The following is a 57,264-nucleotide window of genomic DNA, read 5'->3' on the forward strand; positions in this document are numbered from 1 at the left end:
CCCCGGCGGGGGGAAGAACACCAACCACAGCCTCCACGGGGAAGACGCAAAGGACCCCCTCGGACAAGACAGAAACACAGGGGGGGAACGTTCCCCCCCCCCTCTTTTCCCCGCTGTCGTGAGACGTCCTGTCGGACCTCGGGCTAGGCCGCGGAGTCCCGGCGGCCGCCCTGGCGGCCGGCGCCTCGGCCGCCGGTGCCCCGGCCGCCGGTGCCTGCGGCGCCTGTAGTGCCTGTGGAGCCGCCCGCTGCCGTACGCCGACCGGAGCCGCGGCCGCTCTTGCCGGACGCGGCGCCCGCGCCGGCTGAGGTCCGGCGGCCCGTGCCCGTGCCCGTGCCGCGGCCCGTGGCCGCGCCCGCCGTCGTCGCGCCGGTCTTGGCCCGGCGCTCGGGGCTCCGGCCTCCGGCCGCGGTGGCGGTCGTGGTGCCGGTCGCGGTGGCGCCGCCCGTCGCGGCCTTGGCCCCGCCGCCGCGGCGCCGGCGGCCGGACCGCCTGCGGGCCTCGGAGCCGGACCCGCCGCGGGAGCCCGCCGGGGCCGGGGCCTGCGGGACCTCGATGGTGACGGCCACGCCGGAGGGCTCGCGGGCGCCGGTGATGTCGGCCAGCTCCGTGTCGCTCGACGTGAGGCGGGTGGTCCGCGGGCGGATGCCCGCGTCCGACATCAGCCGGGTGACCTCGCGCTTCTGCTCGGGCAGGACCAGGGTGACCACGCTGCCGGAGTCACCGGCGCGGGCCGTGCGGCCGCCGCGGTGCAGATAGTCCTTGTGGTCGGCGGGGGGATCGACGTTCACGACGAGGTCGAGGTCGTCGACGTGTATGCCCCGGGCCGCGACGTTCGTCGCCACCAGGGCGGTGACCTGGCCGTTCTTGAACTGCTCCAGGGTGCGGTTGCGCTGCGGCTGGGACCGGCCGCCGTGCAGGGCCGCCGCGCGGACGCCGACGGCGAGGAGCCGCTTGGCGAGCCGGTCGGCGGACCGCTTGGTGTCGAGGAAGAGGATCACCCGGCCGTCGCGGGCCGCGATGCGCGTGGTGACGGCCTTCTTGTCGGTCTCGTCCTGGACGTGGAGCACGTGGTGCTCCATGGTCGTCACCGCGCCCGCGGAGGGGTCCACGGAGTGCACGACGGGGTCGGTCAGGAACCGCTGCACCAGGCGGTCGATGTTGTGGTCCAGGGTGGCCGAGAAGAGCAGCCGCTGGCCGCCGGGCCTGACCCGCTCGACCAGCTTGGTGATCTGCGGCAGGAAGCCCATGTCGGTCATCTGGTCGGCTTCGTCGAGCACCGTGACGCGGACGTCGCCGAGCACGCAGTCCCCGCGCTCCACGAGGTCGTTGAGCCGGCCGGGGGTCGCCACGAGCACCTCGGTGCCGCGCCGGAGCGTTCCGGCCTGCTTGGTGAGGGAGAGCCCGCCGACCACGGTGGCGAGGCGGAGGTTCACCGCGGTCGCGTACGGCGTCAGCGCGTCCGTGACCTGCTGGGCGAGTTCCCGGGTGGGGACGAGGACCAGGGCGAGGGGCGCCTTGGGCTCGGCGCGCAGACCGGCCGTGCGGGCCAGCAGCGCGAGCCCGAACGCGAGCGTCTTGCCGGAGCCGGTGCGGCCCCGGCCGAGCAGGTCGCGCCCGGCGATCGAGTTCGGCAGCGTGGCGGCCTGGATGGGGAAGGGGGTGGTCACCCCCTGGGCGGCGAGGGTCTTCAGGAGCCCCGCGGGCATGTCCAGATCGGCGAAGTCCTCGACGGCGGGGAGTGCGGGGGTCGTGTTCTCCGGCAGCCGGAATTCCCTCACGGACGGCGCGGAGGACGCGGACGACCTGGGCGCCCTCGACGACCTGGGCGACGTGGACGCCTTCGACGACGAGACGCGCCGGTTCGGCTTCTGGGGCCTGCGGGACATGCGGGTACTTGCCTTCCTGGAAACAGCACAAACCGGGGTCCGCACCGTGACGGTACGGACCCCGGCGAGCGGATACGCGTCCGGCGATCAGGCGGGGACGATGTTCTCCGCCTGCGGGCCCTTCTGGCCCTGCGTCACGTCGAAGGAGACGCGCTGGCCCTCCTGGAGCTCACGGAAGCCCTGGGTGGCGATGTTCGAGTAGTGGGCGAAGACGTCGGGGCCGCCGCCGTCCTGCTCGATGAAGCCGAAGCCCTTTTCCGAGTTGAACCACTTCACGGTTCCCTGTGCCATGACATTCTCCTAGCTGTAGGCAGAGGCCCCATCCGGAGAAGCCGGTAAAACAACTAATGCGCCCGAAGGAAACATTCCCGTCAGGCGCACATAGGTTCATGGGTACCACAACTGCAACGCAAAAACCCTAACACACTCTGCCGGTGGTCGTGCGGCGGGCCGCGGCGGAGTGTGTTCTCACAGCTCGGCGGCCCCGGACCCCTTCAGGTCCGACAGGTCGAAGACCTCGCCCATCCGGCGGAAGCCCGCGTCGCTGGGGTGAAGGCTGTCGCCGGAGTCGTAGCGGCCGAGGAGCTTGCGGGGGTCGTACGGGTCGCGCAGGGCCTTGTCGAAGTCCACGAAGTCGTCGTACACCCCGCCGGAGCGGATCTCGGCGTTGACGGACTGCCGCACCGCCTCCAGGGCGGGGCTGTAGCCGCGGTGGCCGCCGAAGGGCATGAGCGTGGCGCCGACGACGCGCAGGCCGCGGGTGTGGGCCTGGCGGGTCAGCTCCCGCAGCCCGTCGAGGATGCGCCGGGCGTCGGCCTGCCGCGGGTTGCGCAGGATGTCGTTGATGCCGAGGGCGATGACGACGGCCTTGACGCCGGTGCGGTCGAGGACGTCGCGGTCGAAGCGGGACAGGCCGCTGGGGTTGCCCGCGGGGGCGTCCGCGGACCGGCCGGGCCGCCCGTCGGACAGGACGCGGTTGCCGCTGATGCCCTGGTTCACGACGCTGTAGCGCGGCGCGCCGGCCTCGTCGCGCAGCCGGTCCGCGAGCACGTCGGTCCAGCGGCGGTTGGCCCCCATGGTGGAGGTGATGCCGTCGGTGATGGAGTCCCCGATGACGACGACCGTGCCGGTCTTGTCGCTGCTGAGGACGTCCACGGCGGAGACGTACCGCCAGTACGGGCTCTGCTCGTGGTAGGCCGCCCCGGTCGCGTCCTCGGTCCGGTCGCCGTCGGCCACGTAGGAGATCTGGCGGGCGTGCGGGTGGTACGTCACCGGGCCCGACGGCGTCGGCGAGTACGTGGTGACCAGCAGGTCCGCGTCGTGCGGGACGCGCAGCCGCGCCGCGTCGCTGACGACCTGGCGGCCGGGCGGGACGACCACGGACGTCTCGCCCCGGAACGTGAGGCGGCGCAGCGTGTCGGCGGCCGCGACCGGGGTGTTCGGCCCGGCGGCCACCGCGAGGGAGGCGTGCGTGACGGTCAGCGGCTGCTCGCCGTACAGGTTGGAGAGGGTGACGCGGGCGCCCTCGCCGCCGACGCTGGTGTGCACCACGTTGCGCACGGAGCGGCCCGCCAGGCCGTTCGCCTCCGTGCCGGGCTCGGCGCCCGCGGGGGACGCGGACCAGGTCCCGACCCAGGTGCCGGCCGAGGCGGGGTCGGCGGAGTTGCGCGGGGCGCGGGGGCTCGCGCCGAGCCCGTCGTCGGTGTCGTCGGCGCCCGTGGCGCCGAGGTATATGGCGGCCGAGACGACCACGATGACCGCGAGCAAAGCGGCCAGCAGTGCATAACCGTGACGCTTGGTCATGCGGCCTTTTTCTCCTCGGGCAGGGGGAGCCCGAGGCTCCGGTGTGATGACCCCATGATGCGTCATGGGCCGCGAGGAGGCCGACAGTGCCCCCCTCCGCTCACTCAGACGCCGGGAACTCATGGTCCGTTCCGGGAGTCGGTCTGAAGGGGACCCGGGAGGGACCTGAAGGGACAATGCGTACGACGAACTACGCGAGACGGGGCGCTGCGGATGAAAAGCACCACGGGCAGGGACCGGGGCGAAGAGGTCATGGAGCGGCAGACCCCTGCCGGGGGCGGGGGCGCGAGCGCCGGGAGTGCGGGCGCCGGGGGAGCGGGCGCCGGGGGCGCGGGTGGTTTCACCTACAGCGCCGCCGATGAGGAGAAGCGGCGCGGCGTGCGCCGGATGAAGCTCACGGCGACGGGCCTCCTGCTGTTCGTGGCCGTCGTGTACGTCCTCGCGAAGTGGGCGCGGCACGAGGGCGCGGGCGCCTGGGCCGGGTACGTCGCGGCGGCGGCGGAGGCGGGCATGGTCGGCGCGCTCGCCGACTGGTTCGCGGTCACGGCCCTCTTCCGCCACCCGCTGGGCATCCCCATCCCGCACACCGCGATCATCCCCAAGAAGAAGGACCAGCTCGGCGCCTCGCTCGGTGACTTCGTGGGCGAGAACTTCCTCTCCCGGACGGTCGTACGCCAGCGGCTGCGGGCCGTGGGCATCGGGAGCCGCCTGGGCGCCTGGCTGGCCGAGCCGGAACACGCCGACCGCGTGACGGCCGAGCTGGCCACGGCGCTGCGCGGCGCCCTCACCGTGCTGCGCGACTCGGACGTCCAGGCCGTCGTCGGCGAGGCCATCACGCGCCGCGCGGACGCCCAGGAGATCGCGCCCGGCATGGGGAAGATGCTGGAGAAGGTCGTCGCGGACGGCGGGCACAGGCGGTTCGTGGACCTGGTGTGCGTCCGCGCCCACGACTGGCTGGTCGCGCACTCGGACCAGGTCATGGACGCGGTGCAGGGCGGCGCGCCCGGCTGGACCCCCCGTTTCGTGGACAAGAAGGTCGGCGAGCGCGTCTACCGCGAGCTGCTCCGCTTCGTCACCGAGATGCGCGACATGCCCGAGCACCCCGCGCGCGGGGCCCTGGACCGCTTCCTCACCGACTTCGCCGCCGACCTGCAATCCGATTCGGACACCCGGGCGCGGGTGGAGCACCTCAAGCGCGAGGTCCTCGCGCGCGGCGAGGTGCAGGACCTGATCGCCTCCGCCTGGTCGGCGGTCCGCCAGATGATCGTGGCCGCGGCCGAGGACGAGCGCAGCGAGCTGCGGCTCCGGGTACGGGCGGCCCTCCTCTCCCTCGGCACCCGCATGTCCGGCGACGCCCGCCTCCAGCAGAAGGTCGACGGCTGGGTCGAGGGCGCGGCGGTCTACGTCGTGACGACGTACCAGGACGAGATCACGTCACTGATCACCGACACCGTCGCGGGCTGGGACGCGGAGCACACCTCGAAGAAGATCGAGGCCCACATCGGCCGTGACCTCCAGTTCATCCGCATCAACGGCACGGTGGTGGGGTCGTTGGCGGGACTGGCCATCTACTCGGTCTCGCGGGTGTTCGGGGGATGAGGCCGCCTTGCCCCGGGCGGCTTCCCCAGGGCGAGGCCCACCTGCCCCGGGCGGCGTCCATGGGTTGACGCTGCCTGCCCCTGGGGGCCGCTGCGGCTCCGCGGTGGTGGGGCGTTCCGCCGGAGGCGGCCCCCGCCCCGCTCCGGAGGCGCTGGGGCTCCGCGGTGGCGTTCCACTGGGGCTCAGCGATGCCGGTCCGCCACAGCCCACGAGGCGAGGCCCATGGCCCCGGCGACCCCGAACACGGCGGGCCACGCCCCCACCTTCTTGGCGAGCGGATGAGCCCCGGCGAAGGCGGCGACGTACGCCGCGCTCAACACGGCCGCGGCCTTGCCTCCGGCACCGATGCACGCGCGGGCCACTTGCGCTGCGTACTGCCTTTCGAGGCCGCGTCTGCGGGGCTGCGACACCTGCGCCGGGTCGTTCCCGGCACGCTGGAGCACTGGGGCGCCGGTGCCGTGGGCGGCGACGCCCAGCCGGCGGTCACGGAACTCGAGGCCAACGTCATCAAGCACGTGGGAGAGGGGGTGCCGGCCTCCCTCGTGCTGGAGCCGAAAGGCCGGCGCGGGTGCAGCGCGCGGCCGTGGTCCTCGACACATACCGGCACTCGTCCGGGGCCGGCTCATTACCGACCCGAGCCGCGCTGAAGGCATCGGCCACGGATGTGATCGCGGACCTGCTCCACCAGCCTGTGGAGCAGGACGGCGACCCGGACACCGCGCTTGACCGAGCACAGACGCTCTACGAAACGGCAGTGGGAGCCCCATCCGGTCCGGACGGCGGTGTGTATCGCTTCTTCCCCCATGCTCAACAGCAGTGGCCGTGAAGACCGGACGCAGGCACCTCTCGACAGTGGTCTTGCGCCCTGGATGCGACCCGGCGAGGTGGCGCGCTGGTTGCTTCGACGCCGGGAACGGCGTTCAGGTGGACGAGTGGCGATCACGACCAGCGTCGCGCGATCCACGCCGCCGTCGTAGCGTTGCTGTCCACGTCAAACGTCGCGTCGTTCCAGCAGGTGCTCCGGTACATCCGCGACAATGTCGGGAACTCGTGGGCCATGGTGGACGAGGTACAGCACCTGGCGCGCACGCGTGCACAGTACATAGAAGCGGCGCCGTGCAATGGCGCCGGTCGGATCCTCCGCGTAGGCGTCCAGGTCGGGTACGAAAAGGGCGTCGAACTCCATGCCTTTCATGCTCGCGGCATGGATGACATGGACCCTGTGCGAGGAGAAGTCCACCGCCGAGCGGTGGATGTCGCCGGAGATGTATGAATCGACACAGCCGTCGTGACCGAATCCGGCCAACTGCCGGTGAATGTCACGCACCAGGCGAGTGCTCCTGCAGACGATCCCGATGCTGTAGTCGTGGTGTGCCGCGATGAACTGCGAGAGCTGATTCAGGAAGCCGTCCGCACGGGAGCAGTGCAGAAGCACGGGTCGCTCGCCCGTGCGCCGGGGTGGGCTCGGAGGAATCGCGGCCGGACCCACGCAGAATGTGTTCGCGAGTTCTGCGATCTCTCGAGTGTTCCGCAAGTTCGTGGAGAGAGCGTGCATGCCGTTCACGACCTTCAGGGTGCTGCTGATCGTCTCAAGGGCAGTCCCTGCTCCATCGATGCCCATGGACTCGTCCGCGAAGACGGTGATCCGGTCGGTGACGAGGCGGCTGAGGCGGTAGAAACCCTGTGGTAACAGCTGGCCCTCGTCGACAACAAGGGCATCCCTCCTAGGGGGAGGGCTGTTCAAGCATTCGCCTTGCATCGCGTCCCAGTCGTAGTCCCATTCGTCGTCACCGTCACACGGCGGGTCACAGGCGAAGTTGTCGTTCCAGAAGTCGCGGAGCCAGCGGTGGAAGGTGGTGACACGCACGCCGTCGGCGATGCGCTGTGCAATGTGAGCCGTTCGTCTGGTCAGTAGATTGGAACGAGTGACGAGCACGGTGTGCCGACCGGTAGCGGCCAGGGCCCAGGCGCGGTAGGCGGCGGTGACGGACTTTCCCGACCCCGCCGGGCCCGTGACCAGGTAGCGCCCGTCGAACGGCAGGATCACGACGGCTTCCTGCTCGGGTGTCAGCTCAAGGAGCGAGGGCAGGGTCATAGGGCTCCGACCGCAGCCGCGGACTCGTCGAAGGCCGCGCGGATCACGGGCAGGAAGAAGCCCTCCACTTCGCCGTCCCCGATCAGCAAGGTACGGTCCAGCAGCACATTGCCCACCTCGCACGAGGTTTCGGGCAGCAAGGTACAAGCATGACACGCGGCCCTGTTGAGGTTGGCCAGAGACCGTCCGGTGGAGTCGGAACAGAGGGGGTCCTGCGAGCACCACTGGGCCGATTCCAGCAGACGCACCACGGTCTCGGTCAGGTGGGGCGGCCGGCCCTGGCGGACGAGTCCGCCAAGGGTGCCTTCCGAGTCCCCTGCCGACGTGTAGATGAAGACACCCGCCTGTGCCGGATGACGACTACCCGACGGGTGGCTCCTCGCGTACACACGCTCCCGGAGTGACGCGGCGTTGTACCCGCTGTCGTAGGAGAGCTGCCGAATCAGCTGGTGTGCCAAAGTGTGCAGCATCACGTACCTGGGGAGGAGGCGCGGGCCCGTCCGTTCCCGGCAACGGTCCTCCTGGAAGGACGCCTCCATGTTCGTTTCCATGTGCGCGACCCGCTCGCGGACTCCTTCGGCGTCCTCCCAGGCGAGCAGGGATTCCTCGTCGAACGCGATGAAGACGCCCTCACCGTACGACTCGACGGCGGGCAGCCACTGGGCCCTCGTCGCGGGGTTGGCCTGCACCATTCGTTCGCGGTCGTCCGACTCGATGCGCGTGAAGCCTTCGAGGGCTCTGACCTCACGGATACGAGTGGCCGCGACGACCCGTTCGATTCGTTGGTGGAGCAGGGAGACGGAGAGAGGAACGTCCCGCTGCGAACCCAGGCCGACATTCCTGATCTCGAACTCGCGTGAGGAAACGGCCTTCGGGTCGGCGCTGGTGAAGGCCTCCCACTCGCCGATGCTCAGGTCGTCCTGGGCGCCGTGGCCGGACGGCACAGCCGAGCCGTCGTCGATGTCCTCGTGGAGGAGGTCGCGGACGAATCGCTCCTCCACCTCGCAGTCCTCTGCGATGAACTGGACGAGGGAGTCCGCCAGGGGTCCGTCGGGAGCGCTCACGATTCGGCGCCAATTGGAATGGGACGTCACTCGAAGGATGTCTGCCTCCCGGTCCTCCCCGGCCGTTGGCAAGGGGATCTCAATGGCGGAGTGCACGATCGGGAAATAGACGTTGGACGCACCGCGTTGGACGACCCGGGGCTTCTCCTCGCAGTCGTCGCGCTCGTCGTCCCCGGTGTGCCATGGGTGCGTCCCTGGGCACGGGAGCCCCAGGCGCTCCAGGGCATTCCTGTGGGTGATCCCTTCGAGGGACCGCCCTGCGCCGCAGACCGTGCACCGGACACGCAGCGCGTCGAGGCCCGACGACTCCGGTGATGTGAGGAAGGTCAGCCGGGTGACCTGGCACTGCCGACGGTCATGGCCCTCCGCCTGCCAGTGCGCCCAACGTCGCCAGTCGATATCGGCCATGTGCCCGTCGCGGCAGACCTGGATGAAACGCATCGGAGCGAGCTGTGGCGAGTCGGAACAGCGCGCGCACCTCGGGGCCTTGCCTCTCTCCTCGCGCTCGGAGAACCAGCGGTTCATCATCCGGCACCTGGGGCAGAACAGCCACAGAGGAAAGCGTACGTACCCAGGTCCGACGCGGGAGACGTACTGAGCCTTGCCTCCCGGTATCACCGGTGCCGCGCGGAAGCCGCTCACCCCGAGTTTGCGGGCGAGCCGGGGGGACTCCACCTCGACACCCCAACGGCCCCAACTGCGCACGTCAGCGGCGACGAACGACTCTCCACGAAGATCCACGATGCCGCCCACTCCGAACGGGCTGACGGTCTGGGTGCGGCGGATCCTGTGCCGGTTGTCCTTCATCGGGTCAACTCACCCCTCTGACGGCGATCAGGCAGTCCCGGTCCACGTTTCGCATGGACTGCGCCGTCTCCCACAGCCCTTCGTTCGGCTTGCCGAAGTCGGTCAACAGAGCATCGTCCCGATGCCCTTGGGGCCGGTAGTAAAGCCGTCCGCCGTTGCCCAGCGCGGACTCGGCCGCCTGGAGCCAGTCGTCGATCAGCCTGTCGAGGTCGTCCCTCGCTGCGGACTCCTCGCCGTGGTCGGCACAGCGTACGTGCCGCAGGATCGTCTTCCGGATCGTGCCGAGGCTCTCGACATGGTCCACGACGTCACCGGCCCGATCCTCGGCGGCGAGGCCGAGTCCGTGGCGGACAAGAATGGTGAGGACGGCGTGCAGGGCTCGTTGCCTGGACGGCGGCGACCAAGGGGTGACGCTGGTCGGTTCCACGTGCCGGTAGAGCGACGCGTGATAGGACCCGAAGGACTCGTAGTGGGAACGGTCCCGAGGTTTGGAGGATCGGAAGAGAGTCGTGATCAGGCCCGGTACGCGGCGCCGGCCGACGCGGCTGGTGGCCTGGATGTACTCGGAGGTCGTCTTGGGCTGACCGTTCATGATCATGAGGCCCAGTCGGGGCACGTCGACGCCGACCGAGAGCATGTTGGTGGTGGCCAGGAACGAGATGCTCTCCTGGTCGGTGTACGGGCGGCCGAGCCGATCGAGCAGCCTTGGCTGCGCCGCCCGCGGGATGTTGCTGGTCAGCTCGACGACGGCATTGTCCGGGAGGCCTCGCCGTAGGGCTTCGTCGCGGGTCAGATGGGACAAACGGGCAGGGATGTCGTCGCGCGCGATGGTGATCGTGCGGCCGAGTTCGCGGAGACTGTTGTGGTACGCGACCACCGTCCAGTAAGCATCGCGAAGATCGTCGCGTTCGGTCACGGACAGCGATGCCTGAAGCGCGGCGGCACCCGTGTGGACCGTCGATGTCGCCGGCGTGTGCCCTTGGGCCATGATTCCGACGTACAGGCGTCCCGCTCTCTTCTCGTCCGGGGAGGCGAAGTACGAGTACCGCGCATCGAGGCCGGCGGGTGGGAAGAGCTGCGTCCGGCGACCGTACAGATTGCGGACCTGTTCCTGCGAACGGCGAATGGTGGCCGTCGAGGCGATGACCTTGGGGGCGATACCGTCCCAGCCGCACAGTTCCAGTACAGCCGCTTCGTAGAGGCCGACCGTGGTACCCAACGGGCCTGCCAGGAGGTGCATCTCGTCCTGGATCACCAGGGACGGCCTGAGCCGGCCGCGGCCGCCGAAGATGCGCCCGGCCTTGGGCTCCCACGCGAGTCGGGCGAACTTGTCCACCGTTCCCAGCAGGAACGTGGGCGGCTGCTCGTAGATGTGCTGATCGACGACTGCGACCGGGAGCTGGTCGTGGAAGACGCACGTGTCGCGAGGGCAGTTGAAGGAGAAGGAGACGCTGTCGGCGTTGATGCCGTAGTCGCTGTCCCGGGTGTGGCGGCCCGGGACGATCTCGGTGCCGCACCAGGGGCATCGCTCCAGAAGGAAGCGGTCGTCCGGGTGGTTCAGCTGCTTCAGTTCCTTGAGTTCGTCAGCCGCCTTGGCGTAGGTGTTCGGTGTGGTGTCCTGGCCCACCCACAGGCCGATGGAGATCGGCTCGCCACCCAGCCGGCGTCCTTCCGGTCCGTCGTGTCCGCGCCGCATGTATTCCATGGCGCAGATCGCGGTCGCCGTCCGCTGGAACTGCTGGGTGGTGAGAAGGCTGAGCGTGTAACGGCTGAGGACGGCGGTGCCACCTCCCGCCGCGCCGTGGTGCAGCCGTCGCCAGGCGATCTCGAAGCAGGCGGTGAGCAGATACGCCTCCGTCTTGCCGCCGCCCGTGGGGAACCAGATCAGGTCGACGGTGTCGCGGTGCTCGTGGTCCGGGTCGATCAGTCCGTCAAGGACCAGGAGGAAGAAGGCCAGCTGGAAGGGGTGCCAGGCGGCGTTGCCATCGGGCTCGGTGATCTCGACGGCCTCGTCGTTCCGACGCCGACGAGTGCCGGCCAACTCCGGCCGCGCATGGAGCATCTGCAGGGCCATGGCCCGGTTGGCAAGCTTGAACGCCAGCCGCGCCTGCTCCCCGGCGGAGGTCTCCGCGGTGAGGACGCGTACCCCGGACTCCATACGCTCGACCGCGGCCAGGATACGGCCAAGGATCCGCTCGGCGGGGTCCCGCGCCCATTCGGGAAGCTTGGACGCCTCGACGACACGGTCCTCGTACCATGAGCGATAGCCGTCGACGAAGGAAGCGAGTTCCGCACGGAACTCGGCCACCGCGAGTTCGGGGTGAGAGAGTCGGGCGAGTTTCAGGATGGCCAGATCAGTGGGCCCGTCCGGGCGAATGTGGGGTACCGCCTTGCTGGGCAGCACCTCGGCTCGTAGCGAGGCGACCGGAGCACCGGAGTCGTCCCATTCCACCGCGCACCCGTGTCCGACTGCCCGTGTCACCACATGCCGGTACTGCACGCGCAGTTCCTGCTCCTCCGGGTCACGGCTGTTGAGTCGAGTGCTCGGGTACTCCAGAACCTCACCGTCGACTGTCCGCACCTCCAGCCTGGCCTGGAAGAGCATCAGTCCCCACCGGTCCCCCGGCCCGTCCTCCTCGTGGTGAGCGTTCGAGAGGACGCAGGTCAGCAGGTGCCCGTCCCCGTGACGGCGCCGGCGGACGAACAGACGTGCATGACCGTCCAATACGGGTGTGCCCCTGGGGGACCCCACAGCGACCGTGACCTTCTGCGTCAGACGGGGAAGACGGTTCCAGACCCGACGCCTGCCTTCACGCGTGGTCTCGTATCGCGCCGCGGAGCACTCGACCTCGATCGTCGTCGCGTCGGTGAAGAAGGAGAACCCCATGGAGGAGGGGAGCCAGGCATTCGCCTCGGCGACGGGGTCGTCGGCGAACGCGTCCTCCTCGCCCGGGCCACCAGTGGAGCCCGGGTCCTCGGGCTCTCCGGCCGCAGCCGTATGGGTGTGCAGTTCGCTGCCGCGGGGGTAGAGCGTTCCCATGAGATAGCGGCGGTCCGGAGGGTCGACGAGAGTCTCGTCGTCCCCGGCCGCCGGGCCGACGAGTTGCTTTCGCAGGTAGGCGACGAACTGGCGCCTGTACTCGCTGAGTTCTGGCTCGGTCGCCGTCACTTCGCTACCCCTTGTCTCCTCAACGAGGCGACCCCCAGGTCCTTGAGGCGTCGCTGTACTTCCGGTCGGGTGGCGATCCACAGTTGGGCACGGGCCCGGGTCCAGGCGACGTAGACGGCGTCCAGCCGTTCCTTCAACGCGTCGAGTTCCAGATCGACGATGCAGACGACGCGGTTCTCGAGGCCTTTGAAGTCCAGAACCGACGACCAGGTGATCCTCCGACGTGGCGCACCCGTGCCGATCGTGTCACCGAAGCGTTCGATCCTGCCGAAGCGGCGGGACAGTCGGACCGAGGACGTGTCCCAGTCCCCGGAGGACGACAGGACAGTGATGTCGGCGGGATGAACCCCTTCGTCGGCGAGCCGGTCCAAGTACGCGTCCAGGGCCCGGGCCTCGTGCTCCTTCGACTCCACCGGAGTGAACACGACGTGATCACCCTGTCCGGCCATGGCGGTGCCGAGGTCGGCACCCGTGTACGTCTGCACCTGGGTGACGATCTGCTCGGTATTGCGGCAGTTGCGGGTGAGCATGGCAGTCGTCGCGCCCAAGGTGCGGAGGTACGCCCAGGCGTCCGGTTCGTACTGTTCGGGAGAGAGTATCTGGTTGTTCCGATCGAGCATGAAGATCCAGTGCCCCTCCTCCAGCCCGCCTTTGACCAAGCCGTCCAGTGTCCCCAGGGCGGCGAAGTTCATGAGGTCCTGCGCCTCGTCGACGATCAGATGGTCGAAGGAGCGGCCACGCAGCCGGTCGAGCTGTTCGTAAGGGAGAACCGTGACGGACTCGTTCGCCAGGATGTGCGCCAGGTGGCGTGCCAAGGGCACGCTCGCGCAAGTGAACAGGACGCTCCCGAGTGCCGCCTTGCGCCGAGCGGCTTCCGCGGCCAGGAACGTCTTCCCCGAGCCCGCGCCGCCCTTCCAGATGAGCCGTGGATTTTCGGCCAGCTCATCGATTTTTTCGAACTGTTCCGTCGTCAGGCGCTCGAACTCGACTTCGAGGTCTGTGATTCGTGAGCGGAGGTTCGGGACGCGGTCGAAATTCGGCCTGATGGCCCGGACGATTTCCTTGCGCAGAGAGGCGGGGATGGGAGAGATGGCCGATCGGTTCCGGCCCTTGTCGCGCCAGTACCCGCCCGCCCGCCGTATCGCGGCCTCGAGGCCGCGCCCCTCGTCGTACGCGCTCTGTCCGAGGTACTGCTCCGACGTGTACGTGGTCATGGGCGCCAGGTCGACATCGGGTGTGACCACGAGGTAACCGCCGACAGCGTCCCGCGCCCGCAAGCCGGGCACGGACCGCCGGAGTTCCCGCTCCATCTCGTGCATCCCGGAACTGGCCTGTTCGAAGGGCCCTTCGGGGAGCACGACCATCGTGCCGTTGTCCCGCTCGTAACCCCAGCGGCCGTCCTTGTGCGAGATGCGGCCCCCCTTCACCTCGATGTACAGGATGAGCTGGGGTGTGATCACGACGAAGTCGATCTCGCCGACGCGCTTGTAGTCGTGCGTGGGAAGGTGCACCGAGTAGAGAGCCACGCTCTCGTCGTCCGGCATGGCCTTGAGCGCGGCGAAGACACTGCGCTCGGCTCTGCTGCCCTTCCCGTTCGGAACCTCGCTTGGAATGATTCTCATCAACTCTCCCCGCGGCCACGTCGACAAGGTCAAGATAGCGACAGGAACTGAGCGCGGAGTACGGGGGCGGGTGCGGAGGGGTGAGATGGAAACGACTGGTCGGCATACGGCCGGGAGCGCCGACCGCAGTGGCGACGAGGGGCGGATCGTGCGAGTACTGCGGCGATTCCGGGCGGAGGGTGTCGAACGGGACGTAGCGGTTGGACGCCTGGTGAAGGCCGCTCGACTCGACGGGAGCAGCGGGGTCGACCTCGCAGTCGTCCTGAGATCCGAGGGCTGGCCAGCGTGCCCGGAGACCTCGGTCGAGCAGGAGACGACCGAGGGCCCGATGTCCGGGGACACGCCGACTCCGGCCGAAAAGCACCCGTCGGCGAACGAGGTCGTCGACGTTCGCCGCTGTGAGGAACCGGCTCGTCTCGACGCGCGTCGCGTCACGGCGGACGACGTCCGAGCGTTGGAGGCGGCGCGTCGAGTACTCGACATGGATCGATGGAACACGAAGCCGGACAAGAGGATCTTGACGGCCGAGGAAGAAGTGGGGCTCTTCCTGCTGATACGTGAGGGAGGCGCTGAGGAGGGCGACCTACCGCCAGGATATTTGCGCGGCCTGCCACCGGGCAGCGCGGCCAGGAAGGCCTTCGAGGCGCTGGTGGCCCACAACATGAGGCTCGTGCACTCCCTCGTGAAAGGGAGGGCCGCCACTAGCGACGACCTCGACCACGAAGATGTGGTCCAGTACGGAGTTGTCGGTCTGATCCGCGCGGTGGAGAAGTTCGATGTCGGCAGAGGCAACAAGTTCTCCACATATGCGACGCATTGGATTCGACAGGCGGCCGAGCGAGGACTTGTCGACAACGGGTTCGTGATTCGAGTGCCGGTGTACGTGCACGACGCCATCAGAAAGGTCGACAGGGCGGACCGGGCCATACGGCGGGACGGCCGGACTCCGGATGTCGTCGACCTGGCGAAGGCCACGGACATGTCCACCGAGAAGGTCGCGCAATTCCTCAAGCTCGCACACCGTTCGCAATCCCTCGAGATGCTTGTCGAGGCCCACGTCCCCGAGTCGATGATGGCAAGGGACCGCCCTCCGATCGCTACACCGCACGAATCCCTGCGTCCGTACCTCGCGTTGGAGGAACTGCGGCCGCTGTTCCAGGTCCTGGACGACCGTACGTTGCGTGTGATCATGTATCGCCACGGGCTGATGGACGGGGAACGGTGGAAGCTCGAGGAGTTGGGTGACCTTTTCGAGGTGACGCGCGAGCGGGTGCGGCAGATCGAGTCCCGCGGGATGAAGGACATGCGCATAGCGCTCGGTCTGGAGCCGGACGAGGCATCGGCGGCCAGACGCCGGGAGCGGGCTGTGAAGGCTTGGACCACGGCGGGCAACGGCCACGCCCCACGGGCGGGGCGGGGAGGACGCCGCCCCGCTCGACGCCGTGTGGGTCCGGCACGCGAGCGTACAGTGACGACGGGGAGTGGGGGCGTGGAAGAGGTGGCGGACGCGATGACGGCTGAGGACTCGTCGTTCGGTCAGTGGCTGAGGACCCGTATGGCCGGCCTCGGCATCGACGAGGCGGGACTGGCCCGTCGGCTCGGCGTCACACGTTCCCTCGTCGCTGCATGGTCGGACGGGCGTGCCGCACCGGACGTGACCATGCGTGCCGAGTTGCAGTCCCTCCTCGGTGACGACCCGGTCGTGACACCTTCGGAAGGGAACACGGAGCCGGCGGTCACCTCGCCGGGGAACGGAACGTCCGAAGGAGACGTGGGCGGCGTCGCCTGGTATCACCGTCCCGCGCACCCCGACGGAGGACGGGAGTACGGCAACGCCGCGGCTTTCGCCTTCGACGCCGACGTCGAGGTGTTGGCCCGTGAAGCCACACAGAACAGCATCGACGAGCGACTGGACGACGCTCGACCGGTCAGAGTCGCCTATACGCTGCATGAACTGACAGGGGACGCCCTTGTCCGCTTCCGCGAGGCTGTCCAGTGGGACGGTCTTCTGCCCCACTACCGGGTGGCGGCTGCCCAGGACCAGAAGGTCGGCCGTATCGTCGCGGCGGGACTGCGGGAGATGTACGAGCGGGACCGTCTTGTGCTGCTGCGGGTTGACGACTACAACGCGTCGGGGCTGACTGGTGACGACTACGAAACCGGTCGATTCGCAGCCGTCGTACGGCGGCAGCTCGACAGTCACAAGTCCGGAAACGTCGCGGGTGGCTCGTACGGGCTGGGCAAGGCAACGCTGTGGGCGGCCAGCCGGCTTGGGCTCGTACTCATGAACTCCACTCTGTCGGAGCCGCACGAGGGACGTACGGAGCGGCGACTCATCGGGCGAATCGATCTGCCGTGGCGCGAGGTGGAGGGGCGTGCGTGTGCCGGGCCCGCATGGTTCGGTCGGCCGGACCCCGGGTTGCCCGATGCCGATGTGGCCCGCTCCTGGTGGGCGGACGAGGCAACTGTCGACCGGCTGCACCTCACCAGGGAGAGCGCCGAGCCAGGCACGTCCTTCCTGATCGTCGGTGCCCACGACGTGGCCAGTCTCGCCGCGACGGCAGGCACGGAGGACGAAGGATCCGAGGACGACGGCAGCGTGCTCCGTATGCACGAGCGCCTCGTCGAGGCTCTCGGCCGCAATTTCTGGGCCGCCATGACCGCGAGTGCAGGCGGCGGCCCGCTGTTGGAGGCCACCGTCCGCACTCTGCGAGACGGCGTGGAAGTCCTGCCGGAGGAGCGTGTCGATCCGCACGCGTTGCAACCGTCACGGGCCCGAGCCCTGCAGGCATACCTCGACGGCACGACGGTGGAACGACTCACCGGTCCCGGTCAGGTCGCCATGGCGTCCGTGCCGCTGAAAGTTCCCGGCCTCGCCGGAGAGCGAACCGTGGGTGAACACCGCGCGGTCCTCCTGGTGACCGACGCCGATGACATGGACGGCAGGCCGAACACCGTGGTGGCCATGCGGGGCAACCGCATGACGGTCAGGACGAGCAGGGTTCCGGACTTGGCGCTCGGGACGAACCCGTTCCAAGCGGTGCTGCTCGTCGGCCGTGCCGCGGGCGACGGTGCTGCCTTCGCGGAGGAGGCCGAGGCGTTCCTCCGCGCATCGGAGCCGCCCGAGCACAACAAGTGGGGGCAGACAGAGGAACTGCTCACCAAGTATTCACCGTCCGCGCACCGTCGGATCGCTTCCCTGACCCGCGAGACGAACCGCGCCGTACGCGAACTCGTTGCCCTTCCCAAGGAGAAACGACGTACGGGCACGCGCAGGTTGCGCGAACGACTCGCCGTGGGCGGGCGAAAGGTGCCCCGTGCCGCGACTCCGGTCGGGGTGCCAGTCCTCGACGACCTGGAAGCCAGGATCGGTGATGACGGCGCGTGGTGCGTCACGGCCGAAGTGAAGGTGCCCGCCGGAGCCGACTCCTCGCCGCTCACACCGGTCGCCAAGCTGGAGGTGCGATCAGGGCCTCGTCCAGTGGTGGCCTGGTCCCGGCTGACCGCTGTCCACGGATGCGAGCTCCTCGACGGAGTACTTCACGTCGTGCCCGGAGCGCGCAGGGCGACGTTCCAGGGTGTGACGGATGTGTCCACTCATCCGGTGCGTGCCTCTCTCACAGGCCTGATCGTCGAACTCGGTGCGGGCAAGGGAGCCGCGGAATGAGGGTCTATCCGTACAAGAGACTTTCCGGCGTCGTGTCGCTGCGTGTGACGGGTGTGAGTCTGAAGCAGCCGGACGGTGACCGTGAAGAACTCGACACCAAGGCGTTCTCTGTCGTCGAGCGTGTCATCGCCCTCGGGCAGGCGGACAGCGTCGACTGGGACCGAGCCCGCCTGAAGTTGTCCGCCACTGTCCCGGCCAAGGCCTTCGAGGACAACGGGCACTGGGTGGACGTCGCGGTCGTCGCAGTGCTGACGGAGAAGGCGACCAACGTACGGACGTCCGTCGCCCTGGATCCCGTCACGGAGGCCGGACGGGAGTGGAGCGGGTCACTGGAGCTGATCCGTGCCGACCACCTCGACCGGGCGTCTCTCGCGGTCCACGTGGTCGCCACGGCGGATGGGGTTCCCGGTCGTGTGATCGCTGCTTCGGACCCGGGGAAGGACTGGGTCGTCGACATGAAAGCGGACGCCCCCTTGCGGCAACGGGAACTGGATGTCCACAAGACGGGTTTCCGCGAGGGGCCGCCGTGGTTGAGGCCTTTCCGGGACACGCCGTGGATCGTGGACACCTCCGGAGAGATGCCGGCGGTGCACCTCAATACGGATTTCGACGGTGTGTCGGAACTCGTCGGAGGGGACGGTACCTCGGTCGAAGGGCTGGTGCGGGAGCTCCTGCTCGCGCAGATGTGTACGGACGTGTGGACCGCGGTCTTCCACACGGCCATCGGAGACCTGGAGGTCGAGGACGACGGCACACCGTTGTTCCCCCACGACTGGCGCGGAGAGGTGCTGCGGGAGATGCTTCCGGACGTCGTACCGGATCGCCCGGTCGAGGAGGCGCTGCGGGAGGTCCACCGGCGTCGTACAGGAGCCTCCGGATGGGTCGAGTTGCAACCGCGCATCCACTTCGCCGCCACGCGCCGGGCCGAGGTACCGAAGGCCCTGTCCACCGCCGTCCGTGGACTGGACCGTCTCCAGCGGGAGAACGACTCATGACCGACCGACCGGCCCACTTGCCCGAACACCTTGCATGGTTGTCCGACCTCAACGCCGCCCAGTACCTGACGGAGGGGCTGCTCACAGGGAAGGAGAACGTACCGGCCCTGGCGCTCGACAAGTGCGTCGAGCCCATGCCCGACAAAGGGCCCCGTACGGAGACGGGCCCCGTGCGCGACCTCGTCGACGAGGCGATGAGGAGATACCGGGACGACAAGCCGACGCAGGCCGACGCCTGGCTCGCTCCGCGACTGCACGCGACCTTGCGACTGAGCCGGCGGGAGGCCGCCGACCGCCGACTGTGGAACCACCTCGCCCTGGGAGTCGCCCCCGACTATGTGGTCTGGCGTCACATGTCGGAGCCCAAGGAGACGGGGAAGGTGCCCCGAGTCGCGAGGACGCGTTTCCGAGGACCCCACCACACCCAGGCGTTCGCCAGGTTGTGGTGGGCGGCCGAGTTGTACCGCAATGGTGCCGACTACGGCCCCGCTGTCACGGCCTGCGGTCATCAGGACATGCTCAACACCGTCCTGAGGATGGATGTCATCGACCACCGCCCCACGGCCCAGGCCGTAGTGCGCCTCATCGAGAGGGGCACGGTGCGAGTCGGCCGGGAGATCAACGCGCTTGCCACCGCGGTCAACGCTTCCGCCGCCACGCTGATGTACGACCTGATCGCGCCGGACGTCGAAAGGAGTCCGGAGCCTTTGCGACAGTGGATCGAGTCGGCGGACTCCGCGGCGCTCGTGAGCCGCACACACATCCCCGAGGGCCCGGAGGAGCCCGCGGTACCGGAAGAGGCGGTACTGCGACTCGTCGACTACTTCACGGACTTGTTCCGGGACGCCCCGGTGCGTGGCCGGGCGCCGTCCGAGGACCCGTCCGAGGCGTGATCGGCATGCTGTTCGCTGCTTCAGTCGGCGCGGGACGCCTTGCCGGGGCGCCAGGCCGCGAGCCTCTCCAGGGTTTCCGGCGAAGGGGTCCCCCAACCGAGCGCCGTGCTCAGCACGTGCAGCGCCAGCCGCGGGGGAACGGCGTTGCCGATCTGCTGTGCCATGTCCGTTCCCGACCACGGATAGGCGGCCGGGAACGACTGGAGCAGCCCCGCTTCGGCGAGCGAGAAACGGGGCAGTTCGGTGCCGTCCTCCGCCACCACACGGTTACGGGAGATCTTGCCGGTGACGGTGGCCGAGGGCTGGCTGGAATGTCGTCTTCCGCGTGCCTTGGGATCTCCACCGGTGCCGTAGTTCGAGATCACTTCGAAGGGCACGGATCGCTGGGGCAGCACCTTGGACATGGGCACCCACGGGAGAGAAGCCGGATTGCCGAGTGTGGGCGAGATTCCTTTGCGATAGGGCTGATGGGTCGGCATCGGCAACCGGGCACGGCCGTTCCTGCGCGCCACCAGCACGGCCCGCTTGCGTGTCTGGGGCACACCGAACTCCTCGGCGCGCAGTATCCCGTACGTGGCGTCGTACCCCTCGTCGCACAGAGCCTCGGCGTACGCGTCCCACACCGGCAGCACCGCGGGAACCTGCTCCAGGACGATCACCTCGTACGGATTCAGCTCAGGGGTGTCGATGACGTCCAAGGCCCAGCGAAGCGGTTCCAGGACGAGCCCGGTGCGCACGTCCTTCAGCTTCTCCAGGTCGGTGTCGATGTTGGCGGCCTTGTCGCGATCGACCACGCGGCGCACGAATTCAAGAACGGCGTCCAGCGCTCGGCGTCCGCTTCCGCTGCCGGCCACGGTGAAGGTCTGACAGGGCGGACCACCGGTCAGGACATTCGCTTCGGGGAAGTCCGCAGGCCTGGACTTGCGTACATCGCCTTCGACAGTGATCAATCCGGCCCCACGTCGCGTCGCACACGCGCCGGCGTCCCACTCGATGCCGGTGGTTCGCACACCCAGAACCTCCGCGGCGACATCCAGTCCTCCCGGTCCGGCGAACAGGTCCACGATGCTGTAGGCATCAGGAGGGGAGGATTGTGGATGTGTGCTGGCCATGAGGCGGGAGTTTATAGGGGGTGGGAATGAGGCTTCCGCGCGCCCCGACTCCTTCCGACGCATCCCGCTGTCAGGCACGCAGGGCTCTTGCGACGGCCGCGCCGACGGCCTCGCCGACCGGCGGCGGAGAGGCGTGCCCGACCTGCCGATATCGGGAGGTCTTCCGACCGGTGATCTGCCAGTCGTCCGGGAATCCCTGAAGGATGGCTGCCTGTGGCACCGCGAGTTTCACCATGCCGGCGGCACCGCGCTCCGGCTGCCAGTGGAAGTCGGGGCCGGGCACTTCGTCGGCGAGTGAAGCACTGTTGACTCCCATGCGTGCCCAGGCCCGCCGTGTGCCGGAGGGCCCGAGGTCTGCGCCGCCTCTGTTCGCCGACCCGCCCACGAGAGTGGGAGCCACGGACGTGGCCTGTGCGGCCCATGTGTCGGCATCGCGCCAGCCACGTGCTGCCATGGACTTCTGCAGAGCGGTTCCGACGGACACATGGTGTCGGACAGTGGGCTCCGGTGGTCGGAACGCCTCGAACTGCTCCTCCTGCAGGGCCACGAGCACCGCCTGCTTGCGGGTCTGGGGCACCCCGAAGTCGGCCGCGTTCAGGACGAACCAGTTGAAACGGTAGCCCAGGTGCTCCAGATGTTCGTGGACGAATGCACGGAGCTCCTCGAACTCGGACGCGTAGGCCAGCACCGGGACGTTCTCCACCACCAGTGCCCGCGGTCGCACCTCGCTCGCCAGCCATACCGCGGCCTTCAGCAGCTCCCGTTCGTACCGGTCCTCGGCGCGCTTGACGGTGGACGCCGACTTGACCCGGGGCAGCCCCGCGGCCAGTAGGTCGACGTCGTACGAGTAGGGGTGATCCCGGGCGACGAATTCCAGGAAGTCCATCTCGAGTACGTTCCACTCGGGGCGGTTGGCGCGCAGAGTGGCACAGGCATCGGCGTTCCGCTCGACGAGGCCCACCGGAACGAACCCCGCCCGTTCGAGTCCCAAGGCCTGCCCACCCGCGCCGGCGCAGATTTCGAGCAAGGAAAGCGGTGACTGCGACATGCGCCCCCCTCCATGTGAGTCCGCCTCCTGCGGAGCGGCTTATCCACTCGCCCTGTGCGGGGTCGGCGTCCCTGTCACTGTTGCGAACCGTTCTGCTGTCGATGATCGGGTTCGGTGACGGCTGCTTTGGTCAGGGCCACCGCTTCGGCGACGACCACTGGATTCTCATGCTCCCAGTACCGCAGGACAACCCATCCGGCGGCCTCCAACCGCCGAGTGGTCTCGCGGTCGCGCTGCTTGTTCCGTTCGAGTTTCGTGCGCCACCGCTCCGCGTTCGCCTTCGGCTGTGTCGCGTGGGTGGGGCAACCGTGCCAGAAACAGCCGTCCAGGAAAACCGCGATTTTCGCCTTCGTGAAAGCGATGTCGATGGTGCGTCGTGGCATCCCGGGCACTGGCGTGTGCAGACGGTAACGGAGCCCGGCGGCATGGAGGAGCTTGCGTACAGCGACCTCAGGGGTTGTGTCACGCGATCGCTGCCGGCTCATGCGCGCCGAGACATCGGAAGGTACGAGACCGAAATCGGGCATGGACGCATTGTGCCTTCGCGGTGCGATGTGCCCTTCACCTCCTCGACAAGGTCGGCTCGAAGAGGAGGCCGGATCGGACACGGATCGCAGTGAGCCATGGGTGAAAGCGTGCTCAAGCCGTGCCGTGGCAATCGCCATAGGCATTGCCCGACCCGCACCAACACCCCTCCTCCGGGCGTGGCGGCCACTCCGATGCTCGGCCTCGGGCCGCCAGTGTTGTGGCGTACTGGGGGAGGAGGGCCGGGTCCGAGGGAGGGGTGCTTTCGGAGGCGGCGAAGGCTTCGTAGGAGGGGACCGTGCCGGTGACGATGCCCAGGTTGGGGGTGCCGGAGGCGGAGAGTTCGCGGAGGGAGGACTCTATCGTCGCCAAGTGGGCCTCGTGCGAGGGGTATTCGGACGCGAGGGAGGGGTACGCCGTCAGGAGTTCGGTGAGTTCCGTGGCGGGCCAGTGCAGGACCGCGACCGGGAAGGGGCGGGACAGGGCCTCCCGGTAGGTGCCGAGTTCCGCCTGGAGGCGGGTGATCTCGGCGCGGATCTCCTCCGGGTTCTCCGAGCCCAGGCTCCAGATCCGCTTCGGGTCGTGCAGCTCGTCCAGGGGCACCGGCGTGCGGCCCGACGCCGCCGCGCGGGCGCGGTGGACGCGGTCCGCGCGCTCGTCCCAGTTGTCGTGCGGGGCGCCGAGGAGGCGCCGGACGCGGTGGCGGCCGTACAGCAACGGGTGCGTGGCGTAAGGCGGTTCGAGGTCGGGGGTGGGCAGGAGAAGGGCCAGCGCCTCCGAGAACGCGTCATGCGCCTGGTCCAGCTCGTCGTGGGACTCCAGAGACTCCGCCACGATCACCCACGGGGCCGCGTCCGCCGGGCGCTGGCCGCGTACGCCGTCGATGATCGCCCGGGCCTCCGCCTCGTGGCCGTACTCCCAGAGGTTCGCCGCCTTGAGCGCGCGGATCAGGGTGGGGTCCTCCGGCGGGTGCGGTGCCGACGGGGACAGCAGCTGGTCGTAGAGCGTCGTCGCGCGGTCTCGGGCGTCGGCCAGCTCCAGGTGGGCCGCGGCCTGTAGCAGCAGGTGTTCCGCGTCCTCGGGGTAGAGGCCCGCGGTGCGCTCCAGGCGCTCCGCTTCGGCGATGTGGTCGACGTGGTCGGCAGGCGTGTCGGGGCGCATGAGTGACACCGTACTGCCGTACCCCGGGCGGGGTGTATGGGCCTCGTCGTCGGTGTGGCCCGGTGATTTGCCGTGCCTCGCGCGGTCGGGCCCCCGGGCGCTCGTTCGTGCCTCGGGTGGTGGTGTTCGCGCGGCGCCTGCCCGTGCTTCGGGTGGCCGGGCCCCGCCGGGGCGCCGGCCCGCGCCTGGCACGGTCGGGTCCCCGCGGCGCCCGCGGCGCCCCCCTCGCCCCGGCCCTCCCCAGGAGCCCCCCTCGGTAAGCTCACCCCCCGTGATCATTCGCCGTAAGGCGCGCCTCCCGCGCCGGCCGCAGTTGCTCTGGCTGCTCGTGCCCTTCGTGCTGTATCTGGGGGCGCTGCCCGTCGTCAACCGGGTCGAGCCGGTGGTGCTCGGGCTGCCCTTTCTGTTCGTGTGGCTGCTCGCCGCGACGCTGCTGACGCCGGTCGCGGTGTGGCTCACGTACCGGAGTGACCGGAAGAGCAGGACGGGGCGGCGCTCGTGAACACCGTGGTCGCCACCTCCGTCTTCGGCGTCTTCATGGTCGGTACGGTCGCGCTCGGGCTCCTGGCGGTGCGGGGCCGCGGCGGTCAGGGCGGGCTCGCCGAGTGGTCGGTGGGCGGGCGTTCGCTGGGGCCCGTGTTCATCTGGGTCCTCATGGCGGGCGAGGGGTACACGAGCTTCAGCTATCTGGGGGCCGCGGGCTGGGGGTACAACTACGGGGCGCCCGTCCTCTACGTCGTCGCCTACATGTCCTGCGGGTACGCGGTCGGGTACGTCGTCGGACCGCTGCTGTGGGACTACGCGCGGCGGCACGGGCTGGTCAGCGTCAGCGACATGGTGGCGCACCGCTTCGGCAGGCCCTGGCTGGGCGCGGGGGTCGCCGTGCTCGCGACCGTGTTCCTGTTGCCGTACATCCAGTTGCAGATCACCGGGATGGGCGTCGTCGTCTCGACGATCTCGTACGGCGCGATCAGTCTGAACTGGGCCTATTTCATCGGGTTCGCCGTCACGACGGGGTTCGTGGTGGTGAGCGGGCTCCACGGCAGCGCGTGGGTGTCCGTGCTCAAGGACGTGCTCGTCATCGGCACGCTCGCGTTCCTCGCCGTGTACGTGCCGCTGCACTACTTCGACGGGTACGGGGACTTCGTCGACCGGGTGGTGACCGAGAAGCGCGACTGGCTGACGCTGCCGGGGCACGGCGCCTCGCCGTACGGGGAGGCGTGGTTCGCCACGACCTCGTTCCTCAACGCGCTCACCGTCGTGATCTTCCCGACCACCGTCGCCGGGTACCTCGGCGCCCGCAGCGCCGACGCGCTGCGCCGCAACGCCATCTGGCTGCCCGCGTACAACGTGCTGCTCTTCGTGCCGATGCTGCTCGGCCTCGCGGCGCTCTTCGTGGTGCCGGGGCTGACCGGCGCCGGGTCGAACCTGGCCCTGTTCGAGCTGGTGGTGGACTCGCTCCCGGCGTGGGCCGTCGGCGTCGTCGGGGTCGCTGCCGCGCTCTCGTCCATCGTGCCGATGGCGGTGTTCATGCTGGTCATCGGGACGATGTGGGGCAGCAGCGTGCTGTCCCTGCTGCCCCGGTGGCGCTCGCCCGCGCGGCGGAAGCTCGCCTCGCAGGGCGTGGTCGTGGCCGCGGGCGCGCTCGCCCTCGTCCTCACGTACGCGACGCCCCACACCCTCGTCCGGCTCTCGCTCATCTCGTACGAGGGGATGGCGCAGCTCGTGCCGATGCTGCTGCTCGGTCTGGTGTGGCGGCGTCTGACGCTCGCGGGGGCGGTGAGCGGGCTCGTCGTGGGCGTCGCGGTGGTGTGCGGGCTCGTCTTCAGCGACCGCGACCCGGTGTTCGGCGTGAACGCCGGGATCGTCGCGCTCGGCGTCAATCTCCTGGTCGCGCTCGTGGTGTCGTACGCCGGTCCCGCGGACCGGGACCCCCGGCCGGACGGCGAGGTGCTCGCGCGGGACCCGGTCGACGACGAAGGTGACGACGGCGGCGCAGGGGTCAGCGGCGCCGTTCCCGCAGCGTCAGGACGGTGAGCGCGGCCAGGACGCCGAGGCCCGCCGAGACCAGGAGGGCCACGTCCGTGCCGTGCGCGAGCGCGGCGGGCGACGAGCCCGAGGCCGTGGACACCGCGATCATCAGGGCGACGCCCGCCGCGGAGCCGATGTAGCGGGCGGTGTTCCCCGCGCCCGAGCCCATCGCGGCGCGCCCCGGCGGCACCGACTCGACGGCGAGCAGCGGAAGGGCGGCGTTCAGCAGGCCGCTGCCCACGCCGGAGATCAGCAGGCCGGGCAGCAGGCGCGGCCAGGAGCCGGCGGCGGCCGCGCCCAGCATGGTCACGGCGGCGACGGCGTGCAGCAGGAACCCGGTGGCGAGCTGCGCCCCCGGGGAGACCCGGCCCGCGAGCCGCCTTGCCTGGAGGGCGACCAGGAAGCCGGTCCCGGCCCAGAGCATGAACAGCCAGGCCGTGCCCATCGCGGACAGGCCCAGGGTCCGCTGGAGGACCGTCGGCAGATAGCTGAACAGGGCGATCACCGACAGTCCGGTGAACAGGCCGCCCGCGGACGAGGCGAGGAACAGCGGGCGGCGCAGCAGGCCGAGGTCCAGCATCGGCGTCGCCGTACGGCGTTCCACGTATGTGAACGCGGCGAGCAGGACGGCGGCGGTGAGGAGCAGGGCGCCGACCGGCAGCCGCAGCCAGCCGTCGCGGCCCAGGGTGAGCGCGGCGAGCAGGGCGACGAGGGCCAGGCCGAAGGTCAGCGCGCCGGCGAGGTCGGGGCGGCCCGCGCGCGGCGCCCGGGACTCGGTCAGGGCGCGCGGGCCGAGGGCGCCGATGACGAGGGTGGCCACGGCCATGACGGCGTACGGCAGGCGCCAGTCGGTGAGCGTGGCGAGGGCGCCGGAGACGACCGGCGAGAGGGCGATGCCGCCGCTGACGAAGGCGCCCCAGACGCCGGTCGCCCGGATCCGGCCGGGACCGGCCGGGTAGGCCTGCGCGATCAGGCCGAGGCTGGCCGCGAGGACGGCGGCGCCGGCCGCGCCCTGGACGACGCGGGCCAGGGTGAACATCCAGGTGGAGGTGGCGAGGCCGCCGAGCGCCGTGGTGACGCCGAGCGCGCAGGTCCCGTACAGGAAGATCCGGCGCCGGCCGTAGTCGTCCGCGAGGCTGCCCGCGACCAGGAGCAGGGCGGCGAGCCCGAGCGGGGTGCCGTTCAGGAGCCAGGCCTGCGCCGACAGGGAGGTGCCGAGCGCGGCGGCGGTGTCGGAGAGCGTGACCATCGGGGCCGTGTACGTCATCAGGACCATGAAGGTCGCGGCGCTGGTCAGGGCGAGGGTGCGGGCCGGGGACGCGGTGTGGACGGGGGTGGCGGAGGAGGCGGGGGGCGCCGCGGTGGCTGTTCGTGGCATGGGTGTGCCCTTCGGGATGCGCGTGCGAGGTGCGCGGGGTGCGGCGCACGCGTCGACAGGTCGGGCAAGTTCATTCATTGAACTTGCAGTGCGGGACGACCGTAGCAGCCGTAAGTTCAATGAATGAACCTTGAGGTGGTAAAAGGGCTACAGTGGGCCCATGGCTCTCGGCAAGGACTACGCGGCGCAGGAGTGCTCCATCGCCCGCGCCCTGGAGGTCGTCGGGGAGCGCTGGACCCTGCTCGTCGTGCGCGACGCGCTCTACGGCGTCCGCCGCTACAACGACTTCCTCGTCCACCTCGGCATTCCGCGCGCGGTCCTCGCCGCCCGGCTCCAGACGCTCACCGACGCGGGCGTCCTGGAGAAGCGGCCCTGCGCGGACGCGCCCCGGCGGCACGAGTACGTCGTGACCGAGCGCGGCCACGCCCTGTGGCCGGCGCTGCGCGCGCTCGGCGCCTGGGGCCGTGACGCCTTCGACGACACCGCGCCGCTGCGCTACTTCCGGCACGCCGCGTGCGGTACGGAGCTGGGGGTGGTGGGGGAGTGCCCCGCCTGCGGCCGCCCCGTACCGGTCGCGGACGTGGAGATGCTGCCCGGCCCCGGACTCGATCCGGAACCGACGGATCCGGTCAGCCGGGCGTTGCTTGCCCCCCGACGCCTGCTTCAGCCCGTCGTCACGGATCCTGTATAAACAGCAGCAGACATATGCGCACAGGGGTTCGGGAGGAGGCGGCCTTGATCAAGGAACTGGTCAAGCGCTGGGGCGCTGCCCTGCGGCCCGCCGTCCTGCTCTTCGTCCTGCTCGTCGAGACCGTCCTCGCCGACACCGGCAGCCTCGTGGGCGCCGTCGCGTTCGCCGCGACCGCCGCCGCGGGCTCCGCCCTCGCCCTGTGCTCCCTGCTCGCCGCGCGTTCCGCGCCCGCCGTGCCGCGCACCCGCGTGCGCACCGCCATCCGCGACCGCGAGCGGCGCACCGCCTTCCTGCCGCAGCGCGACCCCGACGCCCGGGGACGCACGCGCCCGCGAGCACCCGGCCGTCCCCTCCTGACGGCCGCGTAGGGAAGTCCCCGCTCCACCCCCGGACCCCGCGCGGGTCGTCATGCCGACGCACCTCACCCCCGGCACGACGAGACCCCCGGAGGGCTCACCCATGTCTTTCATCGCCGACCTGGTCGCGCGCCTCGCCGACCTGCTCGATCCGCTGTTCCACGGCTCCGCCATGGCCGCGGCCATCGTCCTGGTCACCGCCTGCGTACGTCTCCTGATCCACCCGCTGTCCCGGGCCGCCGCGCGCGGCCAGAAGGCGCGCGCCAAGCTCAACCCGCAGATCGCCGAGCTGCGGAAGAAGCACGGCAAGAACCCGGAGAAGCTCCAGAAGGCGGTCCTCGAACTGCACCGCAAGGAGAACGTGTCGCCGCTGGCCGGCTGCCTGCCGGGCCTCTTCCAGCTGCCCGTCTTCTTCCTGCTCTACCACCTGTTCTCCAGCTCGGACATCGGCGGCGAGGCCAACGCGCTCCTCGACCACAAGCTGCTCGCGGCGCCGCTCGGCGGGCACTGGGCCGACGCGCTCGGCGACGGCGGCGTGCTCGGCGGGGCGGGCCTCGTCTACCTGGTCCTCTTCGCGCTCGTGGCCGCCGTCGCCACCTTCAACTACCGGCGTACGAAGCGACAGCTGGCCGGGTCGCCGCTGCCCGCGGCCCAGGGCGGCGAACAAGTGCCCGGGGCGCAGGCGATGGCCGCCATGACCAAGTTCATGCCGCTGATGTCCTTCATGACGCTGTTCTCCGTGGCGGTCGTGCCGCTCGCGGCCGCGCTGTACATCGTGACCAGCACGACCTGGAGCGCGGTGGAGCGGGCCGTCCTGTACCGGAACATGCCGCAGGGGGCGACGGGAGCCATGGCCACGGCCATGTGACGGTCCAGTACGTGAACGGGGTCTTGCGGGCCGGACGTCGAGCTTGGAGGATCGGCCGAACCTCCGATGGCGCCGCACCCCCATCGGTCGTCCCGGGCCCGACCAAGGGAGACGGACCATGAAGCTGCTGCGAGTCGGTACGCCGGGCGCCGAGCGCCCGGCGCTGCTCGACGCCGGGGGCACCCTGCGCGATCTGTCCGCCGTCGTCACCGACATCGACGGCGCGCTGCTCGCCGACGACACCGCCCTCGACCGTGTGCGCGCCGCCGCCGACGCGGGCGGGCTGCCCGCGCTCGACCCGGCCGGGCTGCGCGTCGGGCCGCCGCTCGCGCGGATCGGCAAGGTCGTGTGCATCGGCCTCAACTACCACGACCACGCCGTCGAGGCGGGCGCCGAGCCGCCCGCCGAGCCCGTCGTCTTCCTGAAGGCGGCGGACACGGTGGTCGGTCCGGACGACGCGGTGCTCGTGCCGCGCGGCTCGGTGAAGACGGACTGGGAGGTCGAGTTGGCGGTCGTCATCGGGCGCACCGCCCGTTACGTGGACTCCTGCGAGGAGGCGCTCACGCACGTCGCGGGCTACGCGGTGGCGCACGACGTGTCCGAGCGCGAGTTCCAGATCGAGCGCGGCGGGACCTGGGACAAGGGCAAGAACTGCGAGACCTTCAACCCGCTCGGGCCCTGGCTGGTGACGGCGGACGAGGTGGTGGACCCGCAGGCCCTGTCCCTGAGGCTGTGGGTGAACGGCGAGCTGAAGCAGGACGGCACGACGGCCCGGCAGATCTTCCCGGTGGCGGAGGTCGTGCGGTACGTCAGCCAATTCATGACGCTGTACCCGGGCGACGTGATCAACACGGGGACGCCCGCCGGGGTCGCCCTCGGCCGGCCGGAGCCGAAGCCCTATCTGCGGGCGGGGGACGTGGTGGAGCTGGAGATCGAGGGGCTCGGGCGACAGCGGCAGGTGCTCAAGGACGCCTGACGCGCGGCGGGGCCCTCCCGCGGGCCGTCACGGCTGCCGCTGGTCGGCCTAATGGGGGGAGTGCTGAGCGTGTCTCCCGCACCCGGTGTCAGTAATACGCATATTTCCAGGTATGCGAAGAAAAAGATCAGCATATCTGGCAGTGGCTGTCGCGGTAGCGGCGGCCACGGTCGTCGGCGGCCTGGCCGGGCAGGGCGTCGCCGACCCCCTGCCCGGTGGGCTCGGTCCGTGCAAGGGCGACGCCTGCCCGGGTACGTATCCCGAGGTCAACAACGGTCCCGTGGCAGGCCGCGACGAGAACATCAACGTCTTCGTGGGCGAGGACATGCTCGTCCGCGAGGCGGCGGCGGAGGCCGAGGGCAAGGTCGTCGTGCTCGGCGACTTCGACATGAACAAGCGGGCCGGGGCCTCGCAGATCTACAACGTGGGCGTGGCGGGCGTCGGCTCGCGGGTGCCGCCGCCCAACGGCTCGGACTTCCTCACCACGGGCGGCGATCTGACGGTCGCCCCCGGGCAGCGGCTGCTCGCCGAGGAGGGCAGCGTCTCAGGACGCGTCGTGTACGAGGGCTCGGCCAGCGGGACGGTCGCCCCGCCGGCGGTCCAGGTGGCCGGGGCGACCGACCCGTACGCGATGCTGCCGGGCCAGCTCATGGAGGCCAGCCAGTGCTACGCGTACGACCAGGGCGCGCCGCGGACGGCCACCGGCACGGCGGTCAACAACGGCAGCGAGACGGTGTTCACCGGTGACGGCACGTCCGCGATCCAGGTCTTCAACGTCGACTTCGACATGGTCAGCCGCACGGGCGGCGACCAGGGCATCGTCTTCCGGGGCATCCCGGCCGGCGCCACCGTCCTCGTCAACCTCACCGGTGACGAGCGCACCATCCGCACCTACATGGGCGGCCTGCCCGACGGTCTGCGCGAACGGCTCCTCTGGAACTTCCCGGACGCGACCACCGTCACCTTCGGCGGCAGCGGCCAGTTCCAGGGGAGCGTGCTCGTCGGATCGCCGGGGAGTACGACGTCGGTGACGCTGCCCGGCATGAACGGGCGCTTCTTCACGGTGGGTTCGCTGACGCACACCTCGGGGGCGGGCGGCGGCCAGGAGTTCCACGCCTACCCGTTCAACGGGGACCTGCCGACGTGCACCACGCCGTCGCCGTCGCCGTCTCCGTCGGACAGTGATGATCCGTCGCCGTCGCCGTCTCCGTCGGACAGTGATGATCCGTCGCCGTCGCCGTCTCCGTCGGACAGTGACGATCCGTCGCCGTCGCCGTCTCCGTCGGACAGTGACGGCCCGTCGCCGTCGCCGTCTCCGTCGGACAGTGACGGCCCGTCGCCGTCGCCGTCCCCGTCGGACAGTGACGATCCGTCGCCGTCACCGTCTCCGTCGGACAGTGATGATCCGTCGCCGTCGCCCTCTCCGTCCGACAGTGACGGCCCGTCACCGTCACCGTCCCCGTCAGACAGTGACGATCCGTCACCGTCACCGTCCCCGACGGACCCGTCGCCGACGCCGTCCCCGACGGACTCGCCCACGCATCCGCACCCGCGGCCGACCAAGAGCCCCGACGAGATGGCGCACACCGGTGCCTCGTCCGGGGAGCTGGCGCTCGTGGGCGGGATCGCCGCCGCGCTGCTCGCGGCCGGTGTCACGGTCGTGGTGACGGTACGCCGCCGCCGCGCGGGGGACTTCGAGTGACAGGCCCCCACCGGGGCGTCAGGAGGCGGTGAACCGCTCCAGGGCCTCCACCACCAGGGCGTGATCCGCGACCTGGGGGAGGCCCGAGACGGTCACCGTGCCGATGACGCCCACGCCCTCGACCCCGATCGGGAACGCGCCGCCGTGCGCCGCGTACCGGTCGGGGTCGAGGCGCGAGGAGGCCTCGAACGTCGTGCCCTTGGCGCGGAACCGGCTGCCCACCAGGTACGACGAGCAGCCGTACCGCTCGACGACGCGGCGCTTGCGGTCGATCCAGGCGTCGTTGTCCGGCGTGGAGCCGGGCAGCGCCGCGTGGAAGACCTGCTGGCCGCCGCGCCGGATGTCGATCGCGACGGGCGCCTTGCGCTCGCGCGCGAGTTCCACCAGGAGGCAGCCGAGCGCCCAGGCGTCCTCGTGCGTGAAGCGGCGCAGGACGAGGCGGCGCTCCTGCTCCTCGATCTCCTCGACGGAGGGCGCCGTCGGCTCGGGCGGCCGGGCCGTCACAGCGTCACCGCCACGCCCTCGCGGGCCGAGCGGCGCGCGGCCTCCAGGACGTCCAGGGCCGCGGCCGCCTCGTGCGCGGTGACCGGGTTGGCGCCCTCGCCGCGCAGGGCGGCGGCCACCGCCGCGTAGTACGCCGGGTAGTCGCCGGGCAGCGTGGGCTCGGGGCGCCCGCCGCCGGTCAGCGGGGACTCGCCGGAGCCGACCCGGCCCCACATGCACTCGGGCTCCGCGCCCCACGGGCCCTCGGCCTCCTCGCCGCCGGGGCGCCTGCCCTCGCGCAGGGCGGCTTCCTGGGGGTCGAGGCCGTACTTCACATAGCCCGCGGCCGAGCCGAGGACGCGGAAGCGCGGGCCGAGCTGGGCGGCGGTCGCGCTCACGTACAGATGCGAGCGGACGCCGCCGGCGTGCGTGATCGCGATGAAGGTGTCGTCGTCGGCCAGGGCGCCCGGGCGGCGGACGTCCGCCTCCGCGTACACGCGCGCCGCGGGCCCGAAGAGCACCAGGGCCTGGTCGACGACGTGGCTCCCCAGGTCGTACAGGAGCCCGCCGATCTCCTCGGGGTCGCCGGACTCGCGCCAGCCGCCCTTGGGCTGCGGGCGCCAGCGCTCGAAGCGGGACTCGAAGCGCCACACGTCGCCCAGCTCACCGGCCGCGAGCAGCTTGCGGAGCGTACGGAAGTCGTTGTCCCAGCGGCGGTTCTGGAAGACGGACAGGAGCAGGCCGCGCTCGTCGGCGAGGGCCGCGAGGTCCCGGGCGTCGGCGGCGGTGCCCGCGAGCGGCTTGTCCACGACGACCGGCAGACCCGCCTTGAGCGCCGCGGTCGCGAGCGGTACGTGCGTCTTGTTCGGCGACGCGATCACGACGAGGTCCAGCTCGTCGGCGCGGTCCAGAAGCTCGTCCGCGGACGCGGCCGTCCGGCTGCCGTACGCCGTGGTCGCCTCGGCCTGCCGCTCGGGGTTCGACGTGACGACCGTGTCGAGCGCGAGGCCGTCGGTGGCGGTGATCAGCGGGGCGTGGAAGACGGAGCCCGCGAGGCCGTACCCGATGAGGCCGACGCGGAGGTCGTTCTTGCCTTCAGTCATGACCTCCACTTTGGCAACGCTGTTGCCAAAGTGCAAGCGACCGCGACAATGGAGGGGTGAACAGGGCTAACTCCAGGGCGACCGGTCCGACAGGGGCGAATCTGCGGGCGCTGCGCGGGCACAACGCGGCGGTCGTGCTCGATCTGCTGCGCGACGCGGGGGGCGAGGGCGTCAGCCGCCTCGAACTCGCGGCGCGGGCGGGCCTCACCCCGCAGGCCGTCAGCAAGATCGTGGCGCGGCTGCGGGCGGACGGCCTCGTCGCCGACGCCGGGCGCCGGGCCTCCACCGGGGGGAAGCCGGCGACGGTCCTGCGGCTCGTGCCGGAGGCCGGGGGCGCGGTGGGCGTGCATCTGGAGCGGGACGCCCTGATCGCCGTCCTGGTGGACCTGGCCGGGGCCGTGGTGGCCGAGCGGCGGGTGGGGGTGGACTTCGCGGCGGGGGCCGACGCCGTGGTGGACCTGGTCGCCCGGGAGGTGCGGGCGCTGGTCGCGGGGGCGCCGTCCGCCGTGCTCGGCGTGGGGGTGGCTCTGCCGGGGCCGCTCGACCATGTACGAGGGGTCCTGCACCGGGTCACCGGGTTCCCCGGGTGGGACGGGTACCCCTTGCGGGAGGTCCTCGCGGAGCGGCTCGGGGCGCCCGTGGTGGTGGACAAGGACACGAACGCCGCCGCCCTTGGCATCGCCCTCGCCGGGGGCGCGGAGTCGTTCGCGTATCTGCATCTGGGGACGGGGCTCGGCGCGGGTCTCGTGCTCGGGGGCGGCCTTTACCGGGGCGCCCGCACCGGCGCGGGCGAGTTCGGGCACCAGGTGGTGCTGCTCGACGGGCCCGTGTGCGAGTGCGGCGACCGGGGCTGCCTGGAGGCGCTGTGCCTCGCGGCCGTGGCGCGCGGCGACCTCGGCGAGGCGGCCCGGCTGCTCGGCACCGGCGCGGGCAATCTGGTCTCGCTCCTCGACATCGACCTCGTCCTGCTCGGCGGGCGGACCGTGGCGGCGGCCGAGGACCTTTTCGTACGAGGGGTCGGTGACGTGGTCGCCGCGCGGTCCCGGCGTGATGGCGCGGACGCCCGCGTGGGCGTCGCGGTCGCGCCGGGCGGCGAGCGGGGCGTCGCGGAGGGGGCCGCGCAGCTGGTGCTCGCCCCGCTGTTCGGCCGCGCGGACGTGGCACTGCCGGCCCGGCGGAGCGGCTGACGGGCGGCGGGATCGGCTGTTCGAGGGGAATTCCGCGGCCGGTCGGCCGCGCGGGGTGGCGGCGGTGGGGCGGGGGCGCGGGCCCGTGGCAGGGTCGGCCTCGGCCTGTTGCCTCCCGGCGGGGCAACAGGGCACGTCCCGGCGCGAGTTCGACGCGCCCGCCCGCCCGCGCTGAGCAGAGGTCCCGCATGCGACTCCGCTGCCGCCTGGCCGCAGGCGTCACCGCCGTGGCCGCCGCCCTGATGCCCGCCGTGGCCGAAGCCGCCCCGCGCCCCGGGCCGCGCGCCGTCTGCTCCGCGACCGCCGCAGCCGACTTCCCCGTCCAGGCCCGCCTCCGGAAGGGCCCGGCCGTCTACTACGCGGGCGGCGGCTACGGGACCTGGTCCCTCAGGCTCGTGAACACCACCGGCGACACCTGCCCGCACCTCCACCCCGTCGTCGTCCTCGTCGACCGGAAGGGGAAGCTGCGGCCCGGCCAGGCACGCCTCGAGTTCCGGGCGGGGGGCCGCTGGCGGGCGGTGGCGTTCGAGGGGACCGGGCGGGGGGAGAGCGTGGGGGTCCTCGACGACGGGGCGGGCGGGTTCACCGCCCGGCCCGGTCGGCCGGTGAACGTCCCCGTGCGGCTCGCGTTCACCTCAGGGGCCGGGTCCGACCGCGTGGTGGCGAGTGCCGCCGTCGTACAGCGCAGGGGCGAGGACGGCGACTGGGTCGGGGAGTCCGACGAGTACCCGTTCGAGGTCGTCGGCGACGGCGGCACCTGGCAGTCCCCCGCCGAACTGGCGAGGACCGGCCCGAGCACCCTCCTCACCCTGAGCGCCACGGCCGCCGCCCTCCTCCTCACCGGCACGACGTTGATGGCAGCCGCCCGCCGCCTGCCGACCAGGACCCGCTGAACGGCCAGCGCTTGGGGGAGCGCCCCGAAGGGGCGCGGGGAACTGCGCGCCCAGCCAGGACGCTCCCGCAGACGGCCGACAGCCCATCGTGGCAGCGCCCCGAAGGGGCGCGGGGAACTGCGCGTCCAGCCACGACGGCCCGGCGGACGACCAACGACCTACCGTGGCAACCCCGGCGGAGCCCGTGGGGCCCGGGGGCCGGCCCCAGCACGGGGCCCGGGGCCACCCGGCCCCAGCCGTCCAGCCCGGCCGCACGGCCACGTGCGACGATCCCCCCGTGGACCACCAGGAAAACCTCACCGCCCTGCCCACCCACCTCCCCGGCGGGCCGGTTCGCTCCGGCATCCCCGAGCACGGCCGCATCCCCAAGTACTACGCGGTCAAGGCCCGCATCGCGGAGCTGATCGAGGAGTTGGGGGTGGGCCGGGCGCTGCCCACCGAGCGGGACCTCGCCGAGCGGTACGAGGTGGCGCGCGAGACCGTGCGGCAGGCGCTGCGCGAGCTGTTGCTCGAGGGCAGGCTGCGCAGGCAGGGGCGCGGCACGGTCGTCGCCGGGCCCAAGCTGGAGCAGCCGCTGTCCCTCGCCAGCTACACCGAGGGCGTGCGCAGACAGGGCCGCACCCCGGGCCGCACCCTCATCTCCCTCGACCGCTTCGCCTGCCCGGCCGCCCTCGCCGCCGACATCGGGGCCGAGCGGGGCGAGCCCGTCTGGCACATGGAGCGCGTGCTGCTCGCCGACGACGAGCGGGTCGGCCTGGAGAGCACGTACGTCGCGGTGGCGCGCGTGCCGCGCCTCGACGCGGACTTCGACCCCGACTCGTCCTTCTACGCGTACCTGCGCGACGAGTTGGGCATCGCGTTCGGCGACGCCGACGAGCGGATCGAGACGGTGCTCGCGACGCCGCGCGAGGCGCTGCTCATCGGGACGCCGCCCGCGCTGCCGATGCTGCTGCTGCACCGGGTGTCGCGGGACACGGAGGGCGGCCCCCTGGAGCGGGTGCGGACCCTCTACCGGGGCGACCGCTTCTCGTTCACGACGCACCTCGGCTGAGCCGTCGGCGCAATTCCGGCCCAACTATCCCTTAAAGGGCGCCAGTTGGAGCCGGGTGATAACGGAAAGATAACGGGTCTAGTCCAAACTTGCGCGGCAGTTCACCCTTTGGTTGCTGTCCGGCCCCCGCCGGGTCACCCGCCGAAAGGAGCGTTTCCGCCGTGAGAGTCATCGTCGTAGGAGCAGGCGTGGTGGGCACCATGCACGCCTGGCACGCAGTGGAGCGCGGCCACGAGGTCGTACAGATCGAGCGCGAGAGCGAGGCCCGGGGCGCGTCCCTGCGCAACTTCGGGCAGATATGGGTGAGCGGCCGCGCGGGCGGCGACGAGCTGGAGACGGCCCTGCGCGCCCGCGAGCTGTGGGAGGGGATCGGCGCCCGCGTCCCGGGCCTCGGCTTCCGGGCCAACGGCTCGCTGACCCTCGTGCGCACCGAGCGGGAGCGCGCCGTCGCCGAGGCCGCGCTCGCCCGCCCCGACGCCGCCGCGCGCGGCTACAAGCTGCTCGCCGCCGAGGAGGCCCGCGCGCTCAACCCGGCGCTTCGCGGCGACTTCACCGCCGCCCTGTGGTGCGAGCGGGACGCCGCCGTCGAGCCGCGCACCGCGCAGCTGCGCCTGCGCGAGGAACTCCTGAAGTCCCCGCGCTACACCTTCCTGCCCGGCCGCGAGGTCCGTGACGTGACCGGCCCCGCCTCCGTGCGCGACGACCACGGCGACGTGCACACCGGCGACGCCGTCGTGCTGTGCACCGGCGCCTGGCTCGGCGGTCTCGTCCGCGAGCTGGCGCCGGAGCTGCCGGTGCGCCGGGTGCGGCTCCAGATGATGCAGACCGACCCGCTGGGCGAGCCGCTCACCACGTCCGTCGCCGACGCCGACAGCTTCCGCTACTACCCGGCCTACCGGTCGCCGGAGCTGGACGCCCTCAACGCGGGGCAGGCGCAGCCCCCCACGGCCGCCGCGCACAAGATGCAGCTCCTCATGGTGCAGCGCGCGGACGGCGGCCTGACCATCGGCGACACCCACGAGTACGAGCACCCCTTCGCCTTCGACACCGTCGAGGACCCGTACGACCACCTCACCGAGGTCGTCGAGGGCTTCCTGGGCCGCCCGCTGCCCAAGGTCCGGCGGCGCTGGGCGGGGGTGTACGCGCAGTGCGTCGACACCAGCAGGGTCGTGCACCGCGAGCAGGTGCGCGACGGGGTGTGGCTGGTCACCGGGCCCGGCGGGCGCGGCATGACCTGCTCGCCCGCGATCGCCGAGCGGACCGCCGACGAACTGGGATGGTGAGAGAGTTGAACGCGCACATCAAGCTGGCCGTACTCGACATGGCCGGGACCACGGTCGCCGACGGCGGCCTCGTCGAGCGGGCCTTCGCCGCGGCCGCCGGAGACCTTGGCGTCGAGCCGGGCTCCGCCGACCACGCGGCGAAGCTCGACTACGTCCGCGCCACCATGGGCGAGTCCAAGATCTCCGTGTTCCGGCACCTGTTCGGCGCCGAGGACCTGGCCCGGCGCGCCAACGCGGCCTTCGAGAAGGCGTACGGGGAGCTGGTCGAGGGCGGTCACGTCGCACCCGTCGACGGGGCCCGCGAAGCCGTCGAGGCACTCAAGGCCGACGGCCTCACCGTGGTCCTGACCACGGGCTTCGCCCGCGTCACCCAGGACGCGATCCTGGCCGCCCTCGGCTGGCGGGACCTGGTGGACCTCACCCTGTGCCCCGCCGACGCGGGCGGGCGCGGGCGCCCCTACCCGGACATGGTGCTCGCCGCGTTCCTGCGTACCGGCGCCGCCGAATCGGTGCGCGAGGTGGCCGTCGCCGGGGACACGGCGTACGACATGCGCAGCGGGGTACGCGCCGGGGCCGGGGTCGTCGCGGGCGTGCTCACCGGGGCCCACGACGAGCCGGCCCTGCGGGACGCCGGAGCCACGCACGTGCTGCCGTCGGTGGCGGAACTGCCCGCCCTGATCCGGGGCTTCGGGTCATGAGCAGCGGCATACGGTTCGATTCGGTGACGGTCGCGTACGGCGGCAACGTCGTCCTCGACGCGCTCGACCTGACCGTCGAGCCCGGCGAGGTCATGGCGCTGCTGGGGCCCTCCGGCTCCGGCAAGACCACCGCCCTGCGGGCCGTCGCCGGATTCGTGACGCCCGCCGCCGGGCGGGTGTTCATCGGCGACCACGACGTGACCCGGCTCCCGCCGCACCGGCGCGGCATCGGCATGGTCGTCCAGCAGTACGCGCTGTTCCCGCACATGCGGGTCGACGAGAACGTGGCGTTCGGCCTCCGGGCGCGGAAGACCCGCAAGGCGGAGGTCCCGGCGCGCGTCGCCGACGCCCTGGAGATGGTCGGGATGGCCGCGTACGCCAAGCGGTACCCGCGCGAGCTGTCCGGCGGGCAGCAGCAGCGCGTCGCCATCGCCCGCGCCCTCGCCATCCGGCCCGGCGTGCTCCTCCTCGACGAGCCGCTGTCCGCGCTGGACGCGCAGCTGCGCTCCGGCATGCTCGCCGAACTCGCCCGGCTGCACCGCGAGTTGCCGGACGTCTCCATCCTGTACGTCACCCACGACCAGGTCGAGGCCCTCACCCTCGCCGACCGGATCGCCGTCATGGACCGGGCCAGGCTGCGGGACGTGGGCACCCCGCAGGAGCTGTACCGGCGCCCGCGCACGGAGTTCACGGCCTCCTTCGTGGGCAACGCGAACCTCCTGCCGGTGTCCGTGGGCGAGGGCGCGGTGTCGCTCGGCGCGACCGAGGTGGAGGTCGCCACCGACGGGGTCGCGGCCGGGGTCACGGCCACGCTGTGCGTGCGGCCGCACCTGCTGGGGCTCGGGCCCGGGCCCAACGCGCTGACCGGGAGCGTCACGGAGGTGCAGTGGCGTGGGGCCACGCATCGGCTGTACGTCGACGTGGGCGGGCACGCGGTGAAGGCCGACGTGCGCGAGCTGCGGGTGCCCCCTGGGCTGGGGGAACAGGTCACGCTGCACTTCGCGCCCGAGGACGCGGTGCTGCTTTCCGCAGGGGTGAGCCGGGATGGGTGACCTCACGCCAGGCCTGGTGAAAAGCGGGGCGGCACCTCGGGCTGTGCCCACCCGTCCCGCCCTGCGGGACGATTGCCCACAGCGCAAACGACGTCATGTGCCGCCGTTCATCTGGGCGTTGCCGCCCCTCGCTCTGCTTGGGGCCGTCTTTCTCTATCCCCTCGGGCTCGTCGTGCAGCAGTCCGTGCGGCCCGACAGTGGGGGGACCTCACTGGAGCCGTATTCCGACGTGTTCGCGTCGGAGTCGTTCCGGGACGCGCTCGGGACCACCGTGTGGCTGGCCGTGGGGGCGACCGTCGGGTGTCTGGTGCTCGGGTTCGTGCTCGCGCTGGTCATCGCCTTCGTGCCGTTCCCCGGCGGGAAGGCCGTCGCCAAGTTCATCGACGTCTTCCTGTCGTTCCCGTCGTTCCTCATCACCCTCGCGCTGCTCTTCATCTACGGCACCAAGGGCATGGCCAACGGGCTGTGGACGGACGCGACCGGCAGCGGCGGCGACGGGCCCTTCCAGTTCCTGACCACGCCGTGGGTCGTGCTGCTCGCCGAGATCACGTACTTCACGCCGTTCGTGATGCGGCCGCTGCTCGCCGCCTTCTCACAGCTGGAGACCGCGCAGCTGGAGGTGGCCTCAAGCCTCGGCGCGCGGCCCCTGCGGATCGTGCGGAAGGTGATCCTGCCGGAGGCGCTGCCCGCGCTCGCGGCGGGCGGCAGCCTCGTCCTGGTGATGTGCCTGAACGAGTTCGGGATCGTCCTGTTCACCGGGGCGAAGGGCGTCACGACCTTGCCGACCCTCATCTACGGCAAGGCGATGCTGGAGTCCGACTACCCGGCCGCCTGCGTCGTCGCCGTCGTCAACATCGCGATCTCCGTGGGCCTCTACGGCCTGTACCGGGTGGTGAGCCGTCGTGCTGGTGCATAGCCGCAAGGGCAAGTGGGGGCTGTGGGCGGTGTTCGCCGTCCTCTTCCTGCCGGTGTTCGCGCTGCCGCTCGCCGTCATCGTCACGGCCTCGTTCGCGGGCCACTGGTCGGGGGCGTTCCCCTCCGCGTTCACCACCGAGCACTACGCGGCGGCGAGCAGGGGTGAGTCCCTCCAGGCCCTCACCACCAGTCTGCTCACCGCGCTCGCCGCGAGCGCGCTCGCGCTCGCCGTGGGCACGTGGGCTGCCCTGGCGGCCGCCGCGCTCAAGCGGCGCGGCGGCGTGGGCGCGCGGCTGTGGGGCCGGGGGCTCGACACGCTGTTCATGCTGCCTGTCGCCGTGCCCTCGGTGGTCGTCGGGCTCGCGCTCCTCGTCGCCTTCAGCAAGCCGCCGGTGATCCTCAACGGCACGTCCACGATCGTCGTCCTCGCGCACGCCCTCCTCGTCACCGCGTTCGCCTACCAGTCCGTCTCGGCGGCCCTGCGGCGTCTCGACCCGGCGTACGAGCAGGCCGCCGCGTCCCTGGGCGCCCGGCCCGGATACGTCCTGTGGCGGGTGAAGCTGCCGCTCCTGCTGCCGTCCCTGACGGCGGCCGCCGGCCTGTGCTTCGCCCTGTCCATGGGCGAGCTGAGCGCCACGATGATGCTCTACCCGCCGGACTGGACGCCGCTGCCCGTGCGCGTCTACGCGGCCACCGACCGGGGCGCCGCCTTCACCGGCGCGGCCCTCGCCGTGGTCCTCATGGGCGCCACCCTGCTCGTCCTCTTCGCGGTCTCCCGCGTCCGCACCCGCGCCTCCTACCGCTGACCCGCCCCGCACCCCGTCCGAGCCCGTCTCTTCAAGGAGTACGACACGTCATGCGTACCGTCACCCCCGTCCGCGCGCTCGCCGCCCTCGGCGGCTGCGCCCTGCTCGCCACCACCCTGACCGCCTGCGGCGGCGACTCCGCCGCGTCCGACGCCAAGGTCGTCACCGTCTACAGCGCCGACGGCCTCAAGGGCGAGAACGGCGACGGCTGGTACGACCGGGTCTTCAAGGACTTCGAGGACAAGACCGGCATCGAGGTCAAGTACGTCGAGGGCGGCTCCGGCGAGATGGTGCAGCGCGCCGTCCGCGAGAAGTCCAACACCCAGGCCGACGTCCTGATCACGCTGCCGCCGTTCATCCAGCAGGCCGACGAGAAGGGCCTGTTGACGGCGTACGAACCCGAGGGCTCCGCGCAGGTCGACGGCGCGAACAAGGCGCCCGACGGCAAGTGGACGGCCGTCGTCAACAACTACTTCGGCTTCATCTACAACAAGAAGGAGCTGAAGGGCTCCAAGGCCCCGAGGACCTGGGACGAGCTGACCGGCGGCCCGTACAAGAACAAGATCCAGTACTCCACGCCGGGCGTCGCGGGCGACGGCACCGCCGTGCTCATCAAGGCCATGCACGACTTCGGCGGCAAGGAGCCCGCCATGAAGTACCTGGGCAGGCTCCAGTCCAACAACGTCGGCCCGTCCGCCTCCACCGGCAAGCTCGCGCCCAAGGTCGACAAGGGCGAGCTGCTCGTCGCCAACGGCGACGTCCAGATGAACTACGCCCAGTCCAAGGACATGCCCAACCTCGGCATCTGGTTCCCGGCCAAGGAAGGCGGCAAGCCCACCACCTTCGCGCTGCCCTACGCCGCGGGCCTGGTCAACAAGGCCCCGCACAGCGCCAACGCCAAGAAGCTCCTCGACTACCTCCTCAGCCGGACCGCCCAGCGCCAGGTCAGCGAGATCGGCGGCGGCTTCGCGGCCCGCAAGGACGTCAAGGCCACCGACGCCAACGCCATCGCCCTGGACAAACTCCTGGACGGCGTCGAGGTCTTCGAGCCGGACTGGGCAGACATCTCGGAGAACCTCACCTCGTACGTCGAGGACTGGAAGTCCGCCACCGGCAGCTGACCCCCACCCACGTCACCTCATCCACCAGCGCCCCTGTGCCACCAGGGGCGTTGGTGTGCCCCGGCCTGCCCGCTCCCCCCTGGAGGAATCGTGTCCCACGGCATCCGCCGCCGCTCGCTCCTCGTCTCCGCCGCCGCCCTCGCCACCGCCGCGGGGCCCCTGTCGGGCCTCGCCCGCGCGGCCGCCGCCCGCACCCCCAAGGTCCTCGTCATCGGCCTCGACGGCACGCTCCTGGGCCGCGTCAAGGACGCCGACGCGCCCCGCCTGAAGTCCCTGATGGCCCGCGGCCTCACCGCCCCGAGCAGCATCTACGCCAACCCGCTCGCGCCCACCATGTCGGGCCCCGGCTGGTCCACGCTCCTCACCGGCGTCTGGCCCGACAAGCACAAGGTCGTGAACAACGACTTCACCGGCCACGACCTCGCCCGCTACCCCGACTTCATGACGCGCGCCGAAGCCGCGAAGCCCGCCCTGCGCACCTACGCCGTGTCCTCCTGGGCGCCCCTCACCGACACGGTCTTCTCGCCGAAGGTCGACACCCGCGTTTCCACGCCGTCCGACGAGTACGACGAGGGCACCACGAAGCGCGCCGTCGCCGCCCTCGCGGACAAGGACCCCGACGCCGTCTTCGTCCAGCTCGACAACATCGACCACGCCGGACACGCCAGCGGCGCCGCCGGCCGTGCCTACCTCGACGCGATCCACGGCGCCGACACCCAGGTCGGCCGCATCCTCGACGCCGTGGCCGCCCGCCCCGCGTACGGGGAGGAGGACTGGCTGGTCATGGTCATCGCCGACCACGGCCACACGGACGCCGGGGGCCACGGCGGCTCCAGCTGGGCCGAGCGGCAGACCTTCCTCATCGCCGTCGGAGGCGGGCTCACCGCCGGTTCCGTACGGTACGACGTGCGCATGCCTGACGTCGCCGTCAGCGCCCTCGCCCACCTCGGCGTCCCCGTCGACCCGGCCTGGGGCCTCGACGGCCGGCCCGTGCAGCAGCCGCGCCCCGACGCCTTCGACACGCTGCGGGACCGCCTGAAGCCGCCCGTGGACGAGACCGGCATCGGCTCCGGCGTCACCGGCTTCACCCACACCCCGCCGGACGGCTGGAGCGTCGACAACACGCGGATGGGCGGCGGAGGCGTCACCGAGTGGCGCGGCTGGTCCTTCACCACGGACGAGTTCTGGACGCGGACCGAGCGCGACCAGCACCGCGAACTCAACCTCAGGGCCCGGAACGTCTTCGCCGTCGCCGACGGCGACGAGTGGTCCGACAAGCCCGTCACCGGCACCTTCGACTCCACCCTGATCAGCCCCGCGTACGAGGTCACCGGCGGCGCCCCGGCGACCCTCACGTACACGACGTACTACCGCCATGAGGACCCGCAGCGGGGCCAGGTGCTCGTCTCGTACGACGGCGGCGCCCCCGTCGTCGTGAAGACGTACGACGCCGACACCCCGTCCGTCGTCGAGACCGTCCGGCTCCGGGTCCCGGCCGGGGCCCGGACCGCGCAGGTCCGCTTCCGCTGCACCGGAGGCAACAACTGGTACTGGGTGATCGACGGGGTCGGGATCAAACCTTCCTGATTAGGCTGGGGGGCGTCGGCACAGCGTCGTCCCGGCGCCCCACCCGCCACCTTGGTTTCACGCAGACCCGCAGGAGTGCACCCCATGGCAGAGCGCAAGCCCATCGAATCGTGGCTCACCGACATGGACGGGGTACTCATCCACGAGGGCGTGCCGATCCCCGGGGCCGACTCCTTCATCAAGAAGCTCCGCGAGTCCGGCAAGCCCTTCCTCGTGCTCACCAACAACTCCATCTACACCGCCCGCGACCTCCAGGCCCGGCTGACCCGCATGGGCCTCGAAGTGCCCGTCGAGAACATCTGGACCTCGGCCCTCGCCACCGCGAAGTTCCTCGACGACCAGCGGCCCGGCGGCACGGCGTACGTGATCGGCGAGGCGGGCCTGACGACGGCCCTGCACGACATCGGGTACGTCCTGACCGACCACGCCCCGGACTACGTGGTGCTCGGCGAGACCCGCACGTATTCCTTCGAGGCCATGACCAAGGCCGTGCGGCTCATCAACGACGGCGCGCGTTTCATCTGCACGAACCCGGACGAGACCGGGCCCTCCACGGAGGGCCCGCTGCCCGCCACCGGCGCCGTCGCCGCCCTGATCACCAAGGCGACCGGCAAGAAGCCGTACTTCGCGGGGAAGCCCAACCCCCTGATGATGCGCACGGGCCTGAACGCCATCGGGGCGCACTCGGAGACGAGCGCGATGATCGGCGACCGCATGGACACGGACGTCCTCGCCGGCCTGGAGGCGGGGATGGAGACGTTCCTGGTGCTCACGGGGCTCACCACCCGGGCCGACATCGACCGGTACCCGTTCCGGCCCTCCACGGTCGTGGACTCGATCGCCGACCTCGTGGACCGGGTGTGAGGCACGGCGGCGCCGGGGCACGGACGGGTGTGCTGAAGGTGCGCTGAGGCCGTGCGCGCGTGAATCTGCTGGTACAGGAGGTTCACGATGCGTATATGTTCGCTTGCCGTGCGTGGCGCGGGGGGTCTCGCCCTCGCGGCCGCCCTTGTGGCGGCGCCGGGCACGGCCGTCGCGCACGACCAGGACCAGGTCGAGGCCCAGGTCACGCCCGCCGAAGGCATGCCGGGCGGGCAGGTCGAGGTCCGGGTCTCGGGGTGCCGTGGCACGACCGGCGCCGCGGGGTCGGGGGCCTTCGCGAAGGACGCCGGGCTGACCGGGGGCGACGGGAAGACCCTCACCGGCTCGGCGCGGCTCAGGGCCGGGATCTCCGGCACGTACGAGATCACCGTGACCTGCGACGGGCACCCGCACCAGGGCGTCGGCACCGTCCGGGTCGGCGGCGCCGACGCCACCCCGCAGGCGCCCGTACGGGCCGGTGGCGGCGGCACCGCCGACCTTCAGCCCGTGGCCGCGGTCGCCGAGGAGGCCGGGCCGGGCACGCGGCACGCCGTCGTCGGCCTGGTGCTCGCGGGGGCCGCCGCCGTCGCCGTGGCCCTGCGCAGCGTCCGCCGGCGCCGCTCGGACTGACGGTGTCCGGGCCCGAGCCCGAAAGCGCCGACGCCCCGCACGGCACGAGCCGTCTCGTCATGGGCGTGGCGTGGGCCGTGCTGCTCGTGGGCCTGTGGCTGTGGGGCAGCGAGATCACCGGCGTGCGCGGCGGCCTCTCCGACCCGACCACCGGGGACATCGCCGCCGTCGGCAGGCCCCCCGGCCTCGAACTGCCACGGCCGCACGCGCCGCTGGCCGACGCGCGGCCCCAGCGCGTGGACGTGCCCTCGCTCGGCCTGCGGGCCCCGGTGGTGGCGCGCGGCCTGGACGCGGCGGGCGCGGTCGACCCGCCGCCGTACGGGCAGCCGGGCGTCGTCGGCTGGTACGGCGGCGGAGCGCGGCCCGGAGCCGCCGGGACCGCGCTGCTCGTGGGGCACGTGGACACGGAGAGCAGGCCCGCCGTCTTCTACCACCTCAGCGCCGTGCGCCCCGGCGAGAAGGTGCGGGTGGTGCGCGACGACGGGGCGGTGGCCGAGTTCACGGTGGACGACGTCCAGGTGATCGGCCGGGACGACTTCGACGCGAAGACGGCCTACGGCCCCCGCGAGGAGGGCCGCGCCGAGCTGCGCCTGATCACCTGCGGCGGCACCTTCGACCGCGCGAGCCGCACGTACTCGGCCAACGTGGTCGTCTCCGCGTACCTCACGGGGGTGGACACCTAAGCGCTTCGCTGGAATTGCCGCGATGGGCCGTCGATCGCCTGCGGGTCCGTCGTGGCTGGTCGCGCAGTTCCCCGCGCCCCTTCGGGGCGCTGCCGAACCGCACCACACTTCCACAGGGCCTAGGCTGCCTCCGCCCCGGTTCTTGGGCGCAGCGCCCGCAGGCCGATGCCGCCGAACACGGCGGCGAAGACCACCCACATCAGGGCGTGCGAGGCGAGTGACAGCATGCGGAAGTCCCACAGGAGCGTGGGGCTCACGGGCGTCGGGTCCGGGTTGTCGGGCAGCGCCCACAGCAGCGCGAGGACGGCGGCCGCCGTGCCCGCCGCCGCGAGCTGCCGCACCGGCTGCGACCGGCCGGCCAGGCGCACGTACACCTGCCAGACCAGGAACATGCCGAGCACGCTGATCACGACTGCCGCGACCCACATCGCCTGCCGGTCGCCCACCGTGCCGGAGTCGCCGACGCCCGGCGGCATCGCCGGGTAGCGCAGGGCGGGGAAGAGGGAGACCGCGCAGAAGGCGGCCGCGCAGAACGCCAGCGCCCGCGGCCAGGGCGAGGCGCGCGGGTCGCGCCGGTGCACGAGCGCGTACGCCACGGCGAAGAGCACGCCGATCGCGAGGCCCGCGACCACCAGGGCGACGACCAGGCCCGCGTGTTGCGTGGAGCGCGAGAACAACTCTTCGTGGTGCTGCACGGTGGCACCGGGGTCGTGCTGCTCGTGCGCCTGCGAACGGGCCTCCTCCGCGCGGATCGCCCGGTCCATCAGGGGTTCGGCGAGCAGCAGCGAGAAGAGCCCGGCGGTGAGCCCGCCCAGGCCCCCGGCCGCGAGGCCGCGGCCGAGGAGCGCGAGGACGGGGGACGACGCCGCCGGGGAGGCGGCGGAAGGAGCCGGAGTGCGGGGAGCGGTGAGGGAGTTCGGGGAAGGGGGAGTTTCCGGGGACGCGGTCATGGTGCGAGCGGCCCCGATCAGTGGCAGGGGGCACCGAAGAGGTGCCGGCCGTCGTGGGCGAACTCGTGGAGGTAGTCACCGGTGGCCGAGATCAGCGAGCCGTTGTCCATGAAGACGGCGTACAGGGTGATGAGCGCGAGGATCACGGCGCCCGCGGCGATCAGCCAGTCGCGGGTCTGAAGGGTCGCGGACTGTATCGCGGCGGTGTCGGTGTGTGATGCGCCGTGCGCGGCGGAAGCGGACATACCGTGGCTCTCCTTCTGGGGTTTCCACGCCCCATGGCAGGAGGACGACGGGTTCAGTTCCTGACTTCCCCAGGCGTACGCGTGGGGTCACAGTGGCGGGACCGTCCCGGAGTCGCACCGGGTTCCTGGCAACCGTCGCCTCGATGTATGGACTTGTCGCCGGGAGAGTCGCAGGTGGTCATGGACACTGTCAACCGGTCACCGCGCCCTGGAAGGAACCGCGCGCGGGCGGCGTGCGCCCCGGAGCGACCGCCACCGCGCCCGGTCGACGACCCGCTCCCCCCGGAGCCGCCGACCGGGCCGGCCCTCCACCGCGCGCGCTCGAGCTGCGGGAGGAACCCGGCGTCGGCGCGGGAGGCTTCGGATGGTCATCGGTCGTGAGGTGCGGGGAGCGCCCCGGCGCACGCGGACACCAGGGGGCGCGTTGCATGGGGAACGCTCCACTCCGGCCGGGGGCTTGGGCCGTCACGACGACTCTAGAGCGGAAGCCGCCCTCGGCCTAGGGGGCGGCGCCGGGCCCGGCCGAGGGGCGGCACGGGGCCCGGTCAAGGGGGCGGCACGGGACCCGGGTTAAGGAGGCGGTGCCTGGCCGTCCCGCAGTGCCGCGTCGCCGAGCGCTCCCCGGATCACCATCCCGGCCACCGTGTCCATGACGAGGCGCTCCCGCCGCGCGTACCGCCGCATCGCGTCGAAGGCCACGTCGGTCCCGGTCTGCCAGCGCTCGGCCAGTATCCCCTTGGCCTGTTCGATCCGGATGCGGCTGCTGAGCGCCGCCTGGAGCTGCCGGGAGAGATCGCGGTACTCGGTGTACACGCGCTGGTTGTGCAGACCGGCGGCAGCGGCGTCCGCGAGCGCCTGGGCGAGCCCCAACGCGCTGCTCTGGCGGCCCCCTTGGCGCCCCGTGCCCTCCTCCCCGCCGGGCTCCGGCGCACCGGGCCCGCCGTCCGGCGGGGCCTCCGCCGCGAAGACGATGAGCACGCCGAAGACGCGGCCCCGGGCCCGCAGCGCCACCGCGAACGCGAGGTCGACGCCCCGCGCCCGGGCCCGTGCCGCGAACTGGGGCCAGCGGGCCACCGCGACCCGTGACGCGAGCCGGACCGGCCCCACGGGCTTGCCGGTGCCGAAGCAGTCGATGCAGGGCCCGCCCAGGTGCTGGGCCTCGAGCAGCTCACGCGCGAGCGCGTCGCCGCGGCGGCTCGCGGCGATGCGCACCCGGTCCCCGGCATCCGTGTACAACACGCCCGCGGCGAGCGCGTCGAGGAGTTCCGCGCAGAGCTGGCTGACGCGGCACAGATGGCGGTCCGCGTCGAAGTCGTCGGCGACCGTGACCACGGTCTCGGCGAGCGCGCGTGCCAGTCTGAGTTCTGGGGTGCGGTCCGGCACGGCCTTCATGGGCCTCTCCCTTTCGCCTCCCCCCAACCGGTTCGCCTACCCCGCTACGGAGGGCTGTAACAGCTCTCCTACAGGTGTCCGGGCGGGCTCTTCCGGCCTCGTGACGCACTCGTGGCTATGTCAGGATTGAGCACCGGACCGTGCGCCCAAGGGGGACTGGATGTACCGCAAGAACACAGGTCGCGGACGGGGTTTCGCGGCCAGGGGGGTGCCGGCGGCGGTCGTGCTCACGGGGGCCGCGCTGCTGCTCGCCGGGTGCTCGTCCGACGGCGACGGGGACGGCGACGAGGCGACCCGCCCGGTGGAGCAACAGCCCAAGGGAACCGACCCGTTCTGGGTCAACCCCGACGGGAACGCGGCGCGGCAGGTCGCCGCGTACGAGAAGGACGGCAAGAAGGACGAGGCGGCGCGGATCCGGAAGATCGCCGAGCAGCCCGTCGGCGAGTGGATCGGCCCGGAGCAGCCCGAGGACGAGGCGCGCGGCTTCACCGAGGCGGCCGAGAAGGCCGACCGCGACGCGCTGCTCGTCCTCTACAACATCCCGCACCGTGACTGCGGCCAGTTCTCCAAGGGCGGCGCCGCCGACGGCAACGCCTACCGGGCGTGGATCGACGGGGTGGCCAAGGGCATCGGCGACCGCAGCGCCACGGTCGTCCTGGAGCCGGACGCGGTCCTGCACATGGTCGACAAGTGCACGCCCGAGCAGTTCCACGAGGAGCGCTACGACCTCCTCAAGGGCGCCATCGCCAAGCTGAAGTCCCTGAAGAACACCAAGGTCTACCTGGACGCGGGCAACGCGGGCTGGTCGCACCCGGACGGCCTGTACGAGCCGCTGAAGCGCTCCGGCGTCGAGCAGGCCGACGGCTTCGCGGTGAACGTCTCCAACTTCCAGACCACCGAGGCCAGCAAGGCCTACGGCAAGACCCTCTCCGCCAAGGTCGGCGGCAAGCCCTTCGTCATCGACACCAGCCGCAATGGGCGCGGGCCCTACACCGGCAAGGGCAAGGACCCCTGGTGCAACCCCCCTGGGCGGGCCCTGGGCGAGGCCCCCACCACCAAGACGGGCGACCCGAAGGTCGACGCGTACCTCTGGGTCAAGCGGCCCGGTGAGTCGGACGGGACCTGCCGCGGTGGCCCCCAGGCCGGGCAGTGGTGGCCCGAGTACGCACTCGGCCTTGCCAAGAACGCCCCGTAAGGGGCGCGGGGAACTGCGCGCTCAGCGCGCGAAAAGCCGCAGACGCGTCTGCTGAGTGCTGAGCAGACGCGTCTGCGGCTTTGTTGTGGCTGGTCGCGCAGTTCCCCGCGCCCCCAAGGGGGCTAGGGAACGTGAACCCACTGGGCCTTGCTGGGGATGCCCTCCGCGTTGGTCACGAAGAGCATGTACCAGCCCGACTCCACCAGGCTCCGGTTCTTCGGCACGGTCACCGTGACCTTGTCGCCGGACTTCTTCATGCCCAGGGCGATCGACGTCTGGTCGATGTCCGTGACGTGGGTCGTGGCCGAAGGCCGGATCAGCCGGGCCGACTTGAGGGACGCGGCGTCCTTCGTGGGGAACGTGCCGGACGCGCCCCGCTTGAGGGTCTTGGGCCCTGCCCCGAGCGCGGGCTGGTCACCGTTGTACAGGTACGGCGGCGTGTAGATCTCCACGCGCTGCTCGAAGCTCCCCGGCTTCGTGTTGGCCTTGTCGGCGTACAGCGAGTCCGAGCCGAAGAACATCACCCGGCCGTCGGGCAGCAGGATCGAGCCGGAGTGGTAGTTGCGGCCCACGTGCGGGTCGGCGACCTTGTCGAAGGTGTTCTTCCGCGGGTCGTACAGACGGGCCTCGTGGATGTTGGAGGCGCCGCGGCCGCGGTAGTCCTCGGAGCCGCCGGAGACCAGGACCGAGTCGTCGGGCAGGATCGACGCCTGCGGGTAGCGGGTGCCCGTGCCCAGCTCGGGGCCGTCCACGAAGCGCGGGTTCCGCTTCTTCAGGTCGACGACGCGGGTCTTCTTGGAGGCCTTCGTGGACTCGCCGACGCCACCGCCGCCGACGACCATGTAGCGCTGGTCCTGCGCGGGCGGCAGCTCGACCGTGTTGGAGGTCTCCAGGAGGTCCGGGTCGCTCATGCCCGGGATCTTCTTGAACTTGTTGGTCTCCAGGTCCCAGACGCCCGGGTCACGGCCGACGTCGGCGGGGCCGTAGCCCGCGTTCGAACCGGAGTAGAAGAGCTTGCCGTTCGCCATCTGGAAGATCGCCGGATAGGTCGGGAACTGCCGCACGCCCTTGGTGTACGTCCACTTCTTCGTCCGCGGGTCGTACACCTCGTTCTTGCCCGGCACCAGCTGGCCGATCTCGTCGAGGCCGGAGAGGGAGAGCACCTTGCCGTCGGTGAGCGTGGTCAGCGTGGGGTACCAGCGGGCCTCGTTCATCGGGTCGACCTTGATGTACTTCTCGGCGACCGGGTCGAACTCGAAGGTGTCCTTGATGCCCTGGAAGTCCTTCTTGTCCAGGGCGAGCTTCTGCGCGATGCCGTACGTGTTGCGGGCGTCGGCGCCGCTCAGGCCCTGCACGCGGTAGTTGTCCTGCGTGCCGGTCTCGTGCTCGGAACCGCTCTCCTGCGCCTCTACGTAGATGCGGCCGAGGCCCGGGTCGTTGCGCAGGAACGCGCCCGTCTGCTTGTCGAAGACCTTCTTCGCGCGCTCGACGACGATCGGGTCCTTCGAGACGAAGGTCTTGCCGTTCTTCTTGCCGGTGAACTTCGTGCCCGCGGGTAGCGTGATCGGCCTGTCCGGGTTCTCGTTGTGCACGATCATCAGGCCGCCGGCCTTGGTGACGTCGCCCTTGAGCTTCTCGTACCGCTTGGTGCCGCCCGCGATGAGCAGCTTGCCGTCGGCGAGCTGGGTGTGGCCGGTGCAGAACAGGTCCGTGGGCGTCGGGATCTTCTTGATGGTGTTCTTCTCGGGGTCCCACAGCCGGGTGTCGAACTTCTTCTCGTCGAAGTTCTTCTGGTTGTTGCCCGAGCCCGCCACCATCAGGATCTTGCCGGTGTGCAGGAGCGACGCGTGGATCGTGTTCTGCCGGTACTCCTCGGGGAAGTCGACGACCTTCCAGTGGCCGTTCGCCGCCTTGTACTCGGGCTTGTTGATCTTGTAGTTGTGGTACTTCTCGGAGCCCACGCGCCACAGCCAGGGGCCGTTCATGCCGGCCAGCGCCAGCACCACCGCGGTGCCTATCGCTATCCGGCGGGCACGGCGGCGGCTTGAGGGGTCTCTCATGTGTCGTGGCTCCCGAGGGCGATCTGCATCGTGTCGTCATTCGAACCCGGCGAGGTGTTCGAGGTGTGCGTGGGCGCCGAGGCCCAGCTGGGCTTCTGCTGGGGCGCGTGCGCGGCCGGGTGGGCGTGCGGGGGCGCGCTGTGCGGCGCGAACTGCCGCGCCGGGAGCGTCTGCTGCTCCGGCACCACGGGGCCGCCGCGCGCGGGCGCCGGGGGCTTCTTGCGCTCCTGCCGCATGCCGTGCCGCCAGGCGAAGATCGGCGCGGCGGTGACGAGCAGCGCGAAGGTGGCCCAGATGACCATCGCCGGGTGCGCGTGGTCGTACACGTACGCCGCCGCGATGGAACCGGCGAAGACCAGGATGAAGAACAGGTGGATCCGGAACGTGCCGAACAGCGTGTCCGGGCTCGCCGAGTCGCCCTTGGGCGTGACCACGAAGCTGCTCTTGCGGCGCAGCGCGGCGTCCATGAGGGAGCGCGCGTAGATCGGGGCCGAGAGTGCCGACATCACCATGCCCGCGATACCGCCGGAGCCTTCGGGCTCGTGCGGCGAGACGTTGTGGCGGCGGTTCCAGATGTACAGGCCGATCTGGAGCGCGGACGCGTTGCCGTACAGCATGAGCCAGATGGTCGGGTCGATGTTCACGCCGGAGGCGCCGAGGCCGAGGAACAGGGCGCAGCTCAGGGCCGCGAGGATCCAGTTCAGGGCGGACATCGGGTAGAAGATGACCATCATCGTGTAGTTGAACAGCCGGCCCGGCGGCAGCGAGAACGGTGCCTTCCAGAACTGCTTGAGGATCGTCTCGTACGTGCCGCGCGACCAGCGGAGCTGCTGGGTGAAGAAGTCCGTCCAGGCGTTCGGGCCCTCGCCGACGGCCAGCACGTCCGGGGTGTAGACGGACTTCCACTTCCTTCCGGTCACCGGGTTCTTGTGGCGGTGGATCTCGAAGCCCGTCGCCATGTCCTCGGTGATCGAGTCGTACAGGCCGCCGATCTGCTTGAGGGCCTTGATCCGCACCGCGTTGGAGGTGCCGACGAACATGGGCGAGCCGTAGGCGTTGCCCGCGCGCTGGATCAGGGCGTGGAAGAGGAACTGCTGGGACTCGGCGGCCTTGGTGACGAAGGTGTCGTAGTTGCCGTAGACCTGCGGGCCGATGACGAAGCCGACGTCCGGGTCGCGGAAGAAGCCGAGCATCCGCTCCAGGTAGTTGGGCATCGGGACGTGGTCGGTGTCCACGGAGGCGAAGTAGTCGTAGGCGTCGCCGTGCGCGTCCAGCCAGGCGTTGTAGTTGCCGTGCTTGGTCTTGGCGCGGTGCGGGCCCTTGGCCTGGTTCCACTTCGCGACGCCCTTGCGGGAGAAGTGGTGCACGCCGAGGCGCGCGCAGACGGCCTTGACCTCCGGGTCGTCGCCCTCGTCGAGCAGCCACACGTGCAGGAGCCCGCGGTGGCGCAATTTGACCGCTGCTTCGAGGGTCTTGGTGACCATCTCGATCGGCTCCTTGCCGGGCACGAACGAGGTGAGGAAGGCGACGCGGGTGCCGGTCTCGGGCACGACGGGGATCGGGTCACGGGCGACGAGCGTGGCGTGCGCGTTGGACAGGACGTTCATGCAGCGGAAGAACTCGATCAAGCCGATCGAGACGAGCATGACGACGTCGAGCACGGGCAAGAAGTCATACGCGGGGTAGTCGCGCTCCGTCCAGTGCTCGGGCTGGAGCAGCCAGGCGAGCAGGACGAGGGAGAGCAGCGGCGCCGCGCCGAGCATGAGGGCCGCGCGTATCCGGTGCGGCTCCTGGGAGAGCAGGGAGCGGTACTGGACCTTGTAGGGCTTGGCCGGGTCGGGCTGGGTGAGGGGGCCGGCGAGGCGGCTGTAGTGCTCGTAGTCGTAGCGCGGCAGCGTCTTCTTGATGCGTCTCAGGCCTCCCGTCCGGTGCGAGAGCACGCGGAGCTGGGTGGTCTGGGACGGGTCGCCGTGCCGCTCGCCCGGTGGCGTCGACGTCATGAGTCATCCCCCCGCACGCGGCTCTCCCGCGTGGTCGTCGGTCCTTTCGCCCGCGGTGGTCCCCCTCGACCTGCGCGAGCGCATCAAGTGGTAGGCCACCCCTCGCTAGGACAGCGAAACGTGGCCTTCCGGTTGCATGATGCCCCCCTTGGCATCCGTTCATGAACGCGGGGACCCCCTGTCCCGGTGTTCATGAGGAATCCCGTCGCACGGGTGGCGTCCGAGCCCCCAACTGCCCCGCGCCGCGCGCCCCGTGAGAGTCGAGGCTCCGTGAGCCCCCGTGAGCCTTCCGTCAGGGTTCTATGCGCCCTTGCATGATCGCAAGAGTGAAAACAAGGAGTTTACCGGTCATAAGTGGGGCTGGCGGGCGCTGTTGAGGCGGGTGCGCTCAAACGGGTACGAATGTTGCCGAAGTGTTCCCGTATGGCCCGTTCGGCGCGCAGGACGTCCGATGAGCGCACCGCGTCGAGGATCTCGCGGTGCTGGCGGCAGGTGATCTTCGGGTCCTGCGGCATGGGGACGAGGTCGGTGCGGACCTTGTGGAAGGCGTCCCAGAACGCCTCGAGGACCTCGCCGAGCAGCCGGTTGCCGAGGCAGCGGTAGAGCGTGGCGTGGAAGGCGCGGTCGGTCTCGGCGCGCACCTCGCCGCCGGGCCCGGCGGCCTCGGCGTCCATGCGGTCCACGAGCGCGTCGAGGTCGGCCAGGTCGGCGGGCGGCAGGGAGCCCGCGAGGCGCGCGATGAGCCCGGTCTCGACGGCTTCGCGCAGCTCCAGGAGCTGGAGCAGGCTGTCCTCGCCGCGGTAGTGCCCGGCGACGGTGCGGAAGGTGAGGCCTTCGATCATGGGTGCCATCGACATCGGCCCGACGTAGGTGCCGAAGCCGTGCCGGATCTCGACGATGCCCATGGCCTGGAGCGCCTTGAGCGCCTCGCGCACCGAGTTCCGGCTGACGCCGAGGCGCTCCATCAGCTCCGGCTCGGTCGGCAGTACGGAGCCGGAGGGCAGCCGCTGGTCGATGATGAGCTTCTTGATCCGCTCCTGGATGTCCCGCGCCATGGCGCAACGGTAGCGGCAGAACGACGAAAGCCCCCCGTCGGTGACGGAGGGCTTTCGCTGCTCTGGGGGGTGTGGGTGGCGAAGCCCCCACGACGCGCGGCGGAGCCGCGCAAAGACAGAGATGGCGAGGCCGGTTCGCGTATTCCGCGAACATGCCTCGCCATCGTCATCGTGCGCCGCCAGGGACTCGAACCCCGGACCCGCTGATTAAGAGTCAGCTGCTCTAACCAACTGAGCTAGCGGCGCCTGCTGACAGAGATAACTCTACCGGATGTTCGGGGGTGGTCCTGACCGCCTCGGGGCGGGGGTCGCTTCCGGGGGAGTGGTGGGCGGGATGGATGGGAGGGCTCTGTCCCCGGCCCTCTCCATCATTCGGACCGTCAACATGCGGTATCCCGGGACAGTTGGAAAACTGACGGATATGCAGATGCGCGGACGAACCCGGCCGGGAGCCTTCCCCGGGCACCCCGGCGGATGTGAGGGGAATCGCATGGATACCGCTCCGGCATTCGAGGAATTCAGGCCCGCGAGCGACTGCGCCTGCCCCGGGTGCGTGTACTGGCGGCGCTCCGGAACCCACGCGCTGTCACCGGGCCGGGGCGGCCACCCGGGTGCGCACGGCGCCCGGCGCGCCCTCGTCCTCGCCGCCGCGGCCGGCTCCGTGCTCGGCACCGGCCAGGCGCCGCCCGCCGCCGCAGCCCCGCCCGTGGGCGCGTTTCCGCAGGTGGGGGCAGGGGTGGCGGCCCCGGATGGGGACGACCCCGGCACCCCGCAGGGCCGGCAGACCCCGCTGCACGGGACGAGCGCGCACGGCGCCGTGCTGCGCCCCACCACCCGCGCCGAGATCATGGCGAGGGCCAAGCGCTGGGTGAACGCGCGGGTGCCGTACAACCTGCGGAGTTTCTGGGGAGACGGTTACCGGCAGGACTGCTCGGGCTTTGTCTCCATGGCCTGGAATCTCGGCGGAAACGAATGGACGGGCAGTCTCGGCCAGTACGGGACGCGCGTCTCGAAGGCCGCCCTCGCCCCGGGGGACATTCTCCTGTTCCACAATCCGGTGAACCCGGAGAGGGGCTCGCACGTGACGATTTTCGGTGGCTGGACGGACTCCTCGCGCACCTCCTATCTCGCCTATGAGCAGGCGCGGCCGTACACCCGCAAGAAGGCCACGCCCTACGCGTACTGGAAGGACGCGGACCGCTACCAGGCCTACCGGTACAAGGCCCTGCGGGCGCCGGGCGGCCCGGTCGGCGCGGACGCGGCGGCGGCGCCCGCCCGCTATCCCGGCGCGCGCGCCTTCGGCCCCGGCGCGCACAACGCGCACGTCACCCGGCTCGGGCGGCTCCTCGTCGCCCGGGGCGGCGCCCGCTACTACCGGTCGGGGCCGGGGCCCCGCTGGGGCGAGGCCGACCGCAGGGCGACCCGGGCCTTCCAGCGGGCGCAGGGCTGGACGGGGGCGTCAGCGGACGGCATCCCGGGCCCGCTGACCTGGTCGTACCTGGTCACGGGCAAGGGCCGGGACATCCCGGCCGGGCGCGGCTCCGGGGCCGGGCAGCGCGTTCCCGCCTTCCCCGGCAAGGGCCACTTCCGGCCCGGGCGGAGCAACGCGTACGTCGAGCTGCTCGGGCGGCAGCTCGTGCGCAAGGGCTTCGGCACGTACTACGCGGCCGGGCCCGGGCCGCGCTGGGGCGAGGCGGACCGCCGGGCGGTGGAGGCCTTCCAGCGGGCGCAGGGCTGGCGGGGCGGCGCGGCCGACGGGGTCCCGGGGCCCGAGACGTGGCGGCGGCTGTTCCGGTGAGGGGCCCGTGCGCGGCGGGGCCCCGATGAGGGAGGCGACGGCGGCGACGACGGCGACGGAGGCAGAGATGAGCACGACGACAGAGCGGTGCCCGGAGTCCGGCGAGGGGCGGGGGCGCGGTGGTGCGGCGGGGGCCGCGGGCCGTTCGCCCCGCCTGATCCACAGCGAGGCCACCACGGAGATCCCCGTCCACCTGCTGTTCCGCGACGATCCGCGGGACCCGGCGGGGGTGGCCCTGCCCTCCACCACCTTGCCCTCCGCCGCGCTCTCCTCCGCCGCGCTGCCCTCCGCCGTGGTGCGCGGCGGCTCGGCGCGCCCCCGGGCGGCGGGCCGGTCGGCGGTGCCGCTCCCGCCGCCTGTTCCCGTGGCCGTGCCCGAGGCCGACCCGGAGGCGGCCGAGCGGCGGGCCCGGGTGCTGCCCGGCGCGGTCGGGGTGCTCGCCGGTGGCGTGGGCGCGGCCGGCTGCGTGCTCGTGCTGTGGTGGGCCGGGGTGCTGCCCCGGGTCCTTCCCGGGGCGACGGGCCGGGCGGGGACGGCGCGGGCTGCGGGGATCGACGCCGCGCAGTGGGCGGTGCTCGCCGGGGCCGGGGCGCTCGCCCTGTTCGGCTTCGGGGGGCTCGCGCGCGGCCGGGTCGGCGGGGCGTGGGTCCTGACCCTGTTCGGCCGGTACCGGGGGAGCGTGCGGCGGACCGGCCTGCTGTGGGTGAACCCGCTGCTGCTGCGCCGCCGCGTGGACGTGCGCCTCCGGCACTGGCGCAGCGAGCC

General features: G+C 71.4%; 48 protein-coding genes, 1 tRNA gene, 1 pseudogene and 1 riboswitch (1 of these 51 only partly in view). Of the genes and pseudogenes, 28 read left to right on the forward strand and 22 right to left on the reverse strand.

Annotated features, from left to right (window positions below; genetic code table 11):
- Positions 1–143 precede the first annotated feature (143 nt).
- From AC07GB_RS22855 to AC07GB_RS22865, 3 genes are all read right to left on the reverse strand, one after another.
- The gene (locus AC07GB_RS22855) at positions 144–1,889 is read right to left on the reverse strand and encodes a DEAD/DEAH box helicase (RefSeq protein WP_478848226.1); all 1,746 of its coding nucleotides are present in this window, start codon (positions 1,887–1,889) and stop codon (positions 144–146) included.
- An 87-nt stretch (positions 1,890–1,976) separates the two neighbouring features.
- On the reverse strand, positions 1,977–2,180 hold the full coding sequence (locus tag AC07GB_RS22860; RefSeq protein ID WP_007502648.1) for a cold-shock protein: 204 nt from the start codon (positions 2,178–2,180) through the stop codon (positions 1,977–1,979).
- A gap of 177 nt (positions 2,181–2,357) precedes the next feature.
- Positions 2,358–3,692, reverse strand: a complete 1,335-nt coding sequence (locus AC07GB_RS22865; RefSeq protein WP_478848228.1) for an SGNH/GDSL hydrolase family protein — start codon at positions 3,690–3,692, stop codon at positions 2,358–2,360.
- 213 nt (positions 3,693–3,905) lie between these two features.
- Between AC07GB_RS22865 and AC07GB_RS22870 the strand changes: the two genes are divergently transcribed.
- Entirely contained in the window at positions 3,906–5,291 is a 1,386-nt protein-coding gene (locus AC07GB_RS22870) for a DUF445 domain-containing protein (protein WP_478848230.1), read from the forward strand.
- A gap of 182 nt (positions 5,292–5,473) precedes the next feature.
- Here the strand turns inward: AC07GB_RS22870 and AC07GB_RS22875 are convergent, their stop codons facing one another.
- The 5 genes from AC07GB_RS22875 to AC07GB_RS22895 form a co-directional block, all read right to left on the reverse strand.
- Positions 5,474–5,701, reverse strand: coding sequence for a hypothetical protein (locus AC07GB_RS22875; RefSeq protein WP_478848510.1), 228 nt, complete (start codon positions 5,699–5,701; stop codon positions 5,474–5,476).
- A 581-nt stretch (positions 5,702–6,282) separates the two neighbouring features.
- Positions 6,283–7,386, reverse strand: a complete 1,104-nt coding sequence (locus AC07GB_RS22880; protein ID WP_478848232.1) for an AAA family ATPase — start codon at positions 7,384–7,386, stop codon at positions 6,283–6,285.
- Positions 7,383–9,257: a DrmB family protein gene (gene drmB, locus AC07GB_RS22885; RefSeq protein ID WP_478848234.1), complete on the reverse strand. Its 1,875-nt coding sequence runs from the start codon at positions 9,255–9,257 to the stop codon at positions 7,383–7,385. Before drmB ends, AC07GB_RS22880 begins: the two co-directional genes overlap by 4 nt.
- 4 nt (positions 9,258–9,261) lie before the next feature.
- On the reverse strand, positions 9,262–12,426 hold the full coding sequence (locus tag AC07GB_RS22890) for a helicase-related protein (protein WP_478848236.1): 3,165 nt from the start codon (positions 12,424–12,426) through the stop codon (positions 9,262–9,264).
- Positions 12,423–13,970 (reverse strand): nuclease-related domain-containing DEAD/DEAH box helicase, encoded by a 1,548-nt coding sequence (locus tag AC07GB_RS22895; protein WP_478848238.1) that lies wholly within the window; start codon positions 13,968–13,970, stop codon positions 12,423–12,425. Before AC07GB_RS22895 ends, AC07GB_RS22890 begins: the two co-directional genes overlap by 4 nt.
- Positions 13,971–14,529: 559 nt before the next feature.
- Here AC07GB_RS22895 and AC07GB_RS22900 point away from each other — a divergent pair.
- From AC07GB_RS22900 to AC07GB_RS22915, 4 genes and pseudogenes are all read left to right on the forward strand, one after another.
- Positions 14,530–15,351: pseudogene (locus AC07GB_RS22900) on the forward strand (sigma-70 family RNA polymerase sigma factor); the annotation flags it as partial.
- Between the two features lie 207 nt (positions 15,352–15,558).
- Positions 15,559–17,715 carry a helix-turn-helix domain-containing protein gene (locus AC07GB_RS22905; protein ID WP_478848512.1) on the forward strand — a complete coding sequence of 719 codons (2,157 nt, stop codon included), beginning with the start codon at positions 15,559–15,561 and terminating at the stop codon, positions 17,713–17,715.
- Positions 17,712–18,710 (forward strand): hypothetical protein, encoded by a 999-nt coding sequence (locus AC07GB_RS22910; protein ID WP_478848240.1) that lies wholly within the window; start codon positions 17,712–17,714, stop codon positions 18,708–18,710. The genes AC07GB_RS22905 and AC07GB_RS22910 overlap by 4 nt, the downstream gene beginning before the upstream one ends.
- Positions 18,707–19,603, forward strand: coding sequence for a DUF6339 family protein (locus tag AC07GB_RS22915; RefSeq protein WP_478848242.1), 897 nt, complete (start codon positions 18,707–18,709; stop codon positions 19,601–19,603). The genes AC07GB_RS22910 and AC07GB_RS22915 overlap by 4 nt, the downstream gene beginning before the upstream one ends.
- Positions 19,604–19,623: 20 nt before the next feature.
- Here AC07GB_RS22915 and AC07GB_RS22920 read toward each other — a convergent pair whose 3' ends face one another.
- The 4 genes from AC07GB_RS22920 to AC07GB_RS22935 all read right to left on the reverse strand — a co-directional run bounded on the left by AC07GB_RS22920 (position 19,624) and on the right by AC07GB_RS22935 (position 23,449).
- Positions 19,624–20,715, reverse strand: coding sequence for a DNA cytosine methyltransferase (locus tag AC07GB_RS22920; RefSeq protein ID WP_478848244.1), 1,092 nt, complete (start codon positions 20,713–20,715; stop codon positions 19,624–19,626).
- Positions 20,716–20,785: 70 nt separating this feature from the next.
- On the reverse strand, positions 20,786–21,763 hold the full coding sequence (locus AC07GB_RS22925) for a DNA cytosine methyltransferase (RefSeq protein ID WP_478848246.1): 978 nt from the start codon (positions 21,761–21,763) through the stop codon (positions 20,786–20,788).
- Between the two features lie 74 nt (positions 21,764–21,837).
- A complete protein-coding gene (locus AC07GB_RS22930) occupies positions 21,838–22,290 on the reverse strand; it encodes a very short patch repair endonuclease (protein WP_478848248.1) in 453 nt (150 codons plus the stop codon).
- A 112-nt stretch (positions 22,291–22,402) separates the two neighbouring features.
- A complete protein-coding gene (locus AC07GB_RS22935; protein WP_478848250.1) occupies positions 22,403–23,449 on the reverse strand; it encodes an SEC-C metal-binding domain-containing protein in 1,047 nt (348 codons plus the stop codon).
- 271 nt (positions 23,450–23,720) lie between these two features.
- On the opposite strand from AC07GB_RS22935, the gene AC07GB_RS22940 reads away from it, so the two are divergent.
- The gene (locus AC07GB_RS22940) at positions 23,721–23,951 is read left to right on the forward strand and encodes a DUF3311 domain-containing protein (protein WP_478848252.1); all 231 of its coding nucleotides are present in this window, start codon (positions 23,721–23,723) and stop codon (positions 23,949–23,951) included.
- Complete coding sequence (locus AC07GB_RS22945) at positions 23,948–25,486, forward strand: sodium:solute symporter family protein (protein ID WP_478848254.1); 1,539 nt, start codon at positions 23,948–23,950, stop codon at positions 25,484–25,486. Before AC07GB_RS22940 ends, AC07GB_RS22945 begins: the two co-directional genes overlap by 4 nt.
- Here the strand turns inward: AC07GB_RS22945 and AC07GB_RS22950 are convergent.
- A complete protein-coding gene (locus tag AC07GB_RS22950; protein ID WP_478848256.1) occupies positions 25,452–26,858 on the reverse strand; it encodes an MFS transporter in 1,407 nt (468 codons plus the stop codon). The genes AC07GB_RS22945 and AC07GB_RS22950 overlap by 35 nt on opposite strands.
- Before the next feature lie 160 nt (positions 26,859–27,018).
- Here AC07GB_RS22950 and AC07GB_RS22955 point away from each other — a divergent pair, with 160 nt between their 5' ends.
- The 5 genes from AC07GB_RS22955 to AC07GB_RS22975 all read left to right on the forward strand — a co-directional run bounded on the left by AC07GB_RS22955 (position 27,019) and on the right by AC07GB_RS22975 (position 31,451).
- Complete coding sequence (locus tag AC07GB_RS22955; RefSeq protein ID WP_478848258.1) at positions 27,019–27,549, forward strand: winged helix-turn-helix transcriptional regulator; 531 nt, start codon at positions 27,019–27,021, stop codon at positions 27,547–27,549.
- Positions 27,550–27,593: 44 nt separating this feature from the next.
- A complete protein-coding gene (locus AC07GB_RS22960) occupies positions 27,594–27,917 on the forward strand; it encodes a DUF6412 domain-containing protein (RefSeq protein WP_234334458.1) in 324 nt (107 codons plus the stop codon).
- A gap of 91 nt (positions 27,918–28,008) precedes the next feature.
- Positions 28,009–28,773, forward strand: a complete 765-nt coding sequence (locus AC07GB_RS22965) for a YidC/Oxa1 family membrane protein insertase (protein WP_478848260.1) — start codon at positions 28,009–28,011, stop codon at positions 28,771–28,773.
- 118 nt (positions 28,774–28,891) lie between these two features.
- Positions 28,892–29,749: a fumarylacetoacetate hydrolase family protein gene (locus AC07GB_RS22970; protein WP_478848262.1), complete on the forward strand. Its 858-nt coding sequence runs from the start codon at positions 28,892–28,894 to the stop codon at positions 29,747–29,749.
- A gap of 142 nt (positions 29,750–29,891) precedes the next feature.
- The gene (locus AC07GB_RS22975) at positions 29,892–31,451 is read left to right on the forward strand and encodes a choice-of-anchor A family protein (RefSeq protein ID WP_478848264.1); all 1,560 of its coding nucleotides are present in this window, start codon (positions 29,892–29,894) and stop codon (positions 31,449–31,451) included.
- A gap of 18 nt (positions 31,452–31,469) precedes the next feature.
- Here the strand turns inward: AC07GB_RS22975 and AC07GB_RS22980 are convergent, their stop codons facing one another.
- Complete coding sequence (locus tag AC07GB_RS22980) at positions 31,470–31,955, reverse strand: heme-degrading domain-containing protein (protein WP_478848266.1); 486 nt, start codon at positions 31,953–31,955, stop codon at positions 31,470–31,472.
- On the reverse strand, positions 31,952–33,037 hold the full coding sequence (locus AC07GB_RS22985) for a Gfo/Idh/MocA family oxidoreductase (protein ID WP_478848267.1): 1,086 nt from the start codon (positions 33,035–33,037) through the stop codon (positions 31,952–31,954). Before AC07GB_RS22985 ends, AC07GB_RS22980 begins: the two co-directional genes overlap by 4 nt.
- Positions 33,038–33,093: 56 nt before the next feature.
- On the opposite strand from AC07GB_RS22985, the gene AC07GB_RS22990 reads away from it, so the two are divergent.
- The 13 genes from AC07GB_RS22990 to AC07GB_RS23050 all read left to right on the forward strand — a co-directional run bounded on the left by AC07GB_RS22990 (position 33,094) and on the right by AC07GB_RS23050 (position 45,804).
- The gene (locus AC07GB_RS22990) at positions 33,094–34,224 is read left to right on the forward strand and encodes an ROK family protein (protein WP_478848269.1); all 1,131 of its coding nucleotides are present in this window, start codon (positions 33,094–33,096) and stop codon (positions 34,222–34,224) included.
- A gap of 188 nt (positions 34,225–34,412) precedes the next feature.
- Entirely contained in the window at positions 34,413–35,117 is a 705-nt protein-coding gene (locus AC07GB_RS22995; protein WP_478848271.1) for a hypothetical protein, read from the forward strand.
- 277 nt (positions 35,118–35,394) lie between these two features.
- On the forward strand, positions 35,395–36,168 hold the full coding sequence (locus AC07GB_RS23000; protein ID WP_478848273.1) for a GntR family transcriptional regulator: 774 nt from the start codon (positions 35,395–35,397) through the stop codon (positions 36,166–36,168).
- A gap of 161 nt (positions 36,169–36,329) precedes the next feature.
- Positions 36,330–37,451: a TIGR03364 family FAD-dependent oxidoreductase gene (locus AC07GB_RS23005; RefSeq protein ID WP_478848275.1), complete on the forward strand. Its 1,122-nt coding sequence runs from the start codon at positions 36,330–36,332 to the stop codon at positions 37,449–37,451.
- A 5-nt stretch (positions 37,452–37,456) separates the two neighbouring features.
- Positions 37,457–38,149 (forward strand): phosphonatase-like hydrolase, encoded by a 693-nt coding sequence (locus AC07GB_RS23010; protein ID WP_478848277.1) that lies wholly within the window; start codon positions 37,457–37,459, stop codon positions 38,147–38,149.
- On the forward strand, positions 38,146–39,201 hold the full coding sequence (locus AC07GB_RS23015) for an ABC transporter ATP-binding protein (protein ID WP_478848279.1): 1,056 nt from the start codon (positions 38,146–38,148) through the stop codon (positions 39,199–39,201). The genes AC07GB_RS23010 and AC07GB_RS23015 overlap by 4 nt, the downstream gene beginning before the upstream one ends.
- Entirely contained in the window at positions 39,194–40,117 is a 924-nt protein-coding gene (locus AC07GB_RS23020) for a 2-aminoethylphosphonate ABC transporter permease subunit (RefSeq protein WP_478848281.1), read from the forward strand. The genes AC07GB_RS23015 and AC07GB_RS23020 overlap by 8 nt, the downstream gene beginning before the upstream one ends.
- A complete protein-coding gene (locus tag AC07GB_RS23025; protein ID WP_478848283.1) occupies positions 40,104–40,922 on the forward strand; it encodes an ABC transporter permease in 819 nt (272 codons plus the stop codon). Before AC07GB_RS23020 ends, AC07GB_RS23025 begins: the two co-directional genes overlap by 14 nt.
- A 50-nt stretch (positions 40,923–40,972) precedes the next feature.
- Positions 40,973–42,043 (forward strand): 2-aminoethylphosphonate ABC transporter substrate-binding protein, encoded by a 1,071-nt coding sequence (locus AC07GB_RS23030; protein WP_478848285.1) that lies wholly within the window; start codon positions 40,973–40,975, stop codon positions 42,041–42,043.
- A 90-nt stretch (positions 42,044–42,133) separates the two neighbouring features.
- On the forward strand, positions 42,134–43,630 hold the full coding sequence (locus AC07GB_RS23035; protein ID WP_478848287.1) for an alkaline phosphatase family protein: 1,497 nt from the start codon (positions 42,134–42,136) through the stop codon (positions 43,628–43,630).
- An 84-nt stretch (positions 43,631–43,714) separates the two neighbouring features.
- On the forward strand, positions 43,715–44,494 hold the full coding sequence (locus AC07GB_RS23040) for an HAD-IIA family hydrolase (protein WP_478848288.1): 780 nt from the start codon (positions 43,715–43,717) through the stop codon (positions 44,492–44,494).
- Between the two features lie 108 nt (positions 44,495–44,602).
- Positions 44,603–45,121 carry a hypothetical protein gene (locus tag AC07GB_RS23045; RefSeq protein ID WP_478848289.1) on the forward strand — a complete coding sequence of 173 codons (519 nt, stop codon included), beginning with the start codon at positions 44,603–44,605 and terminating at the stop codon, positions 45,119–45,121.
- Between the two features lie 59 nt (positions 45,122–45,180).
- Positions 45,181–45,804, forward strand: a complete 624-nt coding sequence (locus AC07GB_RS23050; RefSeq protein WP_478848514.1) for a class F sortase — start codon at positions 45,181–45,183, stop codon at positions 45,802–45,804.
- Between the two features lie 119 nt (positions 45,805–45,923).
- Here the strand turns inward: AC07GB_RS23050 and AC07GB_RS23055 are convergent, their stop codons facing one another.
- The 3 genes from AC07GB_RS23055 to AC07GB_RS23065 form a co-directional block, all read right to left on the reverse strand.
- Complete coding sequence (locus AC07GB_RS23055) at positions 45,924–46,754, reverse strand: CbtA family protein (protein WP_478848290.1); 831 nt, start codon at positions 46,752–46,754, stop codon at positions 45,924–45,926.
- Between the two features lie 17 nt (positions 46,755–46,771).
- The gene (locus AC07GB_RS23060; protein ID WP_478848292.1) at positions 46,772–46,999 is read right to left on the reverse strand and encodes a CbtB domain-containing protein; all 228 of its coding nucleotides are present in this window, start codon (positions 46,997–46,999) and stop codon (positions 46,772–46,774) included.
- A gap of 54 nt (positions 47,000–47,053) precedes the next feature.
- Positions 47,054–47,127: riboswitch (cobalamin riboswitch) on the reverse strand.
- Positions 47,128–47,569: 442 nt separating this feature from the next.
- The gene (locus AC07GB_RS23065; protein ID WP_478848294.1) at positions 47,570–48,391 is read right to left on the reverse strand and encodes an ANTAR domain-containing protein; all 822 of its coding nucleotides are present in this window, start codon (positions 48,389–48,391) and stop codon (positions 47,570–47,572) included.
- A 160-nt stretch (positions 48,392–48,551) separates the two neighbouring features.
- On the opposite strand from AC07GB_RS23065, the gene AC07GB_RS23070 reads away from it, so the two are divergent.
- The gene (locus AC07GB_RS23070) at positions 48,552–49,586 is read left to right on the forward strand and encodes a glycoside hydrolase family 6 protein (RefSeq protein ID WP_478848296.1); all 1,035 of its coding nucleotides are present in this window, start codon (positions 48,552–48,554) and stop codon (positions 49,584–49,586) included.
- A gap of 122 nt (positions 49,587–49,708) precedes the next feature.
- On the opposite strand, the gene glxA is transcribed toward AC07GB_RS23070, so the two are convergent.
- The 4 genes from glxA to AC07GB_RS23090 form a co-directional block, all read right to left on the reverse strand.
- Positions 49,709–51,646, reverse strand: coding sequence for a radical copper oxidase GlxA (gene glxA / locus AC07GB_RS23075; protein WP_478848298.1), 1,938 nt, complete (start codon positions 51,644–51,646; stop codon positions 49,709–49,711).
- A complete protein-coding gene (locus AC07GB_RS23080; RefSeq protein WP_478848300.1) occupies positions 51,643–53,646 on the reverse strand; it encodes a glycosyltransferase family 2 protein in 2,004 nt (667 codons plus the stop codon). The genes glxA and AC07GB_RS23080 overlap by 4 nt, the downstream gene beginning before the upstream one ends.
- 341 nt (positions 53,647–53,987) lie before the next feature.
- Positions 53,988–54,701 carry a FadR/GntR family transcriptional regulator gene (locus tag AC07GB_RS23085; protein WP_478848302.1) on the reverse strand — a complete coding sequence of 238 codons (714 nt, stop codon included), beginning with the start codon at positions 54,699–54,701 and terminating at the stop codon, positions 53,988–53,990.
- A gap of 172 nt (positions 54,702–54,873) precedes the next feature.
- Positions 54,874–54,947: transfer RNA gene (locus AC07GB_RS23090), tRNA-Lys, on the reverse strand.
- Positions 54,948–55,191: 244 nt separating this feature from the next.
- Between AC07GB_RS23090 and AC07GB_RS23095 the strand changes: the two genes are divergently transcribed.
- Both AC07GB_RS23095 and AC07GB_RS23100 read left to right on the forward strand, forming a co-directional pair.
- A complete protein-coding gene (locus AC07GB_RS23095) occupies positions 55,192–56,499 on the forward strand; it encodes a peptidoglycan-binding protein (protein WP_478848303.1) in 1,308 nt (435 codons plus the stop codon).
- Positions 56,500–56,566: 67 nt separating this feature from the next.
- Positions 56,567–57,264 carry the 5' portion of an SPFH domain-containing protein gene (locus tag AC07GB_RS23100; RefSeq protein ID WP_478848305.1) on the forward strand. 535 nt of this gene lie beyond the right edge of the window, so the window shows 698 of its 1,233 coding nt (coding positions 1–698); its start codon is at positions 56,567–56,569; the stop codon falls past the right edge of the window.

It is taken from the genome of Streptomyces sp. NPDC045778, assembly GCF_056431945.1.

Excerpts from the sequence above, each read along its gene's own strand:
- AC07GB_RS23080 (WP_478848300.1), bottom strand. The coding sequence starts at position 53,646 with ATGACGTCGACGCCACCGGGCGAGCGGCACGGCGACCCGTCCCAGACC.
- AC07GB_RS22860 (WP_007502648.1), bottom strand. The coding sequence starts at position 2,180 with ATGGCACAGGGAACCGTGAAGTGGTTCAACTCGGAAAAGGGCTTCGGC.
- AC07GB_RS22880 (WP_478848232.1), bottom strand. The coding sequence starts at position 7,386 with ATGACCCTGCCCTCGCTCCTTGAGCTGACACCCGAGCAGGAAGCCGTC.
- AC07GB_RS23020 (WP_478848281.1), top strand. The coding sequence starts at position 39,194 with ATGGGTGACCTCACGCCAGGCCTGGTGAAAAGCGGGGCGGCACCTCGG.
- AC07GB_RS22930 (WP_478848248.1), bottom strand. The coding sequence starts at position 22,290 with ATGCCCGATTTCGGTCTCGTACCTTCCGATGTCTCGGCGCGCATGAGC.
- AC07GB_RS23050 (WP_478848514.1), top strand. The coding sequence starts at position 45,181 with ATGGGCGTGGCGTGGGCCGTGCTGCTCGTGGGCCTGTGGCTGTGGGGC.
- AC07GB_RS22965 (WP_478848260.1), top strand. The coding sequence starts at position 28,009 with ATGTCTTTCATCGCCGACCTGGTCGCGCGCCTCGCCGACCTGCTCGAT.
- AC07GB_RS22935 (WP_478848250.1), bottom strand. The coding sequence starts at position 23,449 with ATGCGCCCCGACACGCCTGCCGACCACGTCGACCACATCGCCGAAGCG.
- AC07GB_RS22925 (WP_478848246.1), bottom strand. The coding sequence starts at position 21,763 with ATGTCGCAGTCACCGCTTTCCTTGCTCGAAATCTGCGCCGGCGCGGGT.
- AC07GB_RS22955 (WP_478848258.1), top strand. The coding sequence starts at position 27,019 with ATGGCTCTCGGCAAGGACTACGCGGCGCAGGAGTGCTCCATCGCCCGC.
- AC07GB_RS23030 (WP_478848285.1), top strand. The coding sequence starts at position 40,973 with ATGCGTACCGTCACCCCCGTCCGCGCGCTCGCCGCCCTCGGCGGCTGC.
- AC07GB_RS23055 (WP_478848290.1), bottom strand. The coding sequence starts at position 46,754 with ATGACCGCGTCCCCGGAAACTCCCCCTTCCCCGAACTCCCTCACCGCT.
- AC07GB_RS23015 (WP_478848279.1), top strand. The coding sequence starts at position 38,146 with ATGAGCAGCGGCATACGGTTCGATTCGGTGACGGTCGCGTACGGCGGC.
- AC07GB_RS23065 (WP_478848294.1), bottom strand. The coding sequence starts at position 48,391 with ATGAAGGCCGTGCCGGACCGCACCCCAGAACTCAGACTGGCACGCGCG.
- AC07GB_RS23060 (WP_478848292.1), bottom strand. The coding sequence starts at position 46,999 with ATGTCCGCTTCCGCCGCGCACGGCGCATCACACACCGACACCGCCGCG.
- AC07GB_RS22915 (WP_478848242.1), top strand. The coding sequence starts at position 18,707 with ATGACCGACCGACCGGCCCACTTGCCCGAACACCTTGCATGGTTGTCC.
- AC07GB_RS22895 (WP_478848238.1), bottom strand. The coding sequence starts at position 13,970 with ATGCCGGACGACGAGAGCGTGGCTCTCTACTCGGTGCACCTTCCCACG.
- AC07GB_RS23070 (WP_478848296.1), top strand. The coding sequence starts at position 48,552 with ATGTACCGCAAGAACACAGGTCGCGGACGGGGTTTCGCGGCCAGGGGG.
- AC07GB_RS22995 (WP_478848271.1), top strand. The coding sequence starts at position 34,413 with ATGCGACTCCGCTGCCGCCTGGCCGCAGGCGTCACCGCCGTGGCCGCC.
- AC07GB_RS22865 (WP_478848228.1), bottom strand. The coding sequence starts at position 3,692 with ATGACCAAGCGTCACGGTTATGCACTGCTGGCCGCTTTGCTCGCGGTC.
- AC07GB_RS22920 (WP_478848244.1), bottom strand. The coding sequence starts at position 20,715 with ATGGCCAGCACACATCCACAATCCTCCCCTCCTGATGCCTACAGCATC.
- AC07GB_RS22905 (WP_478848512.1), top strand. The coding sequence starts at position 15,559 with ATGACGGCTGAGGACTCGTCGTTCGGTCAGTGGCTGAGGACCCGTATG.
- AC07GB_RS22855 (WP_478848226.1), bottom strand. The coding sequence starts at position 1,889 with ATGTCCCGCAGGCCCCAGAAGCCGAACCGGCGCGTCTCGTCGTCGAAG.
- AC07GB_RS22950 (WP_478848256.1), bottom strand. The coding sequence starts at position 26,858 with ATGCCACGAACAGCCACCGCGGCGCCCCCCGCCTCCTCCGCCACCCCC.
- AC07GB_RS22985 (WP_478848267.1), bottom strand. The coding sequence starts at position 33,037 with ATGACTGAAGGCAAGAACGACCTCCGCGTCGGCCTCATCGGGTACGGC.
- AC07GB_RS22870 (WP_478848230.1), top strand. The coding sequence starts at position 3,906 with ATGAAAAGCACCACGGGCAGGGACCGGGGCGAAGAGGTCATGGAGCGG.
- drmB (WP_478848234.1), bottom strand. The coding sequence starts at position 9,257 with ATGAAGGACAACCGGCACAGGATCCGCCGCACCCAGACCGTCAGCCCG.
- AC07GB_RS23095 (WP_478848303.1), top strand. The coding sequence starts at position 55,192 with ATGGATACCGCTCCGGCATTCGAGGAATTCAGGCCCGCGAGCGACTGC.
- AC07GB_RS22970 (WP_478848262.1), top strand. The coding sequence starts at position 28,892 with ATGAAGCTGCTGCGAGTCGGTACGCCGGGCGCCGAGCGCCCGGCGCTG.
- AC07GB_RS23085 (WP_478848302.1), bottom strand. The coding sequence starts at position 54,701 with ATGGCGCGGGACATCCAGGAGCGGATCAAGAAGCTCATCATCGACCAG.
- AC07GB_RS22910 (WP_478848240.1), top strand. The coding sequence starts at position 17,712 with ATGAGGGTCTATCCGTACAAGAGACTTTCCGGCGTCGTGTCGCTGCGT.
- AC07GB_RS23040 (WP_478848288.1), top strand. The coding sequence starts at position 43,715 with ATGGCAGAGCGCAAGCCCATCGAATCGTGGCTCACCGACATGGACGGG.
- glxA (WP_478848298.1), bottom strand. The coding sequence starts at position 51,646 with ATGAGAGACCCCTCAAGCCGCCGCCGTGCCCGCCGGATAGCGATAGGC.